This is a genomic window from Kitasatospora sp. NPDC001540 (assembly GCF_042894345.1).
Lineage (GTDB): Bacteria > Actinomycetota > Actinomycetes > Streptomycetales > Streptomycetaceae > Kitasatospora > Kitasatospora phosalacinea_C.
Genome location: NZ_JBIAVO010000001.1, coordinates 1 through 56,486, shown reverse-complemented (window position 1 = coordinate 56,486; position 56,486 = coordinate 1). Strand labels below are relative to the sequence as shown.

The 56,486-nt window shown below is 74.3% G+C and carries 47 protein-coding genes, 3 tRNA genes and 1 pseudogene (1 of these 51 running past the window's edge); 21 read left to right on the top strand and 30 right to left on the bottom strand.

Annotation, left to right across the window (positions count from 1 at the left end):
* Window positions 1–287, top strand: the final stretch of a protein-coding gene (locus tag ACFY00_RS00255; RefSeq protein WP_388025583.1) for an alpha/beta hydrolase. The gene continues 904 nt to the left of window position 1, outside the view; only the last 287 of its 1,191 coding nucleotides appear in the window; the start codon falls outside the window, past its left edge; the stop codon is at window positions 285–287.
* A gap of 13 nt (window positions 288–300) precedes the next feature.
* On the opposite strand, the gene ACFY00_RS00250 is transcribed toward ACFY00_RS00255, so the two are convergent.
* Window positions 301–1,320, bottom strand: a complete 1,020-nt coding sequence (locus tag ACFY00_RS00250) for an aldo/keto reductase (RefSeq protein ID WP_388025580.1) — start codon at window positions 1,318–1,320, stop codon at window positions 301–303.
* Window positions 1,317–1,808, bottom strand: coding sequence for a MerR family transcriptional regulator (locus ACFY00_RS00245; protein ID WP_388025577.1), 492 nt, complete (start codon window positions 1,806–1,808; stop codon window positions 1,317–1,319). Before ACFY00_RS00245 ends, ACFY00_RS00250 begins: the two co-directional genes overlap by 4 nt.
* 117 nt (window positions 1,809–1,925) lie before the next feature.
* Here ACFY00_RS00245 and ACFY00_RS00240 point away from each other — a divergent pair, with 117 nt between their 5' ends.
* A complete protein-coding gene (locus tag ACFY00_RS00240; protein ID WP_388025575.1) occupies window positions 1,926–2,756 on the top strand; it encodes a serine hydrolase domain-containing protein in 831 nt (276 codons plus the stop codon).
* A 164-nt stretch (window positions 2,757–2,920) separates the two neighbouring features.
* On the opposite strand, the gene ACFY00_RS00235 is transcribed toward ACFY00_RS00240, so the two are convergent.
* Complete coding sequence (locus ACFY00_RS00235; protein WP_388025572.1) at window positions 2,921–3,751, bottom strand: pirin family protein; 831 nt, start codon at window positions 3,749–3,751, stop codon at window positions 2,921–2,923.
* A gap of 247 nt (window positions 3,752–3,998) precedes the next feature.
* On the opposite strand from ACFY00_RS00235, the gene ACFY00_RS00230 reads away from it, so the two are divergent.
* The 5 genes from ACFY00_RS00230 to fabF all read left to right on the top strand — a co-directional run bounded on the left by ACFY00_RS00230 (window position 3,999) and on the right by fabF (window position 8,941).
* Window positions 3,999–5,195, top strand: coding sequence for a PucR family transcriptional regulator (locus ACFY00_RS00230; RefSeq protein WP_388026548.1), 1,197 nt, complete (start codon window positions 3,999–4,001; stop codon window positions 5,193–5,195).
* Between the two features lie 90 nt (window positions 5,196–5,285).
* Window positions 5,286–6,224 carry an ACP S-malonyltransferase gene (locus ACFY00_RS00225; RefSeq protein ID WP_388025569.1) on the top strand — a complete coding sequence of 313 codons (939 nt, stop codon included), beginning with the start codon at window positions 5,286–5,288 and terminating at the stop codon, window positions 6,222–6,224.
* Window positions 6,221–7,249 carry a beta-ketoacyl-ACP synthase III gene (locus tag ACFY00_RS00220; protein ID WP_388025567.1) on the top strand — a complete coding sequence of 343 codons (1,029 nt, stop codon included), beginning with the start codon at window positions 6,221–6,223 and terminating at the stop codon, window positions 7,247–7,249. The genes ACFY00_RS00225 and ACFY00_RS00220 overlap by 4 nt, the downstream gene beginning before the upstream one ends.
* 82 nt (window positions 7,250–7,331) lie before the next feature.
* Complete coding sequence (locus ACFY00_RS00215; protein ID WP_033250147.1) at window positions 7,332–7,574, top strand: acyl carrier protein; 243 nt, start codon at window positions 7,332–7,334, stop codon at window positions 7,572–7,574.
* Window positions 7,575–7,672: 98 nt separating this feature from the next.
* Window positions 7,673–8,941, top strand: a complete 1,269-nt coding sequence (gene fabF / locus ACFY00_RS00210; RefSeq protein ID WP_388025563.1) for a beta-ketoacyl-ACP synthase II — start codon at window positions 7,673–7,675, stop codon at window positions 8,939–8,941.
* 73 nt (window positions 8,942–9,014) lie between these two features.
* Here the strand turns inward: fabF and ACFY00_RS00205 are convergent, their stop codons facing one another.
* Both ACFY00_RS00205 and ACFY00_RS00200 read right to left on the bottom strand, forming a co-directional pair.
* Window positions 9,015–9,509, bottom strand: coding sequence for a DUF3145 domain-containing protein (locus ACFY00_RS00205; protein ID WP_388025560.1), 495 nt, complete (start codon window positions 9,507–9,509; stop codon window positions 9,015–9,017).
* Between the two features lie 287 nt (window positions 9,510–9,796).
* Complete coding sequence (locus ACFY00_RS00200; protein WP_388025557.1) at window positions 9,797–10,819, bottom strand: NADP-dependent oxidoreductase; 1,023 nt, start codon at window positions 10,817–10,819, stop codon at window positions 9,797–9,799.
* Between the two features lie 91 nt (window positions 10,820–10,910).
* Here ACFY00_RS00200 and ACFY00_RS00195 point away from each other — a divergent pair, with 91 nt between their 5' ends.
* A complete protein-coding gene (locus ACFY00_RS00195) occupies window positions 10,911–11,447 on the top strand; it encodes a MarR family winged helix-turn-helix transcriptional regulator (RefSeq protein WP_388025554.1) in 537 nt (178 codons plus the stop codon).
* 197 nt (window positions 11,448–11,644) lie between these two features.
* Entirely contained in the window at window positions 11,645–13,246 is a 1,602-nt protein-coding gene (locus tag ACFY00_RS00190) for an LCP family protein (protein ID WP_388025551.1), read from the top strand.
* 81 nt (window positions 13,247–13,327) lie between these two features.
* On the opposite strand, the gene ACFY00_RS00185 is transcribed toward ACFY00_RS00190, so the two are convergent.
* The 7 genes and pseudogenes from ACFY00_RS00185 to ACFY00_RS00155 form a co-directional block, all read right to left on the bottom strand.
* A complete protein-coding gene (locus ACFY00_RS00185) occupies window positions 13,328–14,221 on the bottom strand; it encodes a 1-aminocyclopropane-1-carboxylate deaminase/D-cysteine desulfhydrase (RefSeq protein WP_388025549.1) in 894 nt (297 codons plus the stop codon).
* Window positions 14,222–14,289: 68 nt separating this feature from the next.
* Window positions 14,290–15,456, bottom strand: coding sequence for a YncE family protein (locus ACFY00_RS00180; RefSeq protein ID WP_388025546.1), 1,167 nt, complete (start codon window positions 15,454–15,456; stop codon window positions 14,290–14,292).
* Entirely contained in the window at window positions 15,453–16,082 is a 630-nt protein-coding gene (locus tag ACFY00_RS00175) for an ankyrin repeat domain-containing protein (protein WP_388025543.1), read from the bottom strand. Before ACFY00_RS00175 ends, ACFY00_RS00180 begins: the two co-directional genes overlap by 4 nt.
* Window positions 16,083–16,455: 373 nt before the next feature.
* Window positions 16,456–16,557 (bottom strand): annotated as a pseudogene (locus ACFY00_RS00170) (IS5/IS1182 family transposase); the annotation flags it as partial.
* A 136-nt stretch (window positions 16,558–16,693) separates the two neighbouring features.
* Window positions 16,694–17,416, bottom strand: a complete 723-nt coding sequence (locus ACFY00_RS00165) for a hypothetical protein (protein WP_388025540.1) — start codon at window positions 17,414–17,416, stop codon at window positions 16,694–16,696.
* 212 nt (window positions 17,417–17,628) lie between these two features.
* Complete coding sequence (locus tag ACFY00_RS00160) at window positions 17,629–18,297, bottom strand: hypothetical protein (protein ID WP_388025537.1); 669 nt, start codon at window positions 18,295–18,297, stop codon at window positions 17,629–17,631.
* A 964-nt stretch (window positions 18,298–19,261) separates the two neighbouring features.
* Window positions 19,262–19,335 (bottom strand) — tRNA-Ile (locus tag ACFY00_RS00155).
* Between the two features lie 352 nt (window positions 19,336–19,687).
* Between ACFY00_RS00155 and ACFY00_RS00150 the strand changes: the two genes are divergently transcribed.
* Window positions 19,688–20,452: a trypsin-like serine peptidase gene (locus ACFY00_RS00150; RefSeq protein ID WP_388025535.1), complete on the top strand. Its 765-nt coding sequence runs from the start codon at window positions 19,688–19,690 to the stop codon at window positions 20,450–20,452.
* Between the two features lie 127 nt (window positions 20,453–20,579).
* Here the strand turns inward: ACFY00_RS00150 and ACFY00_RS00145 are convergent.
* Both ACFY00_RS00145 and ACFY00_RS00140 read right to left on the bottom strand, forming a co-directional pair.
* A tRNA-Asn gene (locus tag ACFY00_RS00145) sits at window positions 20,580–20,652 on the bottom strand.
* A 5-nt stretch (window positions 20,653–20,657) separates the two neighbouring features.
* Window positions 20,658–20,730, bottom strand: a tRNA-Asn gene (locus ACFY00_RS00140).
* A 311-nt stretch (window positions 20,731–21,041) separates the two neighbouring features.
* On the opposite strand from ACFY00_RS00140, the gene ACFY00_RS00135 reads away from it, so the two are divergent.
* The 3 genes from ACFY00_RS00135 to ACFY00_RS00125 all read left to right on the top strand — a co-directional run bounded on the left by ACFY00_RS00135 (window position 21,042) and on the right by ACFY00_RS00125 (window position 24,367).
* Window positions 21,042–21,335, top strand: a complete 294-nt coding sequence (locus ACFY00_RS00135; protein ID WP_388025532.1) for a hypothetical protein — start codon at window positions 21,042–21,044, stop codon at window positions 21,333–21,335.
* A gap of 120 nt (window positions 21,336–21,455) precedes the next feature.
* Window positions 21,456–22,886: an FGGY family carbohydrate kinase gene (locus ACFY00_RS00130; protein ID WP_388025529.1), complete on the top strand. Its 1,431-nt coding sequence runs from the start codon at window positions 21,456–21,458 to the stop codon at window positions 22,884–22,886.
* 74 nt (window positions 22,887–22,960) lie between these two features.
* Entirely contained in the window at window positions 22,961–24,367 is a 1,407-nt protein-coding gene (locus ACFY00_RS00125) for a glutamate decarboxylase (protein WP_388025526.1), read from the top strand.
* Between the two features lie 119 nt (window positions 24,368–24,486).
* Here ACFY00_RS00125 and ACFY00_RS00120 read toward each other — a convergent pair whose 3' ends face one another.
* The 4 genes from ACFY00_RS00120 to ACFY00_RS00105 form a co-directional block, all read right to left on the bottom strand.
* Window positions 24,487–25,668, bottom strand: a complete 1,182-nt coding sequence (locus ACFY00_RS00120; protein WP_388025523.1) for a sigma-70 family RNA polymerase sigma factor — start codon at window positions 25,666–25,668, stop codon at window positions 24,487–24,489.
* Between the two features lie 155 nt (window positions 25,669–25,823).
* The gene (gene dnaG / locus ACFY00_RS00115; protein ID WP_388025521.1) at window positions 25,824–27,746 is read right to left on the bottom strand and encodes a DNA primase; all 1,923 of its coding nucleotides are present in this window, start codon (window positions 27,744–27,746) and stop codon (window positions 25,824–25,826) included.
* Between the two features lie 68 nt (window positions 27,747–27,814).
* Complete coding sequence (locus tag ACFY00_RS00110) at window positions 27,815–29,086, bottom strand: deoxyguanosinetriphosphate triphosphohydrolase (protein ID WP_388025518.1); 1,272 nt, start codon at window positions 29,084–29,086, stop codon at window positions 27,815–27,817.
* A gap of 36 nt (window positions 29,087–29,122) precedes the next feature.
* The gene (locus ACFY00_RS00105) at window positions 29,123–29,479 is read right to left on the bottom strand and encodes a hypothetical protein (RefSeq protein WP_388025516.1); all 357 of its coding nucleotides are present in this window, start codon (window positions 29,477–29,479) and stop codon (window positions 29,123–29,125) included.
* A gap of 117 nt (window positions 29,480–29,596) precedes the next feature.
* Here ACFY00_RS00105 and ACFY00_RS00100 point away from each other — a divergent pair, with 117 nt between their 5' ends.
* The gene (locus tag ACFY00_RS00100) at window positions 29,597–30,241 is read left to right on the top strand and encodes an ArsR/SmtB family transcription factor (protein WP_388025514.1); all 645 of its coding nucleotides are present in this window, start codon (window positions 29,597–29,599) and stop codon (window positions 30,239–30,241) included.
* A gap of 104 nt (window positions 30,242–30,345) precedes the next feature.
* A complete protein-coding gene (locus tag ACFY00_RS00095) occupies window positions 30,346–31,590 on the top strand; it encodes an MFS transporter (protein WP_388026546.1) in 1,245 nt (414 codons plus the stop codon).
* 90 nt (window positions 31,591–31,680) lie between these two features.
* Here the strand turns inward: ACFY00_RS00095 and ACFY00_RS00090 are convergent, their stop codons facing one another.
* Entirely contained in the window at window positions 31,681–32,433 is a 753-nt protein-coding gene (locus ACFY00_RS00090; RefSeq protein ID WP_388025511.1) for a sirohydrochlorin chelatase, read from the bottom strand.
* A gap of 229 nt (window positions 32,434–32,662) precedes the next feature.
* Window positions 32,663–35,587, bottom strand: a complete 2,925-nt coding sequence (locus ACFY00_RS00085) for a hypothetical protein (RefSeq protein ID WP_388025508.1) — start codon at window positions 35,585–35,587, stop codon at window positions 32,663–32,665.
* A 427-nt stretch (window positions 35,588–36,014) separates the two neighbouring features.
* On the opposite strand from ACFY00_RS00085, the gene nirB reads away from it, so the two are divergent.
* Both nirB and nirD read left to right on the top strand, forming a co-directional pair.
* A complete protein-coding gene (gene nirB / locus ACFY00_RS00080) occupies window positions 36,015–38,642 on the top strand; it encodes a nitrite reductase large subunit NirB (protein WP_388025505.1) in 2,628 nt (875 codons plus the stop codon).
* Window positions 38,639–38,986, top strand: a complete 348-nt coding sequence (gene nirD, locus ACFY00_RS00075; protein WP_388025503.1) for a nitrite reductase small subunit NirD — start codon at window positions 38,639–38,641, stop codon at window positions 38,984–38,986. Before nirB ends, nirD begins: the two co-directional genes overlap by 4 nt.
* A 121-nt stretch (window positions 38,987–39,107) precedes the next feature.
* Here nirD and ACFY00_RS00070 read toward each other — a convergent pair whose 3' ends face one another.
* Both ACFY00_RS00070 and ACFY00_RS00065 read right to left on the bottom strand, forming a co-directional pair.
* The gene (locus tag ACFY00_RS00070; protein ID WP_388025500.1) at window positions 39,108–40,058 is read right to left on the bottom strand and encodes an SGNH/GDSL hydrolase family protein; all 951 of its coding nucleotides are present in this window, start codon (window positions 40,056–40,058) and stop codon (window positions 39,108–39,110) included.
* Window positions 40,059–41,000, bottom strand: coding sequence for a PAC2 family protein (locus ACFY00_RS00065; RefSeq protein WP_388025497.1), 942 nt, complete (start codon window positions 40,998–41,000; stop codon window positions 40,059–40,061).
* A gap of 653 nt (window positions 41,001–41,653) precedes the next feature.
* Between ACFY00_RS00065 and ACFY00_RS00060 the strand changes: the two genes are divergently transcribed.
* Window positions 41,654–42,409: a GNAT family N-acetyltransferase gene (locus ACFY00_RS00060; RefSeq protein ID WP_388025494.1), complete on the top strand. Its 756-nt coding sequence runs from the start codon at window positions 41,654–41,656 to the stop codon at window positions 42,407–42,409.
* Between the two features lie 216 nt (window positions 42,410–42,625).
* Here the strand turns inward: ACFY00_RS00060 and ACFY00_RS00055 are convergent, their stop codons facing one another.
* The 8 genes from ACFY00_RS00055 to ACFY00_RS00020 form a co-directional block, all read right to left on the bottom strand.
* On the bottom strand, window positions 42,626–42,982 hold the full coding sequence (locus ACFY00_RS00055; RefSeq protein ID WP_388025491.1) for a transcriptional regulator: 357 nt from the start codon (window positions 42,980–42,982) through the stop codon (window positions 42,626–42,628).
* The gene (locus ACFY00_RS00050; protein WP_388025489.1) at window positions 42,979–43,476 is read right to left on the bottom strand and encodes a hypothetical protein; all 498 of its coding nucleotides are present in this window, start codon (window positions 43,474–43,476) and stop codon (window positions 42,979–42,981) included. Before ACFY00_RS00050 ends, ACFY00_RS00055 begins: the two co-directional genes overlap by 4 nt.
* 118 nt (window positions 43,477–43,594) lie before the next feature.
* On the bottom strand, window positions 43,595–44,128 hold the full coding sequence (locus tag ACFY00_RS00045; RefSeq protein WP_388025487.1) for a ribonuclease: 534 nt from the start codon (window positions 44,126–44,128) through the stop codon (window positions 43,595–43,597).
* Window positions 44,129–44,346: 218 nt separating this feature from the next.
* A complete protein-coding gene (ppdK, locus tag ACFY00_RS00040) occupies window positions 44,347–47,055 on the bottom strand; it encodes a pyruvate, phosphate dikinase (RefSeq protein WP_388025484.1) in 2,709 nt (902 codons plus the stop codon).
* Between the two features lie 566 nt (window positions 47,056–47,621).
* Entirely contained in the window at window positions 47,622–48,809 is a 1,188-nt protein-coding gene (gene dusB / locus ACFY00_RS00035; RefSeq protein ID WP_388025481.1) for a tRNA dihydrouridine synthase DusB, read from the bottom strand.
* Window positions 48,810–48,900: 91 nt separating this feature from the next.
* On the bottom strand, window positions 48,901–49,782 hold the full coding sequence (locus ACFY00_RS00030) for a DUF4097 family beta strand repeat-containing protein (protein WP_388025479.1): 882 nt from the start codon (window positions 49,780–49,782) through the stop codon (window positions 48,901–48,903).
* Complete coding sequence (locus ACFY00_RS00025; protein WP_285737996.1) at window positions 49,779–50,426, bottom strand: response regulator transcription factor; 648 nt, start codon at window positions 50,424–50,426, stop codon at window positions 49,779–49,781. The genes ACFY00_RS00030 and ACFY00_RS00025 overlap by 4 nt, the downstream gene beginning before the upstream one ends.
* The gene (locus ACFY00_RS00020; RefSeq protein ID WP_388025477.1) at window positions 50,414–51,688 is read right to left on the bottom strand and encodes a histidine kinase; all 1,275 of its coding nucleotides are present in this window, start codon (window positions 51,686–51,688) and stop codon (window positions 50,414–50,416) included. Before ACFY00_RS00020 ends, ACFY00_RS00025 begins: the two co-directional genes overlap by 13 nt.
* Before the next feature lie 135 nt (window positions 51,689–51,823).
* Here ACFY00_RS00020 and ACFY00_RS00015 point away from each other — a divergent pair, with 135 nt between their 5' ends.
* The 3 genes from ACFY00_RS00015 to ACFY00_RS00005 all read left to right on the top strand — a co-directional run bounded on the left by ACFY00_RS00015 (window position 51,824) and on the right by ACFY00_RS00005 (window position 56,234).
* On the top strand, window positions 51,824–52,327 hold the full coding sequence (locus ACFY00_RS00015) for a hypothetical protein (protein WP_388025475.1): 504 nt from the start codon (window positions 51,824–51,826) through the stop codon (window positions 52,325–52,327).
* Window positions 52,328–53,778: 1,451 nt separating this feature from the next.
* Window positions 53,779–54,357, top strand: coding sequence for an NADAR family protein (locus ACFY00_RS00010; protein WP_388025473.1), 579 nt, complete (start codon window positions 53,779–53,781; stop codon window positions 54,355–54,357).
* A 314-nt stretch (window positions 54,358–54,671) separates the two neighbouring features.
* Complete coding sequence (locus ACFY00_RS00005; RefSeq protein WP_388025471.1) at window positions 54,672–56,234, top strand: hypothetical protein; 1,563 nt, start codon at window positions 54,672–54,674, stop codon at window positions 56,232–56,234.
* Window positions 56,235–56,486 lie beyond the last annotated feature (252 nt).

The window sequence follows — 56,486 nt, the reverse complement described above, 5'->3', positions numbered from 1 at the left end:
CCGGGATGGGCGTCGACTCGGCCGCCGAGCTGGGCACCGGCGTCCAGGTGTGGGCGGCCCGCAACCCCGGCGACTGGATCGGGAACGTGCCCTACCTGGAGGTCGGCGGCCTCGGGCACGGCGCCGACCCGACCACCCACGCCTTCGGCGCGGTGTCGGTCTCCTCGCTGGGCGCCAGCGGCCACAACGGCTACCTGGCCGAGGGCACCGCGAGCCGGCACAACTTCGCCGCCATCGCGCTGGGCCACTACGGCGAGGTCAGCGGCCCGTCCGAGAGCCAGGGCTGACGCCCCGGGGCGGTCAGACCTCGCGGGCGTCGGCGGTGGAGCTCATGTCGGCGTAGCGGCCGCCGGAGACCCGGTCGGCGATCGGCTCCAGCTCGGCCAGCTCCTCCTCGGTCAGCACCAGCCGGGTCGCGCCCAGGTTCTCCTCCAGCCGGGTGCGCTTGCGGGTGCCGGGGATCGGCACCACCGCGGTCAGGCCGTGCACCGCGGCGCGCTGGTGCAGCCAGGCCAGCGCGACCTGGGCGGCGGTCGCCCCGTGCTGCTCGGCGATCTTCCGGACCGGGGCGACCAGTTCGGCGTTGCCGGCCGCGTTCTCGCCGGTGAACTGCGGCAGGTGGCGGCGGAAGTCGCCCGCGTCCAGCTGCCCGGCGTCGGCGAACGCCCCGGTCAGGAAGCCCCGGCCGAGCGGCGAGTACGGCACCAGCGCCACGCCCAGCTCGGCCGCGGCCGGGACGGCGCTGCGCTCCACGCCGCGGGCGAAGAGCGACCACTCGGACTGCAGCGCCGCGATCGGGTGCACCGCGTGCGCCTCCCGCAGCTCGGGGCCGGTCACCTCGGACAGGCCCAGGTGGCGCACCTTCCCGGCCGCGACCAGCTCGGCCATCGCGCCCACCGACTCGGCCAGCGGCACGTTCGGGTCGCGGCGGTGCATGTAGTAGAGGTCGATCACGTCGATGCCGAGGCGCCGCAGCGAGGCGTCCACCGCCTTGCGGATGTACGCCGGGTCGTTGTTGATCCCCCGGTAGTGCGGGTCGTCGGCGCGCCGCTCGATGGCGAACTTGGTGGCCAGCACGACCTGTTCGCGGTGCGCCCGGACGAACGGGCCGATCAGCTCCTCGTTGGCGCCCGAGCCGTAGACGTCGGCGGTGTCGAAGAGGGTGACGCCCAGCTCCACGGCCCGCTCCAGGGTGGCCAGCGCCTCCTCGGTGTCGGTCGGGCCGTAGAACTCGCTCATGCCCATGCAGCCCAGGCCCTGCACGCCCACGAGCGGGCCGTCGGTGCCGAGCCGGGTGGTCTCGATGGTGCTGCTGCTCATGCGCTCTTCCTGTCCTGTGCGGAGTGCTTCCGTGTCGTCGCGTCGCCGGAGGGCGACCGGTCGTGCTCGGCGTAGTGGTCGATCTTCCGGTCGAGCAGGGCGAGCGTGGCGTGCAGGTCGGCGAGCCGTTCCCGCACCTGCGCGCGGTGCGCGACCAGCAGCTCCCGCCGCTCGGCGCGGGTGCCGTCCCCGGCCCGGATCAGCTCGACGTACCGGACCATGTCGGCCACCGACATGTCGGTCAGCCGCAGCTTGGTCAGGAACGCCAGCCTGGCCAGGTCGGCGTCGCTGTAGCGGCGCTGCCCGGTGTGCGTGCGGTCCACCGGCTCCAGCAGGCCGATCCGCTCGTACCAGCGCAGCGTGTGCGTGCTCAGCCCGCTGACCGCGGACACCTCGCCGATCCCGTGACGCGGCGTCAGGTCCGGTTCGGGGAGCGCGTTGCGGAACGCCTCCTCGCACTCCACCATCCGCTGCCCGGCCTCTGCCATGGTTCTCCGACCCCCGTCTCGACGACAACGACGACGCTACCGAGTTGGAGCGCACTCCAAGCAAGCCTGGCACGCCACCGGCCGTCCCGGGCGCGGCCCGCTGGGTAGAGTGCGCCCATGCAGAGCTTGCGGATGATCGAGGACTGGCCGGTACCCCACGCCGCGGCGGCGGTGGTCCGCGGGAGCGACGGCGCGCTGCTGGGCGCGCACGGCCCGCAGGAGCACCTGTTCCCGCTCGCCTCGGTGACCAAGCTGCTCAGCGCGTACGCCGTGCTGGTCGCCGTCGAGGAGGGCGTCTTCGAGCTCGACGACCCGGCCGGTCCGGCCGGCTCCACCGTCCGCCACCTGCTCGCCCACACCTCCGGCCTGGCCTTCGACGAGCACCGGGTGATGGCCGAGCCCGGCAACCGGCGGCTCTACTCCAACGCCGGGTTCGACGTGCTCGCGTCCGCCCTGGAGGACGCCTCCGGGATCCGCTTCGACCAGTACGCCGCCGAGGCCGTCTTCCAGCCCCTCGGCATGCACGCCACCCTGATCAACACCGCCCACCGCGCCCCCGCCGGTGCGGGCGGCCTCTCCACCGTCGCCGACCTCGTCCGCTTCGCCGCCGAACTGCAGTCCCCCAAGCTGCTCGACCCGGCCACCCTGCGCGCCGCGACCCGCGAGGTCGCCTTCCCCGGCACCAGCGGCGTCCTGCCCGGCTTCGGCCACCGCCGCCCCAACGACTGGGGTCTCGGCTTCGAGATCCGCGACCACAAGTCCCCGCACTGGACCGGCACCGCCAACTCCCCCGCCACCTTCGGCCACTTCGGCCAGTCCGGCACCTTCCTCTGGGTCGACCCCGCCGCCGACCTCGCCTGCGTCGCCCTCACCGACCGCGACTTCGGCCCGTGGGCGGCCGAGGTCTGGCCGCGGCTCTCCGACGCGGTCCTCGCCGAGAACGCGTAGCGTAAAACGCGAAGCGCGAAAGCAGGGGCGCGGGGAACGGCGCGAGCAACCCCGCACCCACCGCGAGGTCGCGGGGCGACGCCACCTCACCGCCCACGCCGCGACCTTGCTGACGTGCGCCTCCCGCAGCGCGCAGTTCCCCGCGCCCCTGGTTTCGCGCTCTCTCAGCCGTACTGCACGGGCGTGTGCATCTCCCACAGCAGCAGCTCCACCCCGTCCTCCCCCGCCGTCGGGTCCGCGAACGCGTCGCCCGTGACGCGGACGGAATCGCCCGGCCCCGCCGAGCGCCCGCCGCCCTGCGGGCCCGGGACGGTGCGGTAGCCGACCGAGCCGGAGACGACGTGGACGTAGCGGTAGGGAGCGGCGGGGAGGGTCGGCAGCGGCATCCAGGCCGGGGCGCGGACCAGCCACAGCGCCGCGTCGCCGCGCCGCAGTCGCAGCGCCCGCCCCGCGTCCGCCGGCCGGCCCGAGGCGAGCAGGGTGAGCCCGTCCCCCTCGGGGACCGGCGCGAGGCCGAAGCCGGGCGCGGCGCCGTACTCGTCGGGCTGGAGCCACATCTGGACGAAGGTGACGGGTTCGGTGGCGCCGCCGAGGTTGCGTTCGGTGTGGCTGATGCCCGTCCCGGTGGACTGCACCTGCACGGTGCCGCGCCGCACGACGTTCGCGTGGCCCGCGTCGTCGCGGTGGGCGAGGGCGCCGGAGACGACCCAGGTGACGATCTCGGTCTCGCTGTGCCGGTGGGCCTCGTACCCGGCGCCGGGGGCGAGGGTCTCCTCGTTGCAGGCGAGCAGCGCGCCGAAGGAGGTGTTCCTCGGGTCGTAGTGGCCGGAGAAGGAGAAGGCGTGCCGGGTGGTGACGCCTTCGGCGGGTTCCGACAGGTAACGCTCGGCGGCGCGCCTCAGGTCGGCACGGCCGCGCTCCTTCCGGACGGGGCCGGACGCCGGTTCGATGGTTTCGCACGCGTGCCCGTCGGGGGGCGGAGTTTCCACGCTCACGGGCACCACGGTAGCCGGTGTGACGGGTGCCACCGGGCGACATCGGGCCGGGTGTGCACGAGCACCCTCCGGCGTGAGGCAGGCTAGTGCCGTGCCCTCCGCTTCAGCGAAACCCGACAAGTCCTCCGACCGTTCGTCCGAGGAGCGCTCCGCCCCGGAGCGGTCCGCGGAGAAGGCCCAGGAGAAGAAGCCCGCCAAGCGCCCGTCCGGTCCGGGGCGGGCGGCCGCGGTGCCCGGCCGGGGCCGGATGACGGCCGAGGAGCGCCGGTTGGCGGCCGAGCGGGCGGAGTTGCGGGCGGCGACGCTGAAGCGGCTGGAGAAGTCGGCGGGGAAGCTGGCGTCCGCGGCGATCGCCCGGATGGACGACCAGTTGGCCTGGTACCGGCGGATGCCGCCGGAGCACCGTTCGTGGATCGGCCTGGTCGCCCAGGCGGGCATCGCGGCGTTCACCGAGTGGTACCGGCGCCCGGAGGCCTCGCAGGCGATCTCCACGGACGTGTTCGGGACCGCCCCGCGGGAGCTGACCCGGGCGATCACGCTGCGGCAGACCGTGGAGCTGATCCGCACCACCATCGAGGTGATGGAGGAGGCCATCGAGGAGGTGGCCGCGCCCGGCGACGAGGCGGGGATGCGCGAGTCGGTGCTGGTCTACGCCCGGGAGATCGCGTTCGCCACCGCGCAGGTGTACGCGCAGGCCGCGGAGGCCCGCGGCGCGTGGGACGCCCGACTGGAGGCGCTGGTGGTGAACTCGCTGCTGTCCGGGGACGCCGACGAGGGCGTGCTGTCGCGGGCGGCGGCGCTGGGCTGGGGCCAGCCGAGCCAGGTGCGGGTGGTGATGGGCAGCGCCCCGGACGGGGACAGCGAGCTGGTGGTGGAGGCGATCCGGCGCGCCGCCCGGTACGCGAAGCTGCACGTGCTGACGGGGGTGCTGGGCCGCCGCCTGGTGGTGGTGGTCGGCGGCGACAAGGAGCCGGTGCACGCGGCCCGGGCGCTGATCGGCCAGTTCGCGCCGGGTCCGGTGGTGGTCGGCCCGACGGTCGGCGACCTGCTGTCGGCGACCCGCTCGGCGCACGCCGCCGCGCAGGGCCTGAAGGCGTGCGCGGCCTGGCCGGACGCGCCCCGCCCGGTGCTGGCCGACGACCTGCTGCCGGAACGGGCGCTGGCGGGCGACGAAGTGGCGCGCCGTCAGTTGGTGGAGGAGATCTACACACCCCTGGAGGAGGCCGGTTCGGCACTCCTGGAGACGCTGAGTGTCTACCTGGAGCAGGCGTCCTCGCTGGAGGGCGCGGCCCGGATGCTCTTCGTCCACCCGAACACCGTGCGCTACCGGCTGCGTCGTGTGACAGACGTCACCGGCTATGCTCCGTCCGACGTGCGTTCGGCCTTCACCCTGCGCATCGCCCTTGCTCTGGGGCGTCTCGGCTCCGGGGCCGACCAGGGCTGAGCGGACTGTAGGGACTCCACAAGCCGACGTGCTTTTCTTCGTCATCGTCGCCTACCCGCCCCCGGGCGTCCGGCGAGAGAGGGTTGAACCGTGCTCGTTATCGTCGCCCCTGGACAGGGTGCCCAGACCCCCGGCTTCCTCAACCCCTGGCTCGAACTGGACGGCGCCGCCGACCGGCTGCGCCGGTGGTCGGCGACGGCCGGCCTCGACCTGGTGCACGCCGGCACCGAGGCCTCCGAGGAGGAGATCAAGGACACCGCCGTCGCGCAGCCGCTGCTGGTGGCCGCCGGCCTGGTGACCGCCGCGGCGCTGTTCCCGCAGGGCGTGGCCGGCGCGGTCGGCGCGGTGGCGGGCCACAGCGTGGGCGAGATCACCGCCGCGGCGCTGGCCGGGGTGCTGTCCGAGGAGGACGCGCTGGTCTTCGTCCGCGAGCGCAGCCTGGGCATGGCGGAGGCCGCCGCGGCGACCGCGACCGGCATGACCGCGGTGCTCGGCGGCGACCCGGAGGCGGTGCTCGCGAAGCTCGCCGAGCACGGCGTGAGCGCGGCGAACAACAACGGCGGCGGCCAGCTGGTCGCGGCCGGCACGCTGGAGCAGCTGGACGCGCTGAAGGCGGACCCGCCGGCCGGTGCGCGGCTGATCCCGCTGAAGGTCGCGGGCGCGTTCCACACCGCGCACATGGCCCCGGGCGTGGCCCGGCTGGAGAAGCTGGCGCCGACCCTCACGGCCGCCGACCCGGCCGTCGCGTACCTCTCGAACCGGGACGGCGAGGTGGTCGGCTCCGGCGCCGAGGTCCTCGCCCGCCTGGTCTCGCAGGTGTCCAACCCGGTCCGCTGGGACCTGTGCATGGAGACCCTGCAGCGGCTGGGCGCGACCGCCGTGATCGAGCTGTCCCCCGCCGGGACCCTCACCAACCTGGTCAAGCGCAACGTCAAGGGTGTCGCCACGCTGGCCCTGAAGACCCCCGCCGATCTCGACAAGGCCCGCGCCCTCGTGGCCGAGCACGGCGGCCAGGAGGAGAGCGCATGAGCGCGACCATCAAGCCGGCCACCGGCGCCCGGTTCTCCCGCATCCACGGGGTGGGCGGCTACCGGCCGACCCGGGTGATCCCCAACTCCGAGGTGCTGAACTGGATCGACTCCTCGGACGAGTGGATCCGCACCCGTTCCGGCATCGCCGAGCGCCGCTGGGCCGGGCCGGAGGAGAGCGTCGCCGAGATGTCGGTGCAGGCGGCCGGCAAGGCGATCGCGATGGCCGGGATCAGCCCGGAGCAGATCGGCGGCGTCATCGTCGCCACCGTCTCGCACCTGAAGCAGACCCCGGCGATCGCCACCGAGATCGCCCAGCGGCTCGGCTGCGGCACCGCCCCGGCGTTCGACATCTCGGCCGCCTGCGCGGGCTTCGGCTACGGCCTGAGCCTGGCCGACGGCATGGTGCGCGGCGGCAGCGCCGGGTACGTGCTGGTGATCGGCGTGGAGCGGCTGTCGGACCTGACCGACGTCACCGACCGCTCGACCGCGTTCATCTTCGGCGACGGCGCGGGCGCCGCGGTCGTCGGCCCGTCCGAGACCCCCGGCATCGGCAAGGTGGTCTGGGGTTCGGACGGCTCGCAGGCCGACGTGATCTCGCAGACCCAGGCCTGGGACACCGCCTTCGCCAAGCCGGACGCCGTCAACGGCACCGGCGAGGAGGCGAAGTGGCCGGCCCTGCGGATGGAGGGCCAGACGGTCTTCCGCTGGGCGGTGTACGACATGGCGAAGGTCGCCGAGCAGGCCCTGGAGGCCGCCGGGATCACCGCCGACCAGCTCGGCGCGTTCATCCCGCACCAGGCCAACATGCGCATCATCGACGCCATGGTCAAGAAGCTGGACCTGCCCCCGGGCGTCCCGGTGGCCCGCGACATCGCGGAGACCGGCAACACCTCCGCCGCGTCCATTCCGCTCGCCATGGAGCGGATGCTGGAGCGCGGCGAGGCCAAGAGCGGCGACCTGGCGCTGATCATCGGCTTCGGGGCGGGTCTGGTGTACGCCGCCGCAGTCGTTACGCTCCCCTAGGCGTTTTTCTCCGCCCCACCCCTGGAAACCCGCGTCGGTCCGCCGGACCGCACGCTGTCAACACCGAGAAGGAGCAGCCGAGATGGCTACCCGCGAAGAGGTTCTCGAAGGTCTCGCCGAGATCGTGAACGAGATCGCCGGCATCCCCACCGAGGACGTCGCGCTCGACAAGTCCTTCACCGACGACCTGGACGTCGACTCGCTGTCCATGGTCGAGGTCGTCGTCGCCGCCGAGGAGCGCTTCGGCGCGAAGATCCCGGACGACGAGGTCAAGAACCTCAAGACCGTCGGCGACGCGGTGGACTTCATCGTCGCCAACGCCTGACCTGCGGTCAGACCGGCCGGTCGGGGCGCGCCCGACGCGCCCCGGCCGGCCCCCTCCCCCTCCGGCCCTCCCCTCAGATGTGAGAGAAGAAGAAACCAGTGACTGCTGAAAACCGCACCGTGGTCGTCACGGGTATCGGCGCCTTCACGCCGCTGGGCGGCGACGCCGCCACTTTCTGGGAGGGCCTGCTGGCCGGCAAGTCCGGGGTCCGCGCCCTCGGCGAGGAGTGGGCGGCCGACCTGCCCGTCCGGATCGCCGCCCGGGTCGCCGTCGAGCCCGGCGAGATCCTGCCGCGCCCGCTGGCCCGCAAGCTGGACCGCTCGGCGCAGTTCGCGCTGATCGCCGCCCGCGAGGCCTGGAAGGACGCGGGCTACGAGGCCCCGGCCACCGACGACGCCAACCCGCTGGCCCCCGAGCGCCTGGGCGCGGTCATCGCCTCCGGCATCGGCGGCGTCACCACCCTGCTCGACCAGTACGACGTGCTCAAGGAGCAGGGCGTCCGCAAGGTCTCCCCGCACACCGTCCCGATGCTGATGCCCAACTCCCCGGCGGCCAACGTCGGCCTGGAGGTCGGCGCCCGCGCGGGCGTGCACACCCCCGTCTCCGCCTGCGCCTCCGGCGCCGAGGCGATCGGCTACGCGATCGAGATGATCCGCACCGGCCGGGCCGACGTGGTGGTGGCCGGCGGCACCGAGGCCGCGATCCACCCGCTGCCGATCGTCGCCTTCTCCAACATGATGGCGATGTCCAAGAACAACGAGGACCCGGAGCACGCCTCCCGCCCGTACGACAAGGGCCGCGACGGCTTCGTCCTCGGCGAGGGCGCGGGCGTGGTCGTGCTGGAGTCCGCCGAGCACGCGGCCGCCCGCGGCGCCCGGGTCTACTGCGAGGCCGTCGGCCAGGGCCTGTCCTCGGACGCCCACCACATCGCCCAGCCGGAGCCGACCGGCGCCGGCGTGGCCCGCGCCATCGACGACCTGTTCGCCCGCAACGACCTGGACAAGTCCGAGGTGGTGCACGTCAACGCGCACGCCACCTCGACCCCGCAGGGCGACACCGCCGAGATCAAGGCGCTGCGCCGCACCCTGGGCGAGCACCTCGACCACGTGGCGATCTCCGCCACCAAGTCGATGACCGGCCACCTGCTCGGCGGCGCGGGCGGCATCGAGACCGTCGCCACCGTGCTCGCGCTGTACAACCGGATCGCCCCGCCGACCGTGAACGTGGTCGACCTGGACGACGACATCGACGCCGACATCGTCCGCGACGAGGCCCGCAAGCTGCCGGTCGACGGCCGGATCGCCGCGCTCAACAACTCCTTCGGCTTCGGCGGCCACAACGTGGTGCTGGCCTTCCGCACCGTCTGACCGGACCGACGCCCCGGAGGGGGCCCGGGGTGCGAACCCCGGGCCCCCTTCCGCGTTCGCACCACCTGCGCGTTCACACCACCTGGTGCAGCCAGCGCACGGGCGCGCCCTCGCCCGCGTACCGGAACGGCTCCAGCTCGTCGTCCCAGGGCTTGCCGAGCAGCTTGGCGATCTCCGCCTCCAGGTCGCTGCCCTCGCTGCGGGCGCGCAGCAGCACGGCGCGGAGCCGGTCCTCGGGGATCAGGATGTCGCCGTGCAGGCCCGTGACGGCGTGGAAGATGCCGAGCGCGGGCGTGGAGGAGTACCGCTCGCCCTCCGCCGTGGCGCAGGGCTCGCTGGTCACCTCGTACCGCATCAACTGCCAGCCGCGCAGCGCGGAGGCGAGCTTGGAGGCGGTGCCGGGCTCCCCCTGCCAGGAGAGTTCGGACCGCCAGTGGCCCGGCGCGGCGGGCTGCCTGATCCAGTCGAGGTTGACCCGCACGCCGAGCACGCCCGCGACCGCCCACTCGACGTGCGGGCACAGCGCGCGGGGCGCGGAGTGGATGTAGAGCACACCACGTGTCGTCACCGGGACCTCCTGGCTGTGGACGAGGGTCGCCTTCCCCAGCTGCCTCGTGCCGTCACCGGTGGGTACCGGTAGGTGCTGATCCAGTTGCTACCCCGTGAAGCTCAACTTATTCGACATTAGGTCATCAAATCGAGCAAAACGGACAAGCTTTCCCCCCATGCTAGTCGGTTCCTCCGAGAGGTCTACCCTCACGGCCCCCACCTCCCCCGAACGGCCGCACGCGTGCGCCCCCACCGGGGATCGCGCTCCGGCGGGGGCGGGTTGACGGGCCGTCGGCCGACGCGGGGTCAGACCTCGACGACCATCTTCCCGGTGTTGGCGCCGCGCAGCATGCCGAGGAACGCCTCGACGGCGTTCTCCACGCCCTCGACCACGGTCTCGTCGGAGCGCAGCTCGCCGCTGCGCAGCCAGCCGCCGACCTCGGCGAGGAACTGCCCGCGCAGCGCGGCGTGGTCGCCGACGATCATGCCCTGCAGGCGCAGCCGCTTGCCGATGGCGAGCGCCAGGTTGCGCGGCCCGGTGGGGGCCCCGGTGTCGTTGTACTGGGCGATGGCCCCGCACAGGGTGACCCGGCCGTGCACGTTGAGCGCGCCGATCGCGGCCTCCAGGTGCTCGCCGCCGACGTTGTCGAAGTACACGTCGATGCCCTCGGGGGCGGCCTGGGCCAGCTGCTCGGCGACCGGGCCCGCCTTGTAGTCGAAGGCGGCGTCGAAGCCGTACTCCTCGACCAGGGTGGCGACCTTCTCCGCGGAGCCGGCCGAGCCGATGACCCGCTCGGCACCCTTGAGCCGGGCGATCTGGCCGACCAGCGAGCCGACCGCCCCGGCCGCGCCGGAGACGAAGACGGTGTCGCCCTCCTGGAACGAGGCGACCTCCAGCAGCCCGGCGTACGCGGTCAGGCCGGGCATCCCCAGGACGCCCAGGTAGGCGGAGAGCGGGGCGAGCTCCGGGTCGACCTTCACCGCGCGCGCGGCGTCCAGCGTGGCGTACTCGCGCCAGCCCAGCCCGTGCAGCACGGCGTCCCCGACCGCGAAGCCCTCCGCCGCGGAGGCCACCACGTACCCGACCGCCCCGCCGTCCATCGGCGCCCCGAGCGCGTACGGCGGGACGTAGGACTTCACGTCGTTCATCCTGCCGCGCATGTAGGGGTCGACGGAGAGGTAGGCGTTGCGCACCGTGATCTCGCCCGGGGCGGGGCGGCGGACGGGGGCCTCGACCAGGGCGAAGTCGGCCGGGACGGGCCAGCCCTGCGGGCGGGCGGCCAGGTGCCACTCACGGCCGGTGGCGGGGACGTCCTGCTCTGCTGCCATCAGATGCTCCTCAGGGTGAAATATTCACTTGCTAAAGCAATCGTGAGGATGAAAGGTTCATGTTGTCAAATGTTCAGCTAGACTCGGGAGCATGGCGCAGCGGGAGGAGCAGGTCATGGCGGAAGAACAGGCACCGACTGTCGACCCGATCACGCTGGAGGTCGTCGACCTGATGGCGCGCCTGGTCGGCCTCTTCCACCGCGAGTACGAGGAGGCCGCGGCCGCCCGCTCGCTCACCGGCGCTCAGGCCAAGGTGCTGGCGCTGCTGCGGCGCGGACCGATGCCGATGCGGCACATCGCGCAGACCCTCGCCTGCGAGCCCTCCAACATCACCGGCATCGTCGACCGGCTGGAGGGCCGCGGCTTCGTCACCCGCGAGTCCGACCCGCAGGACCGCCGGGTCAAGCTGGTCGTCGCCACCGACGCCGGGCGCTCCGCCTCCACCGAGCTGCGCGAGTCGCTGAACTTCGCCCGCGAGCCGCTGGCCGCCCTGGAGGGCGAGGAGCGCGCCCAACTGCGCGACCTGCTGCGGCGGATGCTCGACTCCACCGGCGCGGGCCCCGGCCCCGGTGGTGGTGCCGGTGGTGGTACTGCCGGTGCCGCTGGTGGTGCCGCGAAGACCGGCTGAACTGCCGTCGGCACCGAGGGTCGCGGCCCTTCCGCCGCCCGGTTCGAAGAAACTCTCGAAAAAGATGGTGCGCTTGTAACCATTCCGTGCGCCGAACCGTCCAAGTAGTGACGAGTACCGATCCGCAGTGCGGCGGGTCGGTCCAGTGCCTGCCCTCGGGCACCAGTTCCCGCTGCGCGCAGAGAGACGCCCGACCGATGACCGACGCCACGCAGGACGCCGCCCCGACCCGCTCCCGCGGCCGCCGAATAGCCCGGGCTCTCGGGGCCACCGCCGCCGCGCTGGTCGTCGCCGCGGCCGGCACGGGCGCCTGGTACTACCAGCGGCTGGACCGCAACATCACGACCTTCGCCCCCGAGGGCATCGCCTCCAGCCGCCCCCCGGTCGCCACGCCCGCGCCCACCGGCGGACGGCCCGTCAACGTCCTGCTGCTCGGCTCCGACACCCGCGAGGACGGCAACAACTCGCTGGGGGGCGGCGACGAGGGCGTCGGCCACTCCGACACCGCGATCCTGCTGCACGTGTACGCCGACCACAAGCACGCGGTCGGCGTGTCGATCCCGCGCGACACCCTGGTCACCGTCCCGCCCTGCCTGCTCCCGAACGGCACGTGGACCAAGGAGCGGGCCAACCAGATGTTCAACTCGGCGTTCACCGTCGGCGAGTTCGAGAACGGCAACCCGGCCTGCACGCAGAACACCGTGGAGACCCTGACCGGGCTGCGGGTCGACCACACCCTGGTCGTCGACTTCAAGGGCTTCGCGGCCATCACCAGCGCCGTCGGCGGTGTGGACGTCTGCGTCCCCAACGACGTGAACTCGTACGGCATCCACCTCGCCAAGGGGCGGCAGACCGTCTCCGGCCAGCAGGCCGTGGACTACGTCCGGGCCCGGCACGGGATCGGCGACAACTCCGACATCGGCCGGATGCTCCGGCAGCAGGCGTTCATGTCCTCGCTGATCAAGAAGGTGCAGGAGAAGGGCTTCGACCTGAGCACCCTGCTGCCGCTGGCCGACGCCGCCACCAAGTCGCTCACCGTCGACCCCGAGCTCGGATCGCCCTACAAGCTCGCCGAGTTCGCCCAGTCCCTGCAGGACATCCAGCTCTCCGACATCCAGTTCGTCACCCTCCCCTGGCGCTTCCAGGGCGAACGCGTCGCCGTGGTCGAACCCGACGCGAGCATCCTGTGGGGCCTGCTGCGCCAGGACCGCACCCTCGACGGCCGCAGCACCGGCACGGGTGCCGGTACCGGTGCCGTCCCGGGCGCGAGCCCGAGCCCCGGCGCCTCCCCCTCCGCGACCGGCGGCGCCCCGGCCACGGCATCGGCGTCGGCTTCGGCGTCGGCTTCGGCTTCTGCGTCGGGGGGCGCCGACGCCTCCGGCCAGACCGACCGCGCCCTGCTCGACGTGCCCGTCACCGTGCACAACGCGGCCAAGTCGGGCGGCCTGGCCGGACGCACCGCGCTCGGCCTGCGCGGCAACGGCTACACCGACATCACCATCGGCGCCGACACCCCGGCCCGCCGCACCACCCTGATCGAGTACGCCCCCTCCCGGCGGGCCGCCGCCGAACGGCTCGCCCAGCTCTACCCCGGCGCCGAACTGCGCTCCGCCGCCGACGCCGACGGCATCGTGCTGACCCTCGGCCAGGACCGCGCCCTCACCAACGCCCCCGACGCGGGCGCGGGCACGGGCGGCACCGCCTCCCCCGACGCCCTGCCCTCCAGCATCCCGTCCGGCATCGCCGACAACACCCGGCCCGCCGACACCGACCTCTGCAACGACCTCAGCTTCGGCTGACCCACCCGCCGGAACCGACCGCTCCGGGGCCCGCCGGTCCGGGCCAGCAGTCCCGGGGCCCGCCGGTCCGGTCCGGCGGGCTCACCGCACCGGGTCCGGAACTCCCGTCACCACCACCGTCACCCGGCGGCCGCGCAGGGCGCCCGCCCGCAGCAGCCCGTACGCGCCCCACAACGCCTTGGCCACGTAGCGGCGCTCCACCGGGACGCCGTATGCGTCCTCGAACCACCGGGCGAACCGTTCCAGCTCCGGCGGGACGCGCCCGTAGCCGCCGCCGTGCCAGTCGTGCGCCAGCCGCCAGTTGGCGAACTCGCGGCCGTACCCGGCCCGGTGCAGGGCCGTCACCTCCCCTTCCAGGTAGCCCTCCCCGCGCAGCACCGCCACGCCGAGCGCCCGCGGGCCGTCGGGCAGCCCCGCCGCGATCCCGGCCAGGGTGCCGCCGGTGCCGACCGCGCAGCACACCACGTCCCGCGGGCCGAAGTCCGGGTGTTGGTCGGCGAGTTCCCGGGCGATCAGCGCGGCGCCGCGCACGGCGAGGCCGTTGGAGCCGCCCTCGGGCAGCACGTAGTACCCGGCCCGGTGCTCGTGCCGACCCGAGGCCGCCTCCCGATAGGCGGAGCGCTCGACGAACTCCAGCACCATGCCGTCCCGTTCGGCCTGCGCCAGCGACCAGTTGCGCGGCCGCCCGGCGAGCTCGGCGCCGCGGATCACGCCGGTGCTGGCCAGCCCGAGCCCGTGCGCGGCGGCCGCGACCGCCCGCACGTGCGTGGAGTACGCCCCGCCGTAGGTGAGCAGCCCCCGGGCGCCCTGCGCGAGGGCCCGCTCCAGGTTCGGGGCGAGCTTGCGCCACTTGTTGCCGGGCACCGTCGGGTGCGCCAGGTCGTCCCGCTTGAGCCACAGCTCCGCGCCCGCCACGGCGAACTCCGGGTCGTCGACCCCGGTCAAGGGCGTGGGCAGGTCGGCGGGGAGGAGCATCCGCCCACCCTAGGGCCTCCCGCTCCGCCCGGCCCCGGCCGGTGCGGCCCGGCCGCACTCCTCCGGTCTCAGAGCACCGCCACCCCCAGCGGTCGGTGTCCGGCCTCCAGTCGGCGGGTGGCTCCGCTGTCGAGGTCGACCAGGGTGATGCCGTCCCAGTAGCCGTCCCGGGTGAAGCCGCCGGTGACGTACGCCGTCCGCCCGTCCGCCGATATCGCCACGTTCTCGTGCGGGGCGTCGAGCGGGTACACCCGTTCGCTGCCGTCGGGGTTGCGGACCGTCAGGCTGGGGCCCCGGTCGGCCCCGGTGACCGGGCCGGAACCGACCACCAGCAGCCGCCCGTCCGGAGCGAGGGTGGCGCCGTGCTGGTGGGTGTCGGCGGTCATCGACTCGATCGCCACCTGCCCGGTGGCCGGGTCGACCACGGCGAGGCGCTCGCCCTCGAAGGGCAGCAGCAGCCTGCCGTCACCCGGCCGGACCGCCGCGTAGTGCGGCTTCAGCCAGGAGCCGAGCCCGCCCTCGGTACCGTACGGCGCGACCTGGATCCGCCGGGTGGCCAGGCCGTCCGCCGCGACCACCGTCACGTCGAAGGAGTCGTGGCCGGTCGCGTAGACCTGGCGGCCGTCCGGCGAGACGTCGACGTCGAAGGGCCGTCGGCCGACCGGGGCCACCCCGGTGACCTCGCCCTCCGCGGTGTCGACGACCTCCAGCACGCCGGAGCGCCCCGGCACGTTCACCCCGACGTACAGCCGGGTGCCGTCCGGTGCCAGGGCCAGGCCCATGGCGCCGCCCCGGTACTCGCCCGTCCCGGCCGGGCCGGTGTCGGTGCGCAGCGGGACGGTGCGGAGCAGGGTGTGCGCCCGGGTGTCGACCTCGGCGACGCCCTCCGCGGTGCTCACCCAGGCCCGCCCGTCGGCCCCGACCGCCACCGCGTACGGAGCCGTGCCGACGCGCACCGAGCCGATCGCCCCGCGCGCCGGGTCGACGAAGGTCACGGTGTCCGCCCCGAAGTCGGCCACCAGCAGCGTCCCGGCCGGGGTGGGCGCCGGGTCGGCGGGGGTGGACGTGGCAGGGGCGGCGGGCGCGGCGGGGGCCGCCGCCGTCGGGCGGGGCGGGGGCGGGGTGGTGGCCGCGCCGCCGCTGTCGCCCGGATCGGCGCAGCCGGCCAGCAGGACGGCCAGTACCGGCGCGGCCGCCAGCAGCAGCGGGCCGGAGCGCCTGCGGCGGGTGGTCATCGGGCCGCCCCGTTCTCCCGGTCGGGTCGGGCCTCGGCCTCCCGCAGCAGTTCGGCCAGGGCGCCGAAGCCGCGCCGTTCGGCGTGCTGCCGGGCCGTCACGCCGTCGGCGTCGGCGAGCAGCGGGGAGGCGCCCGCGGCCAGCAGCAGCCGGACGACCTCGACGTGCGCGCGGCCGCCGTCGCCGAGGATCACGGCCTCCAGCAGGGCCGTCCAGCCGAGCCGGTTGACGTGGTCGACGTCGATGTCGGTCTCCGCCAGCACGGCCCGCACGTAGGCGACGTGGCCGCGCTCGGCGGCGGGTATCAGGCTGACCCCGCCGAAGCGGTTGGTCAGCCCGAAGTCCGGCCGGGCGGGCAGCAGGGCGCGCATCATCGGCACACTGCCGGTGACGCCGGTGACCAGCCAGGGGCTGTCCTCCCGCTCGTCCCGCGCGTCCGGGTCCGCCCCGGCGGCGACCAGGAGTTCGGCGACGGGGACGTGGTCGGCGAGCGCGGCGAGCAGCAGCGCCGTCCGCCCGTGCGCGTCGCGCGCCTCCGGGGCGGCGCCGTCCGCCAGGGCGGCCCGGGCGGCGTCGAGGTCACCGGTGCGGGCGGCGGTGAGCAGGCGTTGGTCGGTCGCGGTCATCACGGTCCTCCTCCTGAGGGACGGCAGGGACAGCACGGAATGCCTCAACGGGTGCGGGGGCGGGGGACTGGCAGGGCGGGGGCGGGGCCGGGGAGCGGGCGGGTCTGCTCCGCGACTCCATACTTGCCCCGTGCACCACCCCGCTCCGTCGGCGGAACGGCCAGACCCGGCGAGCGTTCCGGTGGACCCCGGCATCATCCGATCGGTCGATGCGCGACCGCCTCCGACCGCGTTCCCGCAGCTCAGCGCCGCTCGCGGGTCCGGGCGGAACGTTCCCGCCCCGGCCGCGCACCTCTCCCCGAAGTCCCCAGACGAGCCCGCCGTCAGCCGTCCGCCCCCGGGCGGAATCGGCACCGGCACCGAGTCCGCACCCCAGCGGGCCGAGGCGCCGGACGACGCGGCACACCGTCGCCGTCGAGACGCCGGGGAGCGGTGCGAGCTGCCGCGCCGTCAGGTTCACCCGGTGGTGCACCGCGTCCGCGGCCCGTGAACCCCGCCGTCCTCAACACCCCACCCATGCGGGAGGAATGTCTCCCCGGCTTGGAGGCGGAGTCGTTCGCTGTTCGGAGACCAGGTCCTCGGCCTTGCGGAGGCGGTCGGGTGACCGCGCGTCAGCCCGGATGGAAGGCGATCCGGACGTTGGCGTCCACCGGAAGGATCAGCACGTTGCCCTCCTTCCACGTCCAGTCGCGCGGGATCAGGAACATCCGGTCGTTCGCCTGCGCCAGCAGCCGCAGCCCCCGGTAGCGGTAGCGGAACTTCTGCCCCGCTCCGGCGTCCGGCAGCGCCCGCTCGTCCACGCCCGCCCACTGCAGGTAGAGGCGCTCGGTGGTGTCGAGGACGACCGCCGGGCGCAGCGCGAGGTTGCGGGCGAGCCACTCGGCGTCACGGTGCCCCTTCTGGTGGGCGAAGCCGCCCACGGTCCAGAACGAGCAGAGCACGATCAGCGCCACGCTGATGCCGAGCGCCGCCCGCTCCCCGGTCAGCGGGTAGGCGGCACCGGTCGTCCGTACGGCCAGCAGCCTCGCCAGCACCACCAGCAGCAGCGCACCGCCCAGCAGGAGCGGGGTGCCCGTGGGACCCGCGTCGATGACCTCGAAGCCGGCGAGGAACCCGAGCACCACGAGCGGGACGGCCAGCAGCGCGACGACCCGGCAGGCCCGGCGGACGGCCCGGCGCCCCTCCGCGCCGCTGCGGACGGTCCGGGTGGCCAGGTGATAGGCGCCCGCGACCACCAGGGCGCCGCACAGCAGGACGCCGGCCGGGAGGTAGAGCGCGGCCGAGCTGCGGAGCAGGAGGTCCTGGCCGGAGAAGCCGATGGTGGCGGAGTCCACGCCGAAATAGCTGTAGAGGGAGTCGGTGTAGGCGTAGCCGAAGAAGAACAGCAGGGCGGTGATGAGCGTGGTCGGCGCGATCCAGGAGGCGATCAGGCCGATCCAGCTGCGCCACGAGCGGCCTTCCGGCTGCGGCGGACCGGGCCGCTCCGGCCCGGGCGGATCCGGTTCGTCGGATGGGTCGCCGCCGGACGGTCGCCCGTCGGTAGTGCTCAGCGGGGGCTCGCGGACTCGGGGGGCGGGACGGGCTGCTCGGACGTACCACTGTCGGGCGTACCGCTGTCGGGCGTACCGGTGCCGGGAGTGCCGCTGTCGGGAGTGCCGCCATCAGTGGGGCCGTTGCCGGGTTCGTCGGTGCCGCCGCCGTCGGGGGAGTTCTCGGGGACGTCGACCGTTCCGGCCGCGGGGCCCCGCCTGCTCGCGCCGTTGACGGTGACGGTGACGCAGATCGTGCGCTTGCTTCCGGCCGGCGGCATCGGCCCGGCGAGGGTGAACTGGGCCGTCTCGGGCGTGGCGCCGCCGGCCAGGTGGACCTCCTGGCTGGCCGGGCTGGCGGGCGCGGACTCCTTGCCGCCGGTGCAGTCGGTGACCTGGCTGATGGTGGCCGTGAAGGCCTCCTGCCGCGGACTCGACAGGTCGATCCGGGCGAGGCTCCACGTTCCGCTGGCGTTCGCCGAGACCTGGCCGGCCGCGTTGAACCCGCCCTGGTTCCCGCCGGCCTCGGTCCGGTTGTCGTCGGGCCGCTCCCCCGATCCCTCCGTCGGCGGCGAGGCCCCGAGGTCGCCACCGGACTGCGCGGCCGAGGACGTCGCCCCGGACCCCGAGCCACCGCCGCCGCCACCGCAGGCCGCGAGGACGGGTACGAGCAGTGCGGTGGCCAACCGGCGGGCGGTCCTGCCGACGGTCGTGCGGGACGTGGGGCGCGGTGTCCGGGGCATGCGGTCTCCATCCGGGCGGCGGGACGAGAACAGGGCCGGAGCGGCCTGGCCGAACGCTACCCGTTCGCACACGGCCCGACTGTCCGCCAGTCGAGTGGCAGACGGCCCCGGCGTCACCCGCTCCGGCGATCCCTCACCCGGTCGGGCGAGCGACGGCCGTGAGCCGACATGCTGACCGGACGGTCCGGCCGGGGCCGACTCGCCGTCGCCCGATCCCGTCCGCACTCGACGGTGGGCGGAGTTCACCGCCGGACCGAACGACGTACCGGTCCGGGCGGGGGTCTTCGCCGCGCCGCCCGGTGGAGTGCGGTGCGCAGCTGGCCCCCCGGTCGCGTCCTGGAGCGCGGCACAGTCCCCGCCGTGCCGAACCCGCCGCCCGCGGAAGCTGCCGTCCCACCCCTGACGCCCCTGACCGCCGGGCGGTCCGCCCGCGCCGCCGGACCGCGGTCGCACCTGCCGGCGGCCGTTGTCGGCGACCGGGTCGGTGGAGACATCCGCCGGAAAGGGGCTGTCGTCTGCTGGCCGGGACGCGGCACCCTTGCTCCGGTCTCCCTTGACGAGGCGTCATGTCGCCGCTTCGGTCGTGCGCGCTCGGCGGGGCGAGGGCCTCGTCGTTCGACCGCCCGGTCGGGGCTCGTGACACGAGCCGTACGGCGAGGGACCGAAGGCCGACAGGAGCGCGGCCCGATGGATCAACTCCCGTGGAGCCCCGGTCGTTCGGCGAACCACCCCGGGGCGCTCCTGGGGACGCTCTCCTGCGCCATGTCCATCAGAAGTCCACTGGAGGGTGAACTTTCAGGCCGGAGGAGGACGAGCGGCGAGCCGGTGCTCTACGATTTGCGTGACCCGTCCGGCGTTTCGCCTGGTCAGGGGGCCGGTCTAGCTGACGGTCGGTCAGCGGCCGAGGTAGGGCGGGTGGGACTCGAACCCACGACCAAGGGATTATGAGTCCCCTGCTCTAACCGGCTGAGCTACCGCCCCCCGACTCGACCCGCCGGGGCCGACGAAGCGGTCCTGGCAGCAGCAGACGGCCCCTCAGGGCCGCCCCCGGCAGCATAGCCGGTCGATCACCCGTGGTGCGCGCCGGGGGCGCATCCGGGTACGCACGGCCCGGCACCCGTCCGCGCCCCCGGCCGGCCGGGTGGCAGCGCCACTTCGGCGAACGGGTCCGGGCGCTCCGCCAGCAGACGTGCGGGGGCTGGTGACCCCTCCCCGGGCCGCGCACCGGGCTCCGCGCCGGACGGCGGTTGCCCGGTCCGCAGGGGCCCTGGTAGACCTTGCTGCGACCGCCGCCCGGCGCACCGGGCGGGCCGCCGAGCAGAAGCGAGCCGCGGTGCCGCGCACCTCCTCCCGATCCGGCCCCTCCCCGGCCACCGCGGCCGGGGCGCTGGTGCTGCTGCTGGCCGTGACCGGCTGCGGCTCCGCCGAGCAGGCCGGCGGCGCTCCGGAGCAGGCGGCCGCCGCCCCCGCCCCGCCCGGCCCGGCCACCGACCGGGTCGGCGCGCTGTTCGTCGAGGACACCGACGGCGCCCGGGTCTGCACCGCCAGCGTGGTGCACAGCCCCGGCCGGAACCTGCTGATCACCGCCGCCCACTGCGCGGCCCCCGAGGGCGTGCCGCTGGACGGCCTGGTCTTCGTCCCCGGCTACCGCAACGGCCTGACCCCGCACGGGACGTGGCCGATCACCGCGGTGACCGTCGACCCCGCCTGGGAGAACGGGCAGGACGAGGACGACGACGTCGCCTTCCTCACCGTCGGCCCGCTCGACGGGCGGCAGGTCGAGGACGAGGTGGGCTCCGGCACGTTCGCGGTCGGCCTCGGCACCGGGCAGGAGGTCACCGTCACCGGTTACCCCAACGCGGGCGAGGCCCCGATCACCTGCCGAACCCGCACCTCCTCGCGCAGCGCCACCCAGCAGCGCTTCGACTGCGCGGGGTTCACCGACGGCACCAGCGGCAGCCCGTGGGTCACCGACGCGGGCCAGGTGATCGGGGTGATAGGGGGTTACCAGACGGGCGGCGTGAGCCCGGACACCTCGTACAGCGTGGCCTTCGACGCGCACGTCGCCGACCTGTACCGGCGGGCCGCCGCCGGCTGAGGCGACGGGACGCCGGGCGCGGCCGGGCGGACCGGGCGGGCGCCGCGAAGGCGCGGGCACCACGAAGGCCCCTCGGCATCGCCGAGGGGCCTTCGTTCCGTGCTCGTCACCGCGACTTCCGGTGAAGCTCCCCCAATTGGACTCGAACCAATAACCTGCCGATTAACAGTCGGCTGCTCTGCCAATTGAGCTATGGGGGACCGCGCTCCTCCAATTGGACTCGAACCAATAACCTGCCGATTAACAGTCGGCTGCTCTGCCAATTGAGCTATGGAGGATCGTGCTTCCGCTCCGACCGCCCCGGTCTCCGGATCGCTCCGGGGGCCACGGCGCTCGCTGCGGGACATACATTAGCGCACTCAGGGGGGTGTTCCGCCAATCGCTTTCCCCGGCGCCTCCCCCACCTCGGGTGCGCCCCCGCGCCGTCCCGGCCCGGCGCGCCCCGCGCGCGCCCCGCGGGGCGGACGGGGATGCTGGTGCACGGCGGCCCCGGCCGGTCCGGGCCCGCCACCGGCCGGGTGGTTCACGGCCCGGCCGGACGGGTAGACGCGGCACACAATCGCGCGGCGACGAAGGGTGGAACCAGCACATGTGGAAGGTGTCGTTGATCGTGGGCCTCGGGGTCGGGTACGTCCTCGGTACCCGGGCCGGGCGCGAACGTTACGAGCAGTTGGCCGGCGCGGCCCGGCACGTGCGGGAGAACCCGCGGGTGCAGGACGCCGCGGGCAAGGCCAAGCAGCAGGCGGGCGCGGTCGCCGGGAAGGCCGCCGGGGCGGTCGCCGACAAGGTCGGCGAGAAGCTGCCGCACGCGCTGACCGAGCGCGTCCCGTACTTCGCCAAGCAGCACGGCGAGGACGACGGCTGGGGCACCGTGCATCCCTGATCCGCCGGGCGCCCCCGGGCCGGACCGGGCGGTCGGCGGACGGGGTGGTTCCGGTACCGACTGGGCAACACTTGCCGCAGTCGGCCCCGCCCCGGCCGTCGACTGCGGCATGATCTCGGCATGGCCATCGTCGCGGGCATCGACAGCTCCACCACTCGCACCCGGATCGTCGCGTGCGACGCCGACACCGGCGCCGTGCTCAGGCAGGGCCGGGCCCCGCACCCGCTGCCCGAGGGCGAGGAGGGCCGGAGCACCGAGGTCGACCCGCAGACCTGGCTGCACTCGCTGGGCGACGCCGCCGCCGGGGGCCTGCTGGAGGGCGTCCGGGCGATCGGGGTGTCCGCGCAGCAGCACGGCCTGATCGGACTGGACGCCGGGGGCGTGCTGGTGCGGCCCGCCCTGCTGTGGAACGACCCCCGCTCGGCGGGTTCGGCGGCCGCGCTGCTGGACGCCCTGGGCGGGCCGCAGCCCTGGGTGGAGGCGATCGGCGCCGTCCCCGGCCCCACGTACACCATCGCCAAGCTGCGCTGGCTGGCCGAGTTCGAACCGGCCTCGGCGCAGCGGATCGCCGAAGTGCTGCTGCCGCACGACTGGCTGGTCTCCCAGTTGCTGGGCGGGCCGAAGCGGCGCACCACGGACCGCGGCGACGCCTCCGGCACCGGCTACTGGTCGCCCGTCACCGGCGAGTACCGGCAGGACCTGATCAAGCTGGCGCTCGGCCACGAGCTGGCCGTCCCGGACGTGCTGGGCCCGGCCGAGCCCGCCGGGCACACCCCCGAGGGGCTGCTGATCTCGGCCGGCACCGGGGAGAACATGGCGGCCTCGCTCGGCCTCGGGCTGGGACTCGGCGACGCGGTGGTGTCGCTGGGCGGCAACGGGACGATCTTCGCGGTGCACGACCGGGCCGTGGTCGACCCGTCCGGCCTCGTCTCCTCGTTCGCGGACGCCACCGGGCGGCACCTGCCGATGGTGGCCACCCTGAACGCCGCGCAGGTGCTGCGCTCCACCGCCGCGATGTTCGGCACCGACCTGGAGGGCCTGTCCGAGCTGGCGCTGCAGTCCTCGCCCGGCGCGTACGGGATGGTGTTCCTGCCCTACCTGGACGGCGAGCGAACCCCGAAGCTGCCGCACGCCGCGGGCACCCTGACCGGGCTGCGGGCCGAGTCGATGGCGCCGCAGCACGTGGCCCGGGCCGCCGTCGAGGGCATGTTGTGCAACCTCGCGGAGGCGCTGGACGTGCTGCGCGGGCACGGCGTCGCGGTGAACCGGGTCTTCCTGCTGGGGACGGCCGGGCGGCTGCCCGCCGTGCAGCAGATCGCGCCGCAGCTGTTCGGGCTGCCCGTGGTGGTGCCCCCGCCGGGTGACCACGCGGCCCGCGGCGCGGCCCGGCAGGCCGCCTGGGCCCTCGCCGGGACGCCCGAGCCCCCGCACTGGGAGCTGCCCGACCTGACGGTGCTCGCCCCCGACCAGGAGCACGACCTGGCGGTCGGCAGTGCGGTGCGCCAGCAGTTCGCGGCGCTGCGCGAGCAGTACCACCCGGAGACCGCCTGACCCCGCCGCCTGATGTGCGGGAGCCCCGGCCCGGTGCCACCGTGGAGGTTCCACGAGTGGAGGGACGTTCCGCCATGGCGTTGCACAAGGGCAAGAAGGACGAGGAGAAGCGGCTGCCGTTCAGCCCGCTGCACGTACTGACCGACCCGCTGGGCGCGATGCAGCAGGCCCCGGCGCTGCACCAGCTGCCCCGGGTGCCGGTCCCGCCCCCCGTCGCCTACCAGCTGATCCACGACGAGCTGATGCTGGACGGCAACGCCAAGCTGAACCTGGCGACCTTCGTCACCACCCAGATGGACGAGTACGCGGACCGGCTGATGTCCGAGTGCCGCGACAAGAACATGATCGACAAGGACGAGTACCCGCAGACCGCCGAACTGGAGCGGCGCTGCGTGGCGATCCTGGCCGACCTGTGGCACGCGCCCGACCCCGCCGCCGCGGTCGGCTGCTCGACCACCGGCTCCAGCGAGGCGTGCATGCTCGCCGGGATGGCGCTCAAGCGGCGCTGGATGGCCCGCAACGCCGACCGGTACGCGGCCGGGGCGCGGCCGAACCTGGTGATGGGCGTCAACGTGCAGGTCTGCTGGGAGAAGTTCTGCAACTTCTGGGAGGTCGAGGCGCGCCTCGTCCCGATGGAGGGCGAGCGCTTCCACCTCGACGCCGAGCAGGCGGTGGCGCACTGCGACGAGAACACCATCGGCGTGGTCGGCATCCTCGGCTCCACCTTCGACGGCTCCTACGAGCCGATCGCCGAGATCTGCGCCGCCCTGGACGCCTTCCAGCAGCGCACCGGCCTGGACGTGCCGGTGCACGTGGACGGGGCCTCCGGCGGCATGGTCGCGCCGTTCCTGGACCCGGACCTGGTGTGGGACTTCCGGCTGCCGCGGGTGGCCTCGATCAACACCAGCGGCCACAAGTACGGCCTGGTGTACCCGGGCGTCGGCTGGGCGCTGTGGCGGGACGGCGAGGCGCTGCCCGAGGAGCTGGTCTTCAAGGTCAACTACCTGGGCGGCGAGATGCCGACCTTCGCGCTGAACTTCTCCCGGCCGGGCTCCGAGGTGGTCGCCCAGTACTACGCGTTCCTGCGGCTCGGGTTCGCCGGGTACCACGCGATCCAGCAGGCCTGCCGGGACGTCGCCGGGTACCTGGCGGCGGAGGTCGAGAAGCTCGGGCCGTTCCGGTTGATCACCAGGGGCGACGAGCTGCCGGTGTTCGCGTTCACCACCGCCGAGGACTGCCCGTTCGACGTCTTCGACGTCTCCCGGCGGCTGCGCGAACGCGGCTGGCAGGTGCCCGCGTACACCTTCCCGGAGGGACGGACCGACCTGGCGGTGCTGCGGGTGGTGTGCCGCAACGGGTTCACCCGGGACCTGGCGGACCTGCTGCTGGCCGACCTGCGGCGGCTGCTGCCCGAGCTGGAGCGCCAGCCCGCGCCGCTCAGCGAGCTGGGGATGCCGCCGCGCAGCGGGTTCCACCACTGAGCGGACGGCGGAGCCGGTCGGGGCGGCCGGAGGGCTGGGCCCCGTCCGGCCGGTCCTGTCGGACGGGTAGCCGTCGGACGGGCGGGGCCTAGTCGAGGTAGCCGCCGGGCGGGCGGGGCCTAGTCGAGGTAGCCGCGGAGCTGGTCGGCGAAGGCGTGGTCGCGGAGCTTGCCGAGGGTCTTCGCCTCGATCTGCCGGATCCGCTCCCTGGTCACCCCGAACAGGTGGCCGATCTCCTCCAGGGTGCGGGGACGACCGTCGTCGAGGCCGTAGCGGAGCTGGACCACCTGGCGCTCGCGCTCGCCGAGGGTGGCCAGCACCGCCTCCAGGTGCTCGCGCAGCAGCAGGAAGGCGGCGCTCTCGGCCGGTGAGGCGGCGTCGGCGTCCTCGATCAGGTCGCCGAGGGCGATGTCGTCCTCCTCGCCGACCGGGGTGTGCAGCGAGACCGGTTCCTGGGCCAGCTTGAGGACCTCACGGACCCGCTCCGGCGACAGTTGCAGCGCCTCGCCGACCTCGGCGGCGGTCGGCTCGACGCCGCGCTCCTGCAGCAGCGCGCGCTGCACCCGCAGCACCCGGTTGATCAGCTCCACCACGTGCACCGGCACCCGGATGGTGCGGGCCTGGTCGGCCAGGGCACGGCTCATCGCCTGGCGTATCCACCAGGTCGCGTAGGTGGAGAACTTGTAGCCGCGCGCGTAGTCGAACTTCTCCACCGCCCGGATCAGGCCCAGGTTGCCCTCCTGGACCAGGTCGAGCAGGGTCAGGCCGCGCCCGACGTAGCGCTTGGCGACCGAGACCACCAGTCGCAGGTTGGCCTCGATCAGGCGCCGCTTGGCGATCCGGCCGAGCACCACCAGCCGGTCCAGGTCGCCGAGCAGGCGCTCGTCGGCGTCCGGGAAGCGGTCCAGCGCCTCCTCCGCGAACAGGCCGGCCTCGATGGCGCGGGCCAGCTCCACCTCCTCGACCGCGGTCAGCAACCGGATCCGGCCGATCTCCCGCAGGTACTGGCGCAGCAGGTCTGCGGCCGGGCCGGTGCCCTCGTCGAGCGCGGGCTCCGGCGGCTCGTCGACCAGCTCCTCGGCGGTCGGTTCCTCGGCGACCGGCTCCTCGTCGGGCGGCTCTTCTGCGACCGGCCCTTCGACGGTCGGCCCTTCGGCCGTCGGTTCGGCTTCGGCGGCGGTACCGGCGGCGGTTCCGGTGGTGGGGCGCTCGGGGCCGGACGGGCCGGGCTGGGGCGGGATCGCGGCGCCCCGGGCGGGGGTGGTCTGGGGCTGGCGGGCAACGGAAAGCTCCACGGGCATCCCTCCGGGGGCCGCGCGCGGCCTGGGGGTGCCGCGCCACACCCGAGGGGATACCCAGCGCGGCGGGCCCGGGCACCTGCGGGCGGCCGCGAGGTGGCCGAACGGCACCGCCCGGCGGACCGGGTGCCGTGCGGGCGGGGCGGGTTGACCGATCGTCAGAGCGCGGCGGCGCCGCGGGAGCGGAGCTGCTGGCCGTACTGCTGCAGGGCCCACAGCTCGCTCTGGACGGGGTGCAGCTCCTCGGCGGTGGCGCGGTCGCCGAGGCGGCGCAGGTGGGCGCGGACCTCGTCGATCCGGCGGTCCACGGCCTGCAGCCGCAGCTTGACCAGGAACTCCCCCGCGTACACCTGGTCGGCCTTGCGGCGGGAGCGGATCGGCTCGACGGTCAGCTCGGTGACCAGGCTCCGCACCTGGTCGTCCGGGCTGGCCTCGCGGACGGCGGCGGTGAAGTCGGGCAGGCCCGCGCCGTACGCGGTGCCGCCGACCTGGCCGATGGCGCGGCGGACGGCGCGGTACGGCGGGGTGGGGAACTCGTCCTCGCCGTACTGGTCGAAGGCCGGGCTGACGAGGTCGGGGTGCTGGAGGGCGAGCTTGAGCAGTTCGCGCTCGACGAACTGGGCCGGGTCGCGCGGGTTGAGCCGGAAGGCGGGCCGCTCGGGGCGGGCCGGACGGGCGGGCTGGGCGGCGTCCGGGCGGCGCAGCGTGCGCTGCTGGCCGTTCTGCTGGTTCTCGCGCTGCCAGCGGGCGAGCTGGGCGATCCGGTTGACCACGAAGCGCTCGTCCAGGATGCCGACCATGCCGGCCAGTTGGACGGCGTACTCGTGCTGGATCGAGCGGTCCTTGATCTTGACGATGATCCCGGCGGCCTCCTCCAGCGCGGCGGCCCGGCCCTCCGCGGTGTCCACCCGGTGCCGGGCGACGGCCGAGCGGAGCGCGAACTCGAACAGCGGGACGGGGTTGTCCACCAGGGCGCGGACCGCCTCGTCGCCCTGCGCCAGGCGCAGTTCGCACGGGTCCATGCCGCCGGGGGTGATGGCGATGGAGGTGCGGGCGGCGAACTTCTGGTCGTCCTCGAAGGCGCGCAGGGCGGCCTTCTGGCCCGCGGCGTCGCCGTCGAAGGTGAAGACCGTCTCGCCGCGGTACCCCGCGGTGGAGGTGGTGTCCATCAGCAGCCGACGGATGATCTTGATGTGGTCCTCGCCGAAGGCGGTGCCGCAGGTGGCCACCGCGGTGGTGACGCCCGCCAGGTGGCAGGCCATCACGTCGGTGTAGCCCTCGACCACCACCGCCCGGCCGGACTTGGCGATCTCCTTGCGGGCCAGGTCGATGCCGTACAGGACGTTCGACTTCTTGTAGATCGGCGTCTCGGGGGTGTTCAGGTACTTGGGGCCGTTGTCGTCCTCGCGCAGGCGGCGCGCGCCGAAGCCCACCACGTCGCCCGAGCTGTCCCGGATCGGCCAGACCAGGCGGCCCCGGAAGCGGTCGATCAGGCCGCCGCGCTGGCCCTGCGAGGCCAGGCCGCCGACCGAGATCTCCTTGTCCGTGAAGCCGCGGCCGCGCAGGAAGCGCACCAGGTGCTCCCAGCCGACCGGGGCGTAGCCCACCCCGAAGTGCTTGGCCGCGGCCTCGTCGAAGCCCCGCTCGGCCAGGAAGCGGCGGCCGATCTCCGCCTCGGGCGTGGCCAGTTGCTCCTGGAACCAGGCGGCGGCCACCTTGTGCGCCTCGACCAGCCTGGTCCGCTCGCCCTGCTGGTGCCGCGGGCTGTAGCCGCCCTCCTCGTAGCGCAGGGTGATGCCCGCCTGGGCGGCCATCCGCTCGACCGCCTCCGCGAACGAGCAGTGCTCGATCTTCATCAGGAAGGTGATCGTGTCGCCGGACTCGCCGCAGCCGAAGCAGTGGAAGACGCCCTTGCCCGGGTGCACGTAGAAGGACGCCGACTTCTCGTCGTGGAACGGGCAGACGCCCTTCAGCTGCGCGCCGCCCCCGGCCGCCAGCTGCACGTAGTCCCCGACCACGGCGTCGATCGGCAGGGCGGCACGCACCGCCTGCACATCCTCGTCCCTGATCCGACCGGCCACCGGGGAAGTCTACGGGAGTGGGTGTGACAGTCCCGGCGCCGACCGGTGCGGGACCGGGCGGCCCGGGGTCAGCCGACCAGCTTGGCGTGCAGGGCGAGCGCGGAGGCGTCGGTGAGGGTGGCGATCTGGTCGATCACGGTGCGCAGCGCGGCGCGGCCGTCCTCGGCCTCCTCGTACTGGGCGGCGAACACCGGGTCCAGGTGGTGCGGGGCGTCGTTCAGCAGGGCGTCGGCCAGTTCGGCGATCACCACCCGCTGGCGGGAGCGGAGTTGGGCCTGCTCGTCGCGCTGCATCACGTACCGGACGGCGACCGCCTTGAGCACCGCGCACTCCAGCCGGACGCCGCGCGGGACGACCAGCTCGGCGGTGTACCGGGTGAGCGGGCCGGGGCCGTAGCGGGCCCGGGTGGCCTGCTCGGCGGCCAGGCAGAAGCGGCCGATCAGCTGGCTGGTGAGGTCCTTCAGCCCGGCCCGGGCGCGGGCGGTGCCGTCGTAGCCGACCGGCCACCAGTCCTCGGCCTGCAGCCGGTCCAGGGCCTCGCCGAACTCCTCCGGGTCGGCCGCGGCGAACCGCTCGGCGGTCTTGAACAGCTCGGCCCGCTCCTCCGGGGAGCGCAGCGCGGCCGGGTCGATGTGGCCGGCCTGCAGGCCGTCCTCCACGTCGTGGGTGGAGTAGGCGACGTCGTCCGACCAGTCCATCACCGTGGCCTCGAAGCACTTGCGGCCGTCGGGCGCGCCGGTGCGCATCCAGCGGAACACCGGCAGGTCGTCCCCGTACACGCCGTACTTGGTGGAGCCGGGGTCGACGGGGTGCTGCCCGCGGGCCCACGGGTACTTGGTCGCGGCGTCCAGCGCGGCGCGGGTCAGGTTCAGGCCGACGCTGCGGCCGGGCCACGGGGCGAGCCGGACCTCCGGCTCGTCCGGCGGGGCGAAGCGCTTGGGCTCCAGCCTGGTCAGGATGCGCAGCGACTGGGCGTTGCCCTCGAAGCCGCCGCAGGCCTCGGCGGCCTGGTCGAGCGCCTCCTCGCCGGTGTGGCCGAACGGCGGGTGGCCGATGTCGTGGGCCAGGCAGGCGGTCTCCACCAGGTCCGGGTCGCAGCCGAGCGCCGCGCCCAGCTCCCGGCCGACCTGCGCGCACTCCAGCGAGTGCGTCAGCCTCGTCCGCGGGAAGTCCCTGCGCATCGGCGCGACCACCTGGGTCGTCCCCGCCAGCCGGCGCAGCGCGGCGGAGTGCAGCACCCGGGCGCGGTCGCGCTGGAAGGCGGTGCGGCCGGGCCGCTTGTCGGGCTCGGGCACCCAGCGCGCCTCGGACTGCGGATCGTACGGAGCCGTGTTCTTCATATGCCAGTCACCGTACGCCGGACGGCGGACATCCGGTCACGCGGCACGCGAACGCGGGGCGGCGAGCAGGCGGCGCCAGCGCGGCCGCTCGGTCACCAGGCAGGCGGCGGCGAGGACGCAGGCGAGCACCGCCGCCCAGGTCGGCCACGCGCACCAGGTCGCGACGACCGCGGCGGCGAGTTGCAGCAGCACCAGGCCGACGGTGGCCCACCCGGGCACCGCCACCAGCACCTGCTGCTTGTCGCCCGGGGTCGCGAAGACCGTGGGCAGGCCGATCAGCAGCAGGTCGGCGAGGACGGCCAGCGGGATCGAGTGCGGGGCGAGCGCCCAGGGCGCGGCCACCCAGGCGATCAGTTCCGTGAGGAAGCGCAGGGGGGCGGCCAGCCGGTTCATGGGCGGACTCTCCCACAACGCGCGGGAGTTGGGGAGTGGCCGGTCGCTCCCGAAAATGCCGACGATCCTCTGCAGAGACCTCTATGCAGAGACTCCTCTGCATCATAGGGTGGGTCCATGAACGAGCACCGCCCCGAAGACCCCGCTCCGCTGTCCGACGAGCCGCCGTCCGACGCGCCACTGTCCGACGAGCCGCCGCGCCGGAGGCTGGACGCCGGTTCGCTGCGCGGGCTCGCCCATCCGCTGCGGATGCGGCTGCTGGACGAGCTGCGGCTGAACGGGCCCGCCACCTCCGCCCGGCTCTCCGAGCGGACCGGCGAGTCCACCGGCACCGTCAGCTGGCACCTGCGGCACCTCGCCGAGCACGGCTTCATCGAGGAGGAGTCCGGTCGCGGCACCAAGCGGGAACGCTGGTGGCGCGCCGTGCGCGGCGCCATCGTGCTGGCCGCCACCGACTTCGACCAGGACCCGGCCGCCCGCGCCGCGCTCTCGGTCTACCAGGCCGAGAACCTGCGGCGGCAGTACCAGCGGGTCGCCGACTCGATGGCCGCCGACTGGCCGGGCGAGTGGCACGGCACCGGCTCCGTCGCCGACTGGAGCAACCTCCGGCTGACGCCCGCCCAGCTCCAGGCCCTGATCGACGAGCTGGCCGCCGTGGTGGCCCGCCACACCCCCGACCCGGACGCCGCCCCCGACCCGGCGGCGCGACCGGTCATCGTCCAGATCCAGGCACTGCCCCGAAAGGACCCCGACCAGCCATGACCGCACCCCTCCCCCGCCCCGGCCGCACCGCCACCACCGCTGCCCCCGCGGCCGCCCCCGCGGCCGCCCCCGCCGGGCTGCTGCGGCGGCACCGCGACTTCCGGATGCTGTGGATCGGCGAGACCGCGAACAAGTACGGCTCCGCGGTCACCGGCCTGGCCCTGCCGCTGATCGCGGTCAGCACCCTGCACGCGAGCACCTTCCAGGTCGGACTGCTCGGCGCCGCGGGCTGGCTGCCCTGGCTGCTGATCGGCCTGCCGGCCGGGGTGTGGGTGGACCGGCTGCGCTGCCGCCCGATCATGCTCACCGCGACCGCCGTCTCGCTGCTGCTGTACGCCACCGTGCCGCTGGCCGCGCTGGCCGGGGTGCTGACGCTGTGGCACCTGCTGGCCGTCGCCCTGCTCGCCGGGGCGGCCGGGGTGTTCTTCCAGACCGCGTACACCGCGTACCTGCCGCAACTGCTCGAACCCGCCGACCAGCCCGAGGGCAACGCCAAGCTGCACGGCAGCGCCTCCGCCGCGGGCATCGCCGGGCTGGGCAGCGGCGGCCTGATCGCCCAACTGGCCGGGCCGGTCAACGGGCTGCTGGCCAACACCGCGACGTTCCTGCTCTCGCTCTGGTGCACCACCCGGATCGGGCACCGCGAGACCGGCCGCGAGCAGCAGCCCCGCCGGGCGCTGGGGCGGGAGATCGGCGAGGGGTTGCGGCTGCTCGCCTCCGACGTCTGGTTCCGCACCTTCGCGCTGTTCGGCGCCGCGTCCAACCTGGTCCTGACGGGCTACCAGTCGCTGCTGGTGGTCTTCCTGATCCGCGAGGTCGGCGTCGGCGAGGGCACCGTCGGCCTGCTGGTCGCGCTCGCCTCCACCGGCGGCATCCTCGGGGCGGCCGTCGCCCGCCGGATCGCCGCCCGGCTCGGCACCTCGCGGGCGATGCTGCTGCTGGAGCTCCTCCTGCCCGCGCTGACCGTCCTGATCCCGCTGACCGGTCGCGGCGTCGGGCTGGTCTGGTACCTGCTCGGCGGGTTCGGCGCCTCCTGCGGGGTCGTCGCCGGGAACGTCATCAAGTCGACCTTCCAGCAGCGCTACTGCCCGCCGGAGCTGCTCGGCCGGCTCTCCGCCAGCAGTGCGGTGCTCAACTTCGGGTCCATCCCGGTCGGCGCGCTGCTGGCCGGCGTCCTCGGCACCCAGCTCGGCGTGCGGCCCGCGATGTGGCTGATGACCGTCGGGGTGCCGCTGGCCGCCCTGATCCTCTGGTGCTCGCCGATGCGCCGCGTCCGCGACCTGCCCACCGAGCGCCGCGGACCGGTGTGCGGGAGCGACGTGCCGGTGGCGACCGCGGCGTGCCGCTGACGGCGGGGGCGGGGGTTCAGCGGGGCCGGGCGGTCGGCGGGGCGCGGGCCGTCGGCGGGGCGCGGGCGCGGGGTGTGGCGTGACCGGGGGTCAGCCGACCAGGCGTACGGCCCGGGAGAGGCAGGACTGGTACCGCTCCAGGACCAGCCGGGCCAGGGCGGGGTGGTCGCCGAGCGGGGCGGAGGTCAGTGCGGCGCCCGCTGCCGCGGCCAGGCGGGCGAAGTCGCCCGGTGCGGTGAAGTAGGAGGCGACGGCGACCCGCGCGTGACCCTCGGCGGTGAGTTCGGCGACCCGGGCGGCCACGCTCGGGCCGTTCGCCGTCACGTACCCCGGCCGGACGGTGACGCCCAACCTGGCCGCCAGCAGGTCGGCCTGCGTCCCGCTGTCCTCGGCGGCGTCCCGGTCGCGGGAGCCGGAGGCGGCGAGGACCACGGGCTCGCCCCGCCAACCGGCCGACACCAGGCGGTCGGCCAGCGCCTCGGTGAGCAGCGGGTCGGGGCCCAGCGGCGGGGCGCACTCCCCCGCCAGGTGCGGGGCGGCGGACAGCGTCCGGGGGATGTCCACCTTGCTGTGGTAACCCCGTCCGAGCAGCAACGGCACCAGGACCACCCGGCCGCTCAACTCGTCCAGCACCCCGGGCAGCAGCGGGTCGTTCAGACCGAGGTGCCCGAGCCGGATGTCCAGCTCCGGTCGGGACCGCCGCAACCGGGCGTGCAGCCGGGAGAGCTCGGCGGACGCGGCCGGGTCGTGCGAGCCGTGCGCCACCAGCACCAGGGCCGGGCGGCGGGCCGCGTGCAGCACCCGCAGCGGGGCGAGGCGGCCGGGGAGCGAAGTGGTGGTCATGCCATCACCTTGCCGGACGCCTGTTTCGGCCCGGTTGCCCACCCGTCACGGGCGGTTACCCGGCTCTCACCCGACCGTCCCGCGGAGGTGAGCGGCCCGGCCGCGTCCCGCCGGTGGCGCACGGTCCGTCGGGCCGGGGTCGAACGGGCCAGGGCCGAACGGGCCGGGCCGAGCGACTCGGGGCTCCGCACGGGGCGGGGTTTCGCACGAAGCGGAGCCCGCGTACGGGTCAGGGCTGCGTACGGCCGGGGGCGCCGGGCTGCCGGGGGACCTGCGGACGACGCACCTGTGCGGTCCCGGGCGGCCCGGACGCGGCGGGGTCGAGGGGCGCGACCGGCTCGACAGGGCCTGCGGGACCGGCGGTCTCGGCTCCGGACGGTTCGCCCCCGGTGGGCGCGCCGGGCGGGGCGGCCGACCAGGGTGCGGCGGGGAGCGCGTCCGGCTCCCAGCCGTTGCTGCGCAGTTCGCCCGCCGCGGTGGGTGCGCCGGACAGGACGGTCCGGCCTTCGCCCTCGTGCTCCTGGAGGAGCATCAGCGCTTCGCGGTGGGCGAGCGGGTCGCCCGCGTCGGCGGCCCGCCGGTACCACTCCAGGGCGCGCTGCGGCTGGCGGCGCTCGGCGAGCATCCGGGCCGCGGCGAGCAGGGCGCCCCGGTCGCCCTGGTCCGCCGCCCTCCCGTACCAGGCGAGTGCGTCGTCGATCCGGCCCCGGCTCTCCAGCATCTCGGCGGCCTCCTGGACGGCCCGCCGGTCGCCGCTGTCGGCGAACCGCTGCACCCAGGCGATGGCCCCGTCCCCGCAGGTCGATCCGGACAGCATCCGGGACGCCTCGCGCAGCCGCTCCCGCTCCGGGCTGTCGGTGGAGCGCAGCAGCAGACCCGCCTCGAAGAACCGACCGGCCTCCTTGAGCAGGTCCACCGCCTCGTCCAGCAGTGCGGGCCCGGGGCGGTCGGCCGGAGCGACGGCGGTGGCGGCGGCCGTGTTGGTGGCCGTGGCGGCGGCTCGGTGGGCCCGCTCCTCGTCGCGGGCGCGGGCGGCCGGTACGGGGTGCGCGGCCCGCAGGGCGGGGGCCTGCGGGGCCCACCGCTCGAGGTTCGGCGCGAGCGGGGCGGCGCTCCGGACGGCGGTGGGCAGGGCGTGCCGGTCGCCCGCCGCGGCCGCGGCCCGGTACCAGCCGACGGACTCCCGGGAGCGGCCCAGTCCGCTCAGCAGGCGGCCGAGTTCACGCATCGCGTAGACGTCGCCGTGGGCGGCGGCGAGCTCGTACCAGTGAACGGCGCCGACGGTGTCGCCGTGCCGCTCCAGCAGGTCGGCGGCTTGGAACCGGGAGGTCTCGCAGCCCGCCTCGGCCGCCTTCCGGTACCACTCCAGCGCCCCGTCCGGGTCCCCGTCCCGCTCGCACTGCTCGGCGCGTTCGCGCAGCGCCCGCGGGTCGCCGATGTGCGCGTACCAGGGCAGGTTGCCGTACTGGCCGTGCCCGGCGAGCAGGGCCGCGGCCTCGTGCCAGGCGGTCTCGTCCCCGTGGGCCGCGGCGCGTTCGTACCAGGCGGCGGCTTCGTCGATCCGACCGGCGGCCTCCAGCATCCCGGCCGCCTCGTGGACGCCGGCCACCGCTCCCCGGGCCCAGGCCCGTTCCCACCAGGCGGCCGCCTCGTCGGTCCGGCCGACGGCGGCGCAGAGCCTGGCGCAGTCGACGGCGGCCTCGGAGTGCCCGTCGGCCACGGCCCGTTCGAACCACTCCAGCGCTTCCTCGGCGCGGCCGAGTCCGGCCAGCAGGCGCCCGGCCCGGTGCAGGGCGGTGGGGTGGCCGGCCCGGGCGGCCGCCGCGAAGCGGTGCAGTGCCGGTGCGGTCTCGCCGTGGCGGCCGAGGAGTTCGGCGGCCCGGCAGTGGGCGTCGGTGTCCCCGACCTGGGCGGCGCGGTCGTACCGGTCGACGGCCTGCTCGAACCTGCCGTCCCGTTCCAGCAGTTCGGCCGCCCGCACCGCGGCCCCCGGCACGCCCCGGTCGGCGGCCGCGTCGTACCAGTCGGCGGCCTCGGCGGTGCGGCCCGCTTCGGCGAGCAGGGCGGCGCCGACCGACAGCGCGGCGGGGTCCCCCGCCTCGGCGGCGGAGGCGCAGAGCCCGACCGCGATCCGGGTGAGGCCCCGGGTCGCCGCCGACCGCGCGAGGGCGGACCGGTCGGCGGGGTGGGCGTACCGGGCCAGGCACTCCCACAGCCCGGCCGGGATCGTGCGCCCCTCCCGTTCCGGGCGCAACTGCCGCACCAGGGCCTCGGCGAGCCGCACCTGTTGGCCGCCCGTCGGCCGGGTCGCCTCCGCGCCGCGGGGTGCCGCGGCGCCGCGCGGCGGTCGGTCGAGCACGGCCCGGTCGCTCCCGGCCGGGTCGCCCGCCGGGTCCCCGGTGGTCAGCAGGGCGCCCGTCCCGGGGACGGCCCTGCGCAGGTACTCCAGTCCGTCGGCGACCCAGCCGGGACGGAGGGCGTTGCGCTCCCCCGAGGTCAGGTAGTGCGGGGCGGACGCCGCCAGCAGTGCCGCGGGCAGGACGGGGCGGTGGCCGAGGCGCACCGCGTCCAGCGCGGCGTCGACGACGGCCCTGGCGGCGGGCGGCGCCGAGCGGTAGCGGTTCACCAGCCGTGCCCCGGCCGGTCCGGGGCCGCCGCCCGCGGCGCGCCGGGTGCCGCTGGTGGCGACCACCGCCGCCGACCGGACCCGGCGGCCCGTGCCGTCCCCGGCCCGGACCACCGGCGTGCTCCGGACGACCGTCGTTCCCCTGGCGGCTGCCGACCGCCGGACGGACGGACACGGCCCGGCCGGGGCGGACCCGCCCGCCCCGCCGTCGGCCCGCTGCCGGGGGAGTGGGGCCCGGAGGCGGTCGGCCTCCAGCAGGGCGGCCCAGTAGGAGGCAGGTCGCGCCGGTCGGCCCGCGGCCCGGGCCAACTCCCCCGCCACGGCGGTGAGTCGGTCCACCTCGCGGGGCACCGAACGTCCGGACAGCCAGCCGTGCAGGGTGGACGGGCCGATGCCGCCGATCCTGGCCAGCCGCTTCTGGGTGACCTCCCGGCCGCCGGCCCGGCGGGCCTCGTCCCAGAGCAGCAGGAGTTCGCGCAGCACCGCGGAGTGGGCTGCACGGCCCCTCGCCTGCACGTCTGTTGTCATGCCAGCTCCCGGCCGGACGCGGACCGGATCTTCGAATCCGCTCCCCTGCGTGCAGGGTACGCACCCGGGTACCCCCTCGTACCGACTTCTCCTCGAATCCCGTTCCGGATCGGTGGTCCGGCCCCGTACGGGGCCGCCGCCTGGTAATGGGGGCGCGGCGGGGTGCGGCCGCTCTCACAACCGCCGCCCGGCGCTGCTGAGGCCGAAGTTCCGACGGGGAAACAGGGCGGCCCCGGTCGGGAAACACCCTCCGAGCATGCTCGGTACCACGACAGCGACCGGGTCGCGGACCGCCAGAGGGCCGCCCCCGGTCGGGGCCTCCGGCGGGACCGGAGGCGCGCTGCGTCCCGGAGCGACGGCGATCCGGCGGCGCCCGGCCAGCTCCGACCGCCCACCGTCCGGAGCACGACCTCGGAGGGACTTCCCGATGACCACCACCAAGCCCACACTGCTCCTGGTCGGCTACGGCATGGTCGGCCACCGCTTCCTGGAGGCCCTGGCCGACACCGGTGCCGCTGCCCGCTACCGGGTCGTCGTCCTCGCCGAGGAGCCCCGGCCCGCCTACGACCGGGTCGGCCTGACCTCCTACTTCTCCGGCCGGAGCGCGGACGACCTGCTGCTCGCCGAAGAGGGCTTCACCGATCGGCACGGGTTCGAGGTGCACCTCTCCTCCCCCGCCGTCTCACTCGACCCGGCGGCCCGGACCGTCACCACGGCCGCCGGGCACACCCTCTCCTACGACACCCTGGTGCTGGCCACCGGCTCCTACCCCTTCGTCCCGCCGGTGGACGGCCGGGACGCCGAGGGCTGCTTCGTCTACCGCACCATCGAGGACCTGCAGGCGATCGAGGCGTACGCGGCCGGGGCCCGGGTCGGCGCGGTGGTCGGCGGCGGCCTGCTCGGGCTGGAGGCCGCCGGTGCGCTGAGGGGCCTGGGCCTGGAGACCCACGTGGTCGAGTTCGCGCCGCGGCTGATGCCCGTCCAGGTCGACGACGCCGGCGGCGCCGCGCTGCGGCGGACCATCGAGTCGATGGGCGTGGTGGTGCACACCGGCGTCGGCACCAAGGCGATCACCGTCGCCGAGGGGCGCGCGGTCGGCATGTCCTTCACCGACGACTCCGAGCTGGCGACCGACCTGGTGGTGTTCTCCGCCGGTGTCCGCCCTCGCGACCAGCTGGCCCGCGAGGCCGGACTGACGGTCGGTGAGCGCGGCGGCATCGCGATCGACGAGCACTGCCGCACCTCCGACCCGCACGTCTTCGCCATCGGCGAGTGCGCCCTCGCGGTGGACGGCCGGGTGTACGGACTGGTCGCCCCCGGCTACGAGATGGCCGTCTCGGTGGCCCGGCAGCTCGCCGAGCAGGCCGCGCAGCCGTTCACCGGCGCGGACCTCTCCACCAAGCTCAAGCTGCTCGGCGTCGACGTGGCCAGCTTCGGCGACGCCTTCGGCCGCACGCCCGGCTCGCTCGACGTGGTCTACTCCGACTCGCGTTCCGGCGTCTACAAGAAGCTGGTCGTCACCGCTGAGGGGGCGCTGCTCGGCGGCATCCTGGTCGGCGACGCCTCGGCCTACGCCACGCTCCGCCCGCTGGCGGGCACCGGTCGGCCGCTGCCCGTCCCCGCCGAGTCGCTGGTCCTGCCGGCCGGTGCGGACACCGCGGTCTCGCTCGGCAGTTCCGCGCTGCCCGACGAGGCGGTGGTCTGCAGCTGCAACAACGTCACCAAGGGCACGATCCGGGCGGCCGTCACCGACCACCAGTGCACCACCGTCCCCGAGGTGAAGAAGTGCACCCGGGCGGGCACCAACTGCGGCTCCTGCGTGAAGCTGCTCGGCACGATCGTCGCGGACGAGCTGGAGGCCGGCGGCGTTGAGGTCGACCGGGGCCTGTGCCCGTGCTTCGCCCACACCCGCGCCGAGCTCTACGAGATCGTCCTGGTCAAGCGGATCCCCACGCACCGCCAACTGCTCGCCGAGCACGGCCGGGCGCCGGAGGGCTCCGAGGGCTGCGAGGTCTGCAAGCCGACGGTCGCCTCGATCATCGCCTCGCTGGCGCCCGAACTGGAGACCTCCGGGCACATCCTGGACGGCGAGCAGAGCGCCCTGCAGGACACCAACGACCACTTCCTGGCGAACCTGCAGAAGAACGGCTCCTACTCGGTGGTGCCGCGCATCCCCGGCGGCGAGATCACCCCGGACAAGCTGATCGTGATCGGTGAGGTGGCCAAGGAGTTCGGTCTCTACACCAAGATCACCGGCGGTCAGCGGATCGACCTGTTCGGCGCCAGCGTCGACCAGCTGCCGATGATCTGGAGCCGACTGGTCGCGGCGGGCTTCGAGTCCGGCCACGCGTACGGGAAGTCCCTGCGCACCGTGAAGTCCTGCGTCGGCTCCACCTGGTGCCGCTACGGCGTGCAGGACTCGGTCGCCATGGCGATCCAACTGGAGCTGCGCTACCGCGGCCTGCGCTCGCCGCACAAGCTCAAGTCCGCGGTCTCCGGCTGCGCCCGCGAGTGCGCCGAGGCCCGTGGCAAGGACTTCGGCGTCATCGCCACCACCAACGGCTGGAACCTGTACGTCGGCGGCAACGGCGGCGCCACCCCGCGGCACGCCGACCTGCTGGCCCAGGACCTGGACGACGAGCAGTTGGTCCGCCTGATCGACCGCTTCCTGATGTTCTACATCCGCACCGCCGACCGGCTGGAGCGCACCTCCACCTGGCTGGAGCGGATCGAGGGTGGCCTGGACCACGTCCGCGAGGTGGTGGTCGAGGACTCGCTGGGCATCGCCGAGGAGCTGGAGGCCCTGATGGCCCGCCACATCGGCGACTACCAGGACGAGTGGGCGGCGACCCTGGCCGACCCGGAACGGATGCGCCGGTTCGTCTCCTTCGTCAACGCCCCCGGGGTGCCCGACCCGAGCATCCGCTTCGTGCCCGAGCGCGACCAGGTCAAGCCCGACCTGGTGGTGCTGGCCACCGAGGAGCAACTGCTCGCCGCCCTCGACCCCGACAACGCCCCGTTCCCGACCGCCCGCATCCTGGAGGAAGCCCGATGACCATCACCGCCTCTGCCACCCGGGTCGAACTGCTCTCCCCCGCCGGCTGGTCCCCGGTCTGCGACTGGGACCTGCTGGTCCCCGGCCGCGGCGTCGCCGTGCTGCTGCCGGACGGCCGCCAGGCCGCCGTGTTCCGGGACGGCAACGACCGCCTCTACGCCGTCGACAACCGCGACCCGTTCACCGGCGCGTACGTCCTCTCCCGGGGCCTGATCGGCTCCACCCCGGACGGCCGGGTCTACGTGGCCTCGCCCCTGCTCAAGCAGCGCTTCGACCTGCTCACCGGGGAGTGCCTGGACGACGAGGACGTCCGGATCACCGTCCACACGGCCCGCGCCGCCTGACCGGGAGCGGGTGCCCGACCACCCGCCCGGCCCGTTGCGACCGCCGGACCGGCCCGGCCGTTGCGACCGCCCGGCCCGCCTGACCGACCTCGCCCCCGACGTCCCGCCGACGGGGGCGAGGTCAGTGCTGCTGCCGGAGCGCGGCCAGGACGGCGGCGGCCATGCCCTGCTGGCCCTGGGCGTTCGGGTGGATCGGCGCCAGCCCCCGCTCGGCGGCGAGGGGCTCTATCCACCGGGTGCCCGCGGCCTCGCACATGTCGTGGCCGGTGGAGGGGGAGTAGGTGTCGACGAACGCCGCCCCGGCGGCTTCGGCCCGCTCCCGGAGCAGGCCGTTCAACTGCCGTTCCTGCTCGGCGACGAAGCCGACGTCGGCCCCGGCGATCCCGTCGCCCAGGGTTTCGGCGCAGCGGCCCGGGTCCTGCGGCAGCAGGGCCGGGTACCCGACGAGCAGCACCTCGGCCTGCGGGGCCCGCCGTTTGATCTCGGCGAGGACCGCGGTGAGCCGTTCCCCGGTGGTCGTCATCTTCCGCTGGACCTCACCGCGCCCGGCACCGGTCGTGTAGTACGCCCGGCAGGGCGCCTCGTCGCCCCGGCCGGTCAGGCCGTGCCGGACGTTCTCGATCGCGCATCGGCCCAGCACGTCGAGGAAGCCCGCGTCGTTGCCGCCGATCCCGAGCGTCACCAGCCGGGTGGCCGCGCCGATCGCGTCCAACTGCGGCGGGTTGGTCCCGTCGTCGGTCTGCTGGGCGGCCGTCAGGTCACCGGTGCGGGCGCCGCTGCAGCTGACGTCGGTGAACTCCTTGAGGCCGAGCTGCCGGGCCACCAGCGACGGGTAGTTGGCGCCGGAGCGGCCGCAGCCCTGCGGGGAGCCGGTCTGGGGCGGGATCCGCAGGCCCGAGGTGTAGGAGTCCCCGAGGGCGACGTACGGGCCGGTGACCGGGGTGGCGGAGGGCGTCGGGGAGACCCGTTCGGGCTCCGGCGACGGAGAGGCCTTTTCCGCGCTGCACCCCGCGCTGCCGATCAGGGCCGCCCCCACCAGGACCGCCGCGGCGGTCGACAGCCTGCGGCGCACCTACTCGGCGCCGCGCTCGTGCTCGGCCAGGAACTCCTCGAACCTGCGGCCGAGCTCGTCGGCCGAGGGGAGGTCACTGGCCTCGGCGAGCAGGCTCTCCCGGTCGACCGCGCCGGAGACCGCGTCGTACTGGCCCTCCATGCCCTGGATCGCCGAGCGCAGCTCGCCGTCGCCCTGGGAGAGCTGGTCCTCGATCTCGGCGTAGACCTCGTTGACCCGGGCCCGCAGCTCGCTGCCGGGCAGGACCAGGCCGGTCGCGGACTGGACGGCTTCCAGGATCGCCACCGCCGCGGCCGGGTAGGAGGAGCGGGCGATGTAGTGCGGGACGTGGGCGGCGAAGCCCAGCACGTCGTGCCCCGCCTCGCCGAGCCGGTACTCGACCAGTGCCTGGGCGCTGCCGGGCACCTGCGCCTGGTCGAACCACTTGGGGTGGCCCGCAGCCAGGTCGACCCGGTTGCCGTGCGGGGTGAGGCCGACCGGTCGGGTGTGCGGGACGCCCATCGGGATGCCGTGGAAGGAGAGCGCGAGCCGGATCTCGAAGCGCTCGACCAGGTCGGCGACGGCGGCCGCGAACAGCTCCCACTCGGTGTCCGGCTCGGGGCCCGTGAGCACCAGGAAGGGCGCGCCCACCGCGTCGCGCACCAGCTGGAGCAGGATCTCCGGCGGGTCGTAGTCCGTCCAGCTCTCGCGGTCGAAGGTCATCGCGGGGCGGCGGGCCCGGTAGTCGACCAGGCGGTCGTGGTCGAAGCGGGCCACCACCTGCGGGGATCCCTGCTCCAGCAGGTGCGCGACGACCTGGCCGCCCGCTTCGCCGGCATCCATGAAGCCCTCGAAGTGGTAGAGCAGCACCAGGCCGGTACCGGCCTCGGCGGCGGCGCGAGCCGCCGCCAGGGCGGTCACACCCTGCGGTTCCAGCTCGTACAGCTCCTTGGGATCACGCACGGCGCACCCATCCCCGTTCCGTCTCGTCGTCTCGGAATGCTTTCGGACCTGATCTGTCCAGCGTGCGACGGCCCGCCGACATTCCCGTCCCCGCACGAGTCTTCACGCCGTCTCTCGAATCCTCTCACCTTCGGGCAAAGTGCCTGGTCGCGGACGTGGCGCCCGGGTCGACCGGTAGGATGCCGGAGCGTCCCGGCGTGCCGAAAGGACCCGTGCGCCCCCGCTGGCGCGCCGCGAAGTGACGCACCGCCTTCTGGCGGGTATCGTCCTCTCGCTGCCTCGCATCGTCGCGTCGTCGCGCCACGCCGTCTGTCACGTCGTGGGCCACGCCCCGGTCCGTTGCGCTGCCAGTCATCCCATGCGCACCTTGCCTTCACTTGGCCGCCTGCTTCGCTTCGTGATCTCGTTTCTCTCTCGGCCATCTCGCGGACGCACACTGTCCCGTCGCTCATCCCGCCGGATCGGTCCGTCGACCCGTGTCCGTACCGGCACCGCGCTGCCCGCCTCCGGGCTGCCGTCCCGCCGCACGCCCGAGCCTCTGGCGTAGCGCCCCCGGGCGGCCGTTCTCCGGGGCCGGGGCGACACGACCACTGCCCTCGCGCCGCGAACCCGGCACGCGGGCACCCGACGACCGCCGAAGGACCGAAGGATCCGTGCCCGTACCCGTCACCCTCTACGGCCGCACCGTGCGGCTGGAGCCCCTCGCCGAGCACCACGCCGCCGCCTTGGCCGTGGCCGGTTCCGAGGACCGTACGACCTACGCCTTCACCCCCGTTCCGCACGGCCTGGAAGCCGCCCGGGAGTACATCGCCCGCGCCCTCGCCGATCGGGCGGCGGGCCGGTCGATGCCGTTCGCCACCGTGAGCACGGCCGACAACCGGGTCGTCGGCTCGACCCGGTTCCTGGAACTGGACTACTGGCAGGGCCCGCTGGTCTGGCCGCCCGCACCGGGCGTGCCGCACGGCGACCCGCTGGAGGCGGTGCCGGACGCCGCGGAGATCGGCAACACCTGGCTGTCCCCGCGGGCGCAGGGCACCGGCATCAACACGGAGGCGAAACTGCTGATGCTGCGGCACGCCTTCGAGGTGTGGCGGGTGCAGCGGATCTCGCTGCGGGCCGACGCCCGCAACACCCGCTCCCGGATCGCCATCGAGCGGCTGGGGGCCACCTCCGAGGGGGTCCGCCGGGCGCACTCCCGCGGCCTGGACGGGGTGGTCCGGTCCACCGCGTTCTACTCGATCCTGGACGAGGAGTGGCCCGCCGTCCGGGACATCATCGAGCTGCGGATCGCCGCCGCGACCTCGCCCAGCGCGCCGGACCCGGCGCCGCTCAACCAGGAGTGCCTTAGACACGGCAGCTCCCTGGTCGCCGATCCGATGATCGGCGACTCCCTGGTGCCGGCCGCCTGAAGCGGTCCCCCCGGTCCGGGGCGGGTGCGTGACGCCGTCGGCGTCGGGCGCCCGCCCCGTCCCGTTCCTCCCCGGGATCTCCCAGGGAGTTCTCGGGGTTCTCTGCGCTCTGTCGAGTTGTCAAGGAGCACGGACAGCACGGTGTTCGGCCCACCTCCGCTCCTGGGTGTGATCCTGCTGACACTCCGCCAGGCCTGGCCCGCGCTCCGCCCCGGCTCAGCCGTCGACCCCTTCCGTACCGCCTCCGCCTCCGTCTCCGGTTCCGGAACCGGAGACGGACCCGGCCGCCTCCGCGGCGGCGGCCAGGTGCTGGAGCGCCGCGAGGTGCTCCGACAGGGCGGTGCGGCCCTGCTGGGTCGCGGAGAGCCAGGTGCGGGGCCGCTTCCCGACGTAGCCCTTGCGGGCCCGCAGGTAGCCGGCCGCCTCCAGGCCCGAAGCGGTCTTGCTGAGCACCGAGTCCGAGACCTGGCAGTAGTCGCGGACGACGGAGAACTCGGCTTCCTGGCACCCGCTGAGGAAGGCCAGGACGGTGAGCCTGGTGGGCTGGTGGAGTATCGGGTCGAGTCCGTTCACCGCTCGCTGCTCATGCTCTGCTCCTCGACGTCTCGATTGGCCAGGGTGATGACGCCCCACACGGCCAGGCCGCCGACCACGCCCGCGGCCGCCATGGCCCATCCCTGCTCGCCGGTGGCCGACCAGGTGCCGAGCCAGGCCAGCGCCGCCAGCAGGACGGTCAGACCGAGCGCCCGCAGGACGTTCGGCGGGACCTTGGTCTTCTCGAACTGCGCGGCGACCCCGCTGGAACGCATGGCCACCCGCACTATGGCCGCCAGCACCGCCGCGAGAGCGGCCGCGCACAGCGGTATCAGCCACTGCGCCTGCCGCTGGAAGCTCTGCCCGATCGCCGCGCAGTAGACCGCGAGGGCGGCGCCCACCCCGGGGCCGTACCACCAGGGCATCGGCACGGGCCGCCTGGCTGCTGCTCGGGCGCGCTCGGCGAGCTCCAACGCCTGTGCGGGCGTGAGCTCCTCGGACTGCTCGTGCGCGTGCTGCCTGTCGTCAACCATCGGATCCCCCGAGCGGACGTGCCGTCGAATCCGGCCTGCTGCCGGATCAAGTGCTGCCACTCTGTCACATACTTTCCAACTGGGAAAGCAATTTTCCGACGGCCCGTCAGCGGCCTCCTCAGCAGCGCGGATCCACCTCTTGGAAGGTGGCGTAGTGGTCGGCCGTCCAGTACTGCTCGCCGGTGCCGCCGGTGACGATCCGCCTGGTCCCGCGGTCGCCCGACCCGGGCGTGACCACCGTGAACTCGTGGTAGTAGCCGCTCCCCCGGCGGGGCAGCCGACCCTCCCGGTTCTCGAAGACGATGCCGTCCGAGCGGTACGGGTAGGGGCCGCCCCGGGCGATCAGGCCCAGCGTGTCGAGGGCTTGGGCGGGCAGCTCGCTGCGGCAGACGTCGGCCAGCGCCGGATCGGTGGGCACCCAGGTGGCCCGGGCGGTGGGCGACTTGGCCGGGGCCGAGGGCTTGGGCGCGCCCGCGGTTCCGCCCCGGGTCGCGGCGGCGGACCCGGCGGACGCGGCGGACGGGGACTTCGCGGCGCTCGCACCGTCCGGACCGCTCCCGCCGTTCCCGCCGTTCAGCAGGGCGGCGATCCCGGCGACGATGCCGATCAGGACCACGGCGACGAGGCCGATCAGGCGGTTTCTGCTGTTCATGCCCCAAGCCTGCCGCACCGGCCCGCCGGGACGGCGCAGGCGGAACGCGCGGTCGGACGGGTGGGACGCCCGGCCCGGGGAACGCCGCCGGGGCGGGACCGGACGCCGTTGTCCGTTCCCGCCCCGGCTGCTCCGTACGGCGGCTCTCCTGCGCCGAGCTCCGCCGTACGCCCCTCCCCTTCCGGAGGGGTGCGGTCAGTGAACCGCGCTGCTTCGTGTCAGCGCGAGTCGCTTCCCGCCGTCTCGATGGCGGCGCGGCCTGCCTCCAGGCGCGCCACCGGAATCCGGAAGGGAGAGCATGACACGTAGTCCAGCCCCACCTCGTGGAAGAAGTGCACCGAGTCGGGGTCGCCGCCGTGCTCGCCGCAGACGCCGAGCTTGAGGTCGGGACGGGTGGCCCGGCCGGCCTGCGCGGCGTTCTTGACCAGGGCGCCGACGCCCTCGCGGTCGATGGTCTCGAACGGGCTGACCCCGAAGATGCCCTTCTCCAGGTAGGCGGTGAAGAAGGAGGCCTCGACGTCGTCCCGGGAGAAGCCCCACACCGTCTGGGTCAGGTCGTTGGTGCCGAAGGAGAAGAAGTCGGCGGCCTCGGCGATCTGACCGGCGGTCACGGCGGCGCGCGGCAGCTCGATCATGGTGCCGAGCTTGATGTCCAGCGTGACGCCGGTGGACGCGGCGACCTCGGCGAGCACCCGCTCGCACTCGTCGCGGACCAGTTCCAGCTCCTGGACGGTGCCGACCAGCGGGATCATCACCTCGGGGCGCGGGTCGCCGCCGGCCAGCTTGCGCTCGGCCGCGGCCTCGGCGATCGCCCGCACCTGCATGCCGAAGAGGCCGGGGATGACCAGGCCGAGGCGGACGCCGCGCAGGCCGAGCATCGGGTTGGCCTCGTGCAGCCGGTGCACGGCCTGGAGCAGGCGCAGGTCGTTCTCGTTCGGGTCCTTGCGGGCCTCGGCGAGGGCGACGCGCACCGACAGTTCGGTGATGTCCGGCAGGAACTCGTGCAGCGGCGGGTCGAGCAGCCGGACCGTCACCGGGAGGCCGTCCATCGACTGGAACAGCTCCAGGAAGTCGCCCTTCTGCAACGGCAGCAGGCTGGAGAGCGCGGTCTCGCGGTCCTTGTCGTTGTCCGCCAGGATCAGGTGCTCGACCTCCTTGCGGCGCTCCTCGCCGAGGAACATGTGCTCGGTGCGGCACAGGCCGATGCCCTGGGCGCCGTAGCGGCGGGCGCGGTTCGCGTCCTCGGCGTTGTCGGCGTTGGCGCGCACCGCGAGGCGGCGGCGGCCGTCGGCGTGCGACATCAGCCGGTGCACGGCCTGGACCAGCCCGCCCTGGACGTCGGCGCCGGCGTGGATGGTGCCCTCGAAGTACTCGACCACCGGGGACGGCAGCACCGGGACCTCGCCCAGGTACACCTTGCCGTTGGCGCCGTCGATGGAGACCACGTCGCCCTCGTGGACGACCTGGCCGTCGGCGGTGGTGAACTTGCGGTTCTTGGTGTCGACCTCCAGCTCCTCGGCACCGCAGACGCAGGTCTTGCCCATGCCGCGGGCGACCACGGCCGCGTGCGAGGTCTTGCCGCCGCGCGAGGTGAGGATGCCCTCGGCGGCGATCATGCCTTCGAGGTCGTCCGGGTTGGTCTCGCGGCGGACCAGGATGACCTGCTCGCCGGAACGCGACCACTTCACCGCGGTGTACGAGTCGAAGACCACCTTGCCGACCGCCGCGCCGGGCGAGGCGGCGATGCCGTACGCGACCGGCTTGGTCTCGGAGGTGGGTGCGAAGCGCGGGAACATCAGCTGGGCGAGCTGGCCGCCGGTGACCCGGTGCAGCGCCTCGTCCAGGTCGATCAGGCCCTGGTCGACCAGCTGGACGGCGATCCGGAAGGCGGCGGCGGCGGTGCGCTTGCCGACCCGGGTCTGCAGCATCCAGAGCTTGCCGCGCTCGATGGTGAACTCGATGTCGCACAGGTCCCGGTAGTGGTTCTCCAGGGTGTGCATGATGGTCATCAGCTCGTCGTACGACTTCTTGTCGAGCTGCTCCAGGTCGGCCAGCGGCAGGGTGTTGCGGATGCCCGCCACCACGTCCTCGCCCTGGGCGTTCTGCAGGTAGTCGCCGTAGACGCCCTGGGTGCCGGTGGAGGGGTCGCGGGTGAAGGCGACACCGGTGCCCGAGTCCTCGCCGAGGTTGCCGAAGACCATGGTGCAGACGTTGACGGCGGTGCCCAGGTCGTTCGGGATGCGCTCCTGCCGGCGGTACAGGCGGGCCCGGTCGCCGTTCCAGGAGTGGAAGACCGCGTGGATCGCCAGGTCGAGCTGCTCGCGCGGGTCCTGCGGGAACTCCCGGCCGGTCTCCCGGAGCACGATCGCCTTGAAGGTGGCGACCAGCGACTCCAGGTCCGCGGCGGTGAGGTCCAGGTCGTTGGTGGTGCCCTTGGCGTGCTTGGCCTCGTCCAGCGCCTCCTCGAACAGCTCGCCGTCGACGCCCAGCACGGTCTTGCCGAACATCTGGACCAGGCGGCGGTACGAGTCCCAGGCGAAGCGCTCGTTGCCGGACTGGGCGGCGAGCCCGGCCACCGAGGCGTCGGAGAGGCCGATGTTCAGGACGGTGTCCATCATGCCGGGCATCGAGAACTTGGCGCCCGAACGCACCGAGACCAGCAGCGGGTTGTCGGCCTGGCCGAGCCGCTTGCCCATCTGCTGCTCCAGGGCGACCAGGTGGCCGGTGATCTCCTCGTTCAGCGATCCCGGCTCGCTACCGGTCTCCAGGAAGACCTTGCAGGCGTCGGTGGTGATGGTGAACCCCGGAGGGACGGGGAGACCCAGGTTGGTCATCTCGGCGAGGTTCGCACCCTTCCCGCCGAGAAGATCCTTCAGGTCCTTGTTTCCTTCGGTGAAGGAGTAAACAAACTTCTGCTGCGCCGCCACGGGTCGTTCTCCTCGCACACGGTTGCCCTGACGCCGGAGAACATACCCATTTCGAAGGCCTTCTAGGGGCGCGAATAGCTCGTACAAGCTGCCGGGCGGGCCATTGGCCAGCAGATCTAATGCCCGAGCGGGCGTTTGCCTGCGTTGCTGAAATCGTCCGGATGACGCTTGCGAAAGTTCAAGAAGTGAAGGAATCGCCACGTACAGCTCACACGAACCGGACACATAGTGACGACATTCGCTCCGCCACACTTCCCCGGCTTGATTTCCTGCAGCCAGCCGCGGCGATCCGCCGGAAGACCCGTTCGGGAAGCGATCCCGACTTGTACACCTTGGCGAAGTCCACTGACTGACCGTCACTCGCCACGATATGTGGCCAGCGTCACGAGCGCATCTCAACCGCCGGGCCGAGGCGCCCTACGCCGAGCGTCGCTTTCCGTTGATGATCCCGTCGCTCTTCGTTGCTCGAATTAGCCTTGGAGGAGCCCTGCTGTCCATCTTGGACAATCAGGGTGGGACGCGGCGGCCAGGCGCGGATTCACACCGAACCGGCCACCACGTACAGATCATCCACCCGAAGTGTCCGATTCGGCGTCTTCAGCAAGCCTGGCGCACTCGTACGGATCGTCCAACCAGCCTTCGGGCAGGACCACCCGGTTGTTGCCGCTGGTCCGGCCGCGGGGGCCGTCGGCGCCGATCGGCCAGCTCTGCTCCTGGTCGACCAGGGCCAGCGTCTCCGCGAGCTCGGTCAGCGAGCTGGAGTTGGCGAGCTTCACCCGCAGCTCGGACCCGACCGAGAAGCCCTTGGTGTACCAGGCGACGTGCTTGCGGAAGTCGATGACGCCACGGGTCTCGTCACCGAGCCACTCCCCCAGCAGTTGGGCGTGCCGCACCATGGCGCGGGCCACGTACGCGAAGGTGGGGCGGGCGTAGTCGACGTCCCCCTCGAAGATCGACACCAGGTCCTTGAAGAGCCAGGGGCGGCCCAGGCAGCCGCGGCCGACCACCACGCCGTCGCAGCCGGTCTCGCGCATCATCCGCACCGCGTCGTCGGCGGACCAGATGTCTCCGTTGCCGAGCACCGGGATGCCGGCCGGGACGGACTCGCGCAGCCGGGCGATGGCCGTCCAGTCCGCGGTGCCGCCGTAGTGCTGCGCCGCGGTGCGACCGTGCAGGGCGATCGCGGAGACGCCCTCCTCCGCGCCGATCCGGCCCGCGTCGAGGTAGGTGAGGTGGTCGTCGTCGATGCCCTTGCGCATCTTCATGGTGACGGGCAGGTCGCCCGCGTTGGCGACCGCCTGGCGCAGGATGTCGCGCAGCAGGTTGCGCTTGTACGGCAGCGCGGAGCCGCCGCCCTTGCGGGTCACCTTGGGGACGGGGCAGCCGAAGTTGAGGTCGATGTGGTCGGCCAGGCCCTCCGCGGAGATCATCCGCGCCGCCTTGCCGACGGTCTCCGGGTCCACCCCGTACAGCTGGATCGAACGCGGCTTCTCGCTCGGGTCGAACTTGATCAGCTGCATGGTCTTGGCGTTGCGCTCGACCAGGGCGCGGGTGGTGATCATCTCGGAGACGTACAGGCCCCGGCCGCCGCTCTGCTCCCGGCACAGGGTGCGGAAGGGCGCGTTGGTGATGCCGGCCATCGGTGCCAGCACCACCGGCGGCCAGACCTGCATCGGCCCGATGTTCAACGGGGCGAACTCCGGCGTGCCGGGTGCTGCGGGAACGGCCTGGGCGGTGTCGGGCGTGGTGGTCATGCGCGGCGGATCCTCATACGGGTAGGGCCCCAACGGCGGGCTTCCGGACTCTCCATTCTCTCCCACCCGCCGGACGGACCCGCCCGGGCGGTCAGGGCGCTCCCGTTCGGCCGATGGTGACGGTGCCGGAGGCGGCGGTGACGTCGAGCAGCCGTGGCGAGTCGACGTCCTGCAGGGACTGGTCGACCGCCTGGCTGCCGCCGCCGAGGCTGAGGTCTATCCGGTACCGGTTGCGGTCGTCGGGCAGTTGCAGGACGAGGTTCCCTGAGGCGAGGCGGGTGCTGACCTCGTCCGGCGGGCGGTCGTACTGCAGGGTGACGTCTCCGGAGGAGGAGGACAGCTGGGCCCTGGACGCGCTCAGCCCCGTCCCGATGATCTGGCCGGAGCCGCTCCGCGCCCAGATCGGCCCGCTGACCTCGGACAGTTGGATCTGGCCGCTGCCGGTCTCCGCCGAGACGCTGCCGGACAGGCCCACGATCTCCGTCTGCCCGGAGCCGCTGCGGGCGTGGACGGTGGTCGTCGGCGGCACCTGTATCTCCAGTGACACCGAACAGCCCTGGGGGATCCGGGCCTCCGGGCAGTGGACGGAGAGCGACATCGTGCCCGCGTCGATCCGCTCGGCGACGGCGGGCTTCCACAGCGCCCAGCCGATCCGTTCGGACACCACCACCCGGTCGGTGCCCCCGGAGCGGACGACGACCCGGGCCGCACCGGTGTCGATGTCGAGCTGCCCGACCGGCTCGAAGTACGTCCGCTCCTGGGCGGTCTCCTGCCGGACGAGGAGCGCCCCCGTGACGGCGGCGCCCACCAGGACGGCGCAGGCCAGGGCCAGCGCACCGATGATCCGCCAGGCCCGGCGCTCACCCGGGCCCGGCGCGGCGGGCGGGCCGACCGGCCCCGGGACCGGCAGCCAGCGGACGAGCCGCCCCGGCTCGGGGGCGGGCCGCTGCTCCGGCGGGGCGGCCCGGGTCATTGGCTGACCTCCAGGAAGCGCAGTACCGCGAGCACCCTGCGGTGGGTGTCCTCCGCGGGCGGCAGGTCGAGCTTGGTGAGGATGGAGTTGATGTGCTTGGAGACGGCGCTGTCGCTGACCACCAGGGACTCGGCGATCGCGGTGTTCGAACGCCCCTCGGCCATCAGCGCCAGTACGTCCCGCTCGCGGGGTGTCAGCCGGTGCAGCGGATCGCTGTCGCGGCGCAGCAGCAACTGGGCGACCACCTCCGGGTCGAGGGCGGTGCCGCCCTGGGCGACCCGCTGCAGCGCCTCCACGAACTCGTCCACGTTGGCGACCCGCTGTTTGAGCAGGTAACCGACGCCACTGGTGTTCTTGGCCAGCAAGTCCGCCGCATAACGCTCCTCGACGAACTGGGAGAGCAGGACGACGGCGGTGCCGGGCCACTGCCGCCGGATCATCAACGCGGCCCGGACCCCCTCGTCGGCGAACCCCGGGGGCATCCGGACGTCCGCGACGACGATCTGCGGGCGGTGCTCCTCGACCGCGGCGAGCAGCGCCTCGGCGTCACCCACGGCGGCGGCGACCTCGTAGCCCTCGCTCTCCAGCACCTTGACGATGCCGATCCTCAGGAGGACCGAGTCCTCGGCGATCACAGCTCGCATGGCAACTCCATGGTGATGGTGGTCGGACCCCCGCGGGGGCTGGTGATGGCGAACGACCCGTCGACCGAGGCGGCGCGCTTGCGCAGGCCGGTGAGGCCGCTGCCGCGGGCGGCGTCCGCCCCGCCGACGCCGTCGTCGGTGATGGTGATGTGCAGCCGGTCGGCGGCCCGGCGCAGGACGAGGTCGATCCGGGAGGCCCGGGAGTGCTTGGCGGCGTTGGCCAGGGCTTCGGAGACCGTGAAGTAGGCGACCGCCTCCACGGTGGGGGCTATCCGGCCCGGGAGGTCGACCACGAGGTGCACGGGGACGGGGCTGCGGGCGGCGATGCCGGAGAGCGCCGCGTCCAGTCCGCGGTCCTCCAGCACCGCCGGGTGCAGGCCGCGGACCAGGTCGTGGAGCTCCCTGACGGCGGCCTGCGCCTCCTCGTGCGCGGCGACGATGACCTCCATGGCTTCGGCCGGGAGGTGCTTGAGGGTGCGCCGGGCGAGCCCCAGGTTCATCGCGAGCGAGACCAGGCGCTGCTGCGCGCCGTCGTGCAAGTCCCGCTCGATGCGGCGCCGTTCGGCGTCGGCCGCGTCCACCACGTCCACCCGGCTGCGGGCCAGGTGCTCGACCCGGCGCTCCAGGACCTCCGCCCGGTTGGGGCCGAGCAGGGCCCGGACCGTCCACACGTCGACGGCGGCGAACAGGGCGGCGAGCCAGGGCGCGGCGACCAGCAGGAGCAACCCGCCGACGGTGGCGAGGGCGCCGTCGGCGACCCAACCCGGCCTGGACCGCAGGGGGTTGCCGGGCGGCAGCAGCCAGACCCAGCCGAAGAAGCCGAGCAGGACGGCCGCGGCCCCCCAGAGGCCGAGCACCAACCCGGCGCAGAGGGCCTGCACCGGGGCGACCACCAGGTGATGGAGTGCCTGGCGCCACGTCAGCCCCGCGCGGAGCCGGACCCGCCAGGCCGCCCCGGGCGGGACCCGGCTCGGGACCTCCACCCCGCGCAGGGCGCGGACCCGGCTGCGCTGGGCGGTGGTCAGCAGGTCGAGGAGGACCACGGCCAGGAACAACCACAGCAGCAGGGTGCTGCCGGGGGCGTTGAGGAGGATCAGGCAGGGCAGGCAGAAGGGGAGGCCGGCCGCCAGGAACAGCGAGTCCCGTCGAGCGCCCGCGGACCACGGCGTGCGCGCGGCCAGGGCGGCCCGGACCGCGGCGACCCGGACCGCGGCGACCCGGACCGCCCGGCGCGGGGGCATGTCGATCTTCGACTGGGACATGCGGATCAGCGTAGAGGCCGCCCGATCTCGGCTTCCATGGCGCGGGCCTCCGTGTTTTTGGTGTAGCTGGCTACACCAAAAACACGGATCCGTGCATTACCGACAAGATCCTTGCTCGGAAGGATTCTTGAGGACATGACGAACACGAACCTGATGCGTTGCGGCCACGACCCGCTCTCCCGCCTCCGGGCGGCGGCCTCCGCTTCCTCCGACAGCGCCTCCGAACTCGCCCACGAATCCGACGAAATGGGGCTGGTTGCCGCGGTCGGCCCGTGGGCGGTGCGGCTGCGGGCCGGTCGCCGACCGGCCATGGAGGTCTACGAGTACGGGGAGCTGCTCGACGTCGTGGTCGATTCCTCGCTCGGTGGCACCGGGCTGCGCGGGGCGCGGCGCGGTGCGGCCGGAAGTTCGGACGGGGGGCCGCTCTCGTGCGCCTGGGGGCGGTTACCGCCTTGCGGGGAGCTGCCCTCGGTGCGCTTCCTCGTCGGCGGCCTGCGGCGGCGGGCGGCGTCGGCCGCGACGGTGCGGACGGCGGGCCGGTTCTGGTTCGCCTCGGCGGCCGGGGAGTTCCGCTGGGCCCAGTTGCCGGTGTCCGGTTGCACCTGTGCGGGGCGTGCGGAGCAGGAGGGCACGGCATGAGCGGGTTCGTTCGCGTGCCCGCCCGGGCCGGTGCGGGTGGCCTCGTCCGCGCGGGGCGTCCGGTGGTTCCGGGTCTTCGGGTCCGGTGGCTGCGGCCGGACGTGCTGTTCCTGGGCTGCGGAGTGGTCCTGCTGCCCTGGGCGGCGCTGCTCGCCTCGCTTCCCGGCGGGCTGCCCTGGGCAGTGCTCGACCTGGTCGAGTCGGCGGCCCTGTCCGCTGTCGCCGTGCAACTGCGGCGGGGGCGGAGGCCGTTCGGCCCCGCGGCTCTGGCCGGCGTCCTGCTGGTGACGGACGCCGGGTGCGACGTGGCGACGGCGACCGGCCGGTCCGAGGTGCTGGTCGCCCTGTTGATGGCGGTGTGCGCGGAGCTGCCGCTGGCCGCCGTGTGCTGGTCGGTGGCGTCCACGGCGGACGGCCGCGGTCAGGAGCCGGCGGCTGGTCGGTGGCGTCGGTTCCGGCCGCTCCGGGAACGTGCCGCTCCCCCGGTTCCGGTGGGCGGCCGGTCCATCGGATTCCTCACGGAAGGAGTGTCAGTGCAGAGGGTTCACCTGACGGAGTGGTCCGCTCCGGGAGTCGTGCCCGGGCCCTGGGCGAGCCGGTCGTACGCCGGGATGTCGAACCGGCCGCCGGTCACCGCGGCCGGGGTCGGGCCGGATCGCCCGGCCGGCACCGAAGTGCTCCGGCCCGGTCCCGGGTCCTCGGCGGCCCCGAGGGATGGCGGATGTGACCGTCTCGTGCGAACACCCGACGAGGTGCGGGCCGTCGGACCGCGGGTCCGGTGCAGAGCCCGGGCACCCCTACCCCGACCGGGCCGTCCGGACCCGGTGACGTCCGCCGGAGCGAGAACGGCCGCCACCTCCCGACGCGACCCCGGGGTGCGGAGGCGGCCCGGCCCGAAGCGGCAGAACCGCTTCGGGGAGGTGCGCTCGCGACAGCCCGGCAGGAGTCGGGCCGGTTCACGCCGCCGTTCTCCGGCCGGGAGCTGAGCGCCCGAGGAGAACGGTCCGCCGACCGCAGGGCCCGGCCGCCCCTCCTGGCACCCGACCCAGCTGACCCGCTCGCCCCCCGACCTGCCCGCCCGCCCCCGGGCTGAGAGGAGTCGCACCACCCCATCGATGCTCCGGCAGAGAGCACCGTCACCGACCTGATCGCGTCCCTCCTCCCGCTCCTCCTGTTCCTTGACTTCTGCACAGTGCGATCGTCCCCGCCGGCCGACGCCCGTGATCCGGCCATCGGCCCCGCCACCGGGGCCGCGCTCGCCGGTGCGGGCGGGTCGGCGGGCACTGCCGCGAATCCCCGGGTGCGGACGGGGCCTGGCACGAGTCGGGCAGTAGGGCCGGGACGAGGGTGCCCTCGTGCGGGGGCGGCGCCCCAACGCGGGCGGGCCCGGCGGCAGGTGGCCGCGCAGAAAATGGAAAGCCGCTGGTCGGGGCCGGTGCGATGATGACGCCATGACGACGAACCCGGTCCTCCCTCCGCTGGAGGCGCGCACCCGCGAGCAACTGACGGCCGCGGTCGCGTCCGGGGCCCGCCCGAAGTACCTGCACTTCTGGGGGCACCGGCCGCAGCGGGACGGGCAGATCGGGCCAGGTGCGCTCAGTCAGTGGTGGCCCTCCCCGTTCACCGTCGACGGGGTCGAGTACCGCACCGCCGAACACTGGATGATGGCCGGGAAGGCCCGGCTGTTCGGGGACGAGGAGGCCGTCCCGAGGATCCTCCAGGCGCGGACGCCCGCGGAGGCGAAGAACCTGGGCCGACTGGTCGCGGGGTTCGACGAGGAGCGGTGGGCGGCGCACCGCTTCGAACTGGTGGTGGTCGGCAGCACCGCGAAGTTCGGGCAGGACGAACGGCTCCGTGCGTACCTGCTCGGCACCGGCGGGCGCGTCCTGGTGGAAGCCAGCCCGCTCGACCGGATCTGGGGCATCGGGCTCGCAGCCGACGACGAGCGGGCGAACTCCCCGGCCCAGTGGCAGGGTGCGAACCTGCTCGGTTTCGCCTTGATGGAGGCTCGGTCCCGGCTGGCGGGCTGACCTCACCCCTGACGGCCGCTACTGGCACAGCAGTTGCCCCTGTTATCACACAAGTAAGGTGCGCCAAACGGGATTTGGCCGAAATTCCCGAGTCCGCAGGACTCCCGCACCACACCGGCCACTCGCACCCCCATCTCGAAAAGGTTAAGACTTGCTCCCGTAACGTGGCTGCCGTATGACAGCGCCAGGATGACCACCAGTTGTTGTGTTCGGAGGCCGGTCGGGTGGCCTCCATGGAGAGGTCGGGGCGGGGCGCGATGACCGTACACAATCCAGGGCCGGACTCGGCCGATGTCCAAACGCTCAGAGCGGAGTTGGACGAACTCCTGAGGGCACGGCAGTTCGCCGCACAGCGCGAGCGCAGACTCGCCGAAGCCGTCCGGGGCGGCTACGAACCCGACCACGCACCCGCGTACGGCCGCCCGCCCAGGCAGCCCGACCCCGAGCTGCTGCGGCAACTCGCCCAGGTGCAGCACCTCCGCGAAGGGCTCGGCGCCCGCTGTCTGGAGCTGAGCGACCGCCTCCTGGCCGCCGAGGACCGGCAGTTGGCGGGCCGACTGGCCAACGGCTCCTCCTCCGCCCCGCAGGACACGCCCCGGGGCCTCGCCGAAGAACCCCGGGCCCACCGCCGCTCGGCCGAGCCGACCGGACCGGCCGCTTCCCTGGTGCCTCCGCAGCGCCAGTTCCCGACCGGGGCGCGCTTCGGCGGAGGACACCGCCCCGCCCCCGTCCACGACCGGGGCACCGCACCCGACGGACCGGTCGGCACGGTCGACGCCGGTTCCCCGTTCGTTTCTCCGGCCACCGAAGCCCCGCAGCTGCGCGGCGCCCGGTTCGGGATCAGCCGCCCATCCCGGCCGTCCCAGCAGAGCAACGACCACACGACCTTCCCCCTCTCCCCGCCCCGTACCGACAGCGGGCAGCACGACGCGACCGCCCGGGGCGGCGGCTCGGACACCGGGTCGGCAGAATCCGTCGGCGCCTCCTGGGCCAGCACACGCACTCCCCGCACCGGGTTCGCCGACAACAGGACCAGAAACGACAACAGCGGGAGCAGCACCAGCGGGAGCAGCACCGACGGCGGGCCCGCGACCCCCGGCCGCCCCGCGTCCGGGCCCCGGCCCCGGACGGGCGCGGAGCTGATCGCCCTCGTCCAGCGGATCGCCGACCTGCACCGGCAGGGTGCGGTGCACGAGTCCGCAGCCCTCGTGGGCCAGGCAGCGCTGATGGTCACTCCGGTCGACCTGGCCGCACTGGCCACCTTGCTGCGCGCCGAAGGACCGACCGGCTCCTCCACGTACCTGGCCAGGTCGGTGGCCGGCGGTGCCCCGGAGCACGCGGCTGCCGCGCTGGCCGAGCTGCGCCGCGAGGGGTTGGTGGACGAGGCCGCCGACCTGTTCCACGCCCTGTGGTCGGTGAGCGCACAGGTCCTCCCCGCGCTGCTCGCGGCGCTGGCGCAGTCCGGGCAGTCCGCCGACGCGCAGACCCTGCTGTGGGAGCGGGCCTCCGCACCCGCCGCTGAACTCTCCGAACTGAGCAGGCAGTTGCGGGCGGCGGGGCGCTCCGACGACGCCCGTCACCTGCTGCGCCAGGCGGCCGGCCGACCGACCGGGGAAGTCGCCGCGATCGCCGCGGCGCTGGACGGGGAATCGGCGACCGAGCTGGTCGGCGAGCTGGTGCGGATGCGTTCGGCGAGCGATGTCGGCCAGTTCGCGGCCGAGGTCCGGGATGCGGCGGAGCTGTACGACGCGATGCTGCTCGCCGCCAACGGCCTGGAGGAGAGCCGGGCCCGCAGCGTGCTGGCGGCGCTGCGCACCGCGGGCCTGCCGACCGAACCGACGCCCCGGTCCCGGTCGAAGTCGCGCCTGCGCCGCTGAGCGGACTTCCGCACCGCTCCGGGGGACGGGGATTGGCCCCGCTGAACAGGAGGAACGAGGCGGCTGGGCCGGGCAGTTGGGCGCGCCGGCCCCGAGAACGCCGTGGCGGCGGGGGGGGGCGCCCCGGGGGGGGGGGGGGGGGGGGGGCGCGGGGGGGGGGGGGGGGGGCGGGGGGGGGGGGGGCCCCCCCACCGGGCGGGCGCCCCCCCCCCCCCCCGCGGCCGCACCGCCGAGCACCGGCTTGGGCAGGCC

Excerpts from the sequence above, each read along its gene's own strand:
- ACFY00_RS00250 (WP_388025580.1), bottom strand. The coding sequence starts at position 1,320 with ATGAGCAGCAGCACCATCGAGACCACCCGGCTCGGCACCGACGGCCCG.
- ACFY00_RS00245 (WP_388025577.1), bottom strand. The coding sequence starts at position 1,808 with ATGGCAGAGGCCGGGCAGCGGATGGTGGAGTGCGAGGAGGCGTTCCGC.
- ACFY00_RS00240 (WP_388025575.1), top strand. The coding sequence starts at position 1,926 with ATGCAGAGCTTGCGGATGATCGAGGACTGGCCGGTACCCCACGCCGCG.
- ACFY00_RS00230 (WP_388026548.1), top strand. The coding sequence starts at position 3,999 with ATGACGGCCGAGGAGCGCCGGTTGGCGGCCGAGCGGGCGGAGTTGCGG.
- ACFY00_RS00220 (WP_388025567.1), top strand. The coding sequence starts at position 6,221 with ATGAGCGCGACCATCAAGCCGGCCACCGGCGCCCGGTTCTCCCGCATC.
- ACFY00_RS00215 (WP_033250147.1), top strand. The coding sequence starts at position 7,332 with ATGGCTACCCGCGAAGAGGTTCTCGAAGGTCTCGCCGAGATCGTGAAC.
- ACFY00_RS00200 (WP_388025557.1), bottom strand. The coding sequence starts at position 10,819 with ATGGCAGCAGAGCAGGACGTCCCCGCCACCGGCCGTGAGTGGCACCTG.
- ACFY00_RS00195 (WP_388025554.1), top strand. The coding sequence starts at position 10,911 with ATGGCGCAGCGGGAGGAGCAGGTCATGGCGGAAGAACAGGCACCGACT.
- ACFY00_RS00190 (WP_388025551.1), top strand. The coding sequence starts at position 11,645 with ATGACCGACGCCACGCAGGACGCCGCCCCGACCCGCTCCCGCGGCCGC.
- ACFY00_RS00185 (WP_388025549.1), bottom strand. The coding sequence starts at position 14,221 with ATGCTCCTCCCCGCCGACCTGCCCACGCCCTTGACCGGGGTCGACGAC.
- ACFY00_RS00180 (WP_388025546.1), bottom strand. The coding sequence starts at position 15,456 with ATGACCACCCGCCGCAGGCGCTCCGGCCCGCTGCTGCTGGCGGCCGCG.
- ACFY00_RS00175 (WP_388025543.1), bottom strand. The coding sequence starts at position 16,082 with ATGACCGCGACCGACCAACGCCTGCTCACCGCCGCCCGCACCGGTGAC.
- ACFY00_RS00135 (WP_388025532.1), top strand. The coding sequence starts at position 21,042 with ATGTGGAAGGTGTCGTTGATCGTGGGCCTCGGGGTCGGGTACGTCCTC.
- ACFY00_RS00130 (WP_388025529.1), top strand. The coding sequence starts at position 21,456 with ATGGCCATCGTCGCGGGCATCGACAGCTCCACCACTCGCACCCGGATC.
- ACFY00_RS00125 (WP_388025526.1), top strand. The coding sequence starts at position 22,961 with ATGGCGTTGCACAAGGGCAAGAAGGACGAGGAGAAGCGGCTGCCGTTC.
- ACFY00_RS00120 (WP_388025523.1), bottom strand. The coding sequence starts at position 25,668 with ATGCCCGTGGAGCTTTCCGTTGCCCGCCAGCCCCAGACCACCCCCGCC.
- ACFY00_RS00110 (WP_388025518.1), bottom strand. The coding sequence starts at position 29,086 with ATGAAGAACACGGCTCCGTACGATCCGCAGTCCGAGGCGCGCTGGGTG.
- ACFY00_RS00105 (WP_388025516.1), bottom strand. The coding sequence starts at position 29,479 with ATGAACCGGCTGGCCGCCCCCCTGCGCTTCCTCACGGAACTGATCGCC.
- ACFY00_RS00100 (WP_388025514.1), top strand. The coding sequence starts at position 29,597 with ATGAACGAGCACCGCCCCGAAGACCCCGCTCCGCTGTCCGACGAGCCG.
- ACFY00_RS00095 (WP_388026546.1), top strand. The coding sequence starts at position 30,346 with ATGCTGTGGATCGGCGAGACCGCGAACAAGTACGGCTCCGCGGTCACC.
- ACFY00_RS00090 (WP_388025511.1), bottom strand. The coding sequence starts at position 32,433 with ATGACCACCACTTCGCTCCCCGGCCGCCTCGCCCCGCTGCGGGTGCTG.
- ACFY00_RS00085 (WP_388025508.1), bottom strand. The coding sequence starts at position 35,587 with ATGACAACAGACGTGCAGGCGAGGGGCCGTGCAGCCCACTCCGCGGTG.
- nirB (WP_388025505.1), top strand. The coding sequence starts at position 36,015 with ATGACCACCACCAAGCCCACACTGCTCCTGGTCGGCTACGGCATGGTC.
- nirD (WP_388025503.1), top strand. The coding sequence starts at position 38,639 with ATGACCATCACCGCCTCTGCCACCCGGGTCGAACTGCTCTCCCCCGCC.
- ACFY00_RS00050 (WP_388025489.1), bottom strand. The coding sequence starts at position 43,476 with ATGGTTGACGACAGGCAGCACGCGCACGAGCAGTCCGAGGAGCTCACG.
- ACFY00_RS00045 (WP_388025487.1), bottom strand. The coding sequence starts at position 44,128 with ATGAACAGCAGAAACCGCCTGATCGGCCTCGTCGCCGTGGTCCTGATC.
- dusB (WP_388025481.1), bottom strand. The coding sequence starts at position 48,809 with ATGACCACCACGCCCGACACCGCCCAGGCCGTTCCCGCAGCACCCGGC.
- ACFY00_RS00030 (WP_388025479.1), bottom strand. The coding sequence starts at position 49,782 with ATGACCCGGGCCGCCCCGCCGGAGCAGCGGCCCGCCCCCGAGCCGGGG.
- ACFY00_RS00025 (WP_285737996.1), bottom strand. The coding sequence starts at position 50,426 with ATGCGAGCTGTGATCGCCGAGGACTCGGTCCTCCTGAGGATCGGCATC.
- ACFY00_RS00020 (WP_388025477.1), bottom strand. The coding sequence starts at position 51,688 with ATGTCCCAGTCGAAGATCGACATGCCCCCGCGCCGGGCGGTCCGGGTC.
- ACFY00_RS00015 (WP_388025475.1), top strand. The coding sequence starts at position 51,824 with ATGACGAACACGAACCTGATGCGTTGCGGCCACGACCCGCTCTCCCGC.
- ACFY00_RS00010 (WP_388025473.1), top strand. The coding sequence starts at position 53,779 with ATGACGACGAACCCGGTCCTCCCTCCGCTGGAGGCGCGCACCCGCGAG.